Annotated in this window: 53 protein-coding genes (1 of these 53 only partly in view); 16 read left to right on the plus strand and 37 right to left on the minus strand. The window is 72.4% G+C overall.

Translation table 11 applies throughout. The features are described 5' to 3' along the window. Positions 1 to 147: 147 nt before the first annotated feature. Genes ABZ873_RS16255 through ABZ873_RS16270 form a run of 4 tightly spaced genes read right to left on the minus strand, consistent with a single transcriptional unit; the run spans position 148 to position 3,662 of the window. The gene (locus ABZ873_RS16255) at positions 148 to 966 is read right to left on the minus strand and encodes an ABC transporter ATP-binding protein (RefSeq protein WP_360871435.1); all 819 of its coding nucleotides are present in this window, start codon (positions 964 to 966) and stop codon (positions 148 to 150) included. Between the two features lie 8 nt (positions 967 to 974). Then, the gene (locus tag ABZ873_RS16260) at positions 975 to 2,003 is read right to left on the minus strand and encodes an ABC transporter substrate-binding protein (protein WP_360871438.1); all 1,029 of its coding nucleotides are present in this window, start codon (positions 2,001 to 2,003) and stop codon (positions 975 to 977) included. Between the two features lie 37 nt (positions 2,004 to 2,040). Next, a complete protein-coding gene (gene ssuE, locus ABZ873_RS16265) occupies positions 2,041 to 2,664 on the minus strand; it encodes an NADPH-dependent FMN reductase (RefSeq protein ID WP_360871441.1) in 624 nt (207 codons plus the stop codon). Positions 2,665 to 2,705: 41 nt separating this feature from the next. Next, a complete protein-coding gene (locus ABZ873_RS16270; protein WP_360871444.1) occupies positions 2,706 to 3,662 on the minus strand; it encodes a TauD/TfdA family dioxygenase in 957 nt (318 codons plus the stop codon). 1,265 nt (positions 3,663 to 4,927) lie between these two features. On the opposite strand from ABZ873_RS16270, the gene ABZ873_RS16275 reads away from it, so the two are divergent. Genes ABZ873_RS16275 through meaB form a run of 4 tightly spaced genes read left to right on the plus strand, consistent with a single transcriptional unit; the run spans position 4,928 to position 11,217 of the window. After that, complete coding sequence (locus ABZ873_RS16275; RefSeq protein WP_360871447.1) at positions 4,928 to 6,154, plus strand: ROK family protein; 1,227 nt, start codon at positions 4,928 to 4,930, stop codon at positions 6,152 to 6,154. 23 nt (positions 6,155 to 6,177) lie between these two features. After that, on the plus strand, positions 6,178 to 8,043 hold the full coding sequence (locus ABZ873_RS16280) for a methylmalonyl-CoA mutase family protein (RefSeq protein ID WP_360871450.1): 1,866 nt from the start codon (positions 6,178 to 6,180) through the stop codon (positions 8,041 to 8,043). After that, positions 8,040 to 10,226, plus strand: coding sequence for a methylmalonyl-CoA mutase (scpA, locus tag ABZ873_RS16285; RefSeq protein ID WP_360871453.1), 2,187 nt, complete (start codon positions 8,040 to 8,042; stop codon positions 10,224 to 10,226). The genes ABZ873_RS16280 and scpA overlap by 4 nt, the downstream gene beginning before the upstream one ends. Positions 10,227 to 10,236: 10 nt before the next feature. After that, the gene (gene meaB / locus ABZ873_RS16290; RefSeq protein WP_360871457.1) at positions 10,237 to 11,217 is read left to right on the plus strand and encodes a methylmalonyl Co-A mutase-associated GTPase MeaB; all 981 of its coding nucleotides are present in this window, start codon (positions 10,237 to 10,239) and stop codon (positions 11,215 to 11,217) included. A 157-nt stretch (positions 11,218 to 11,374) separates the two neighbouring features. Here meaB and ABZ873_RS16295 read toward each other — a convergent pair whose 3' ends face one another. Further along, a complete protein-coding gene (locus tag ABZ873_RS16295; protein WP_360871460.1) occupies positions 11,375 to 12,376 on the minus strand; it encodes an asparaginase in 1,002 nt (333 codons plus the stop codon). Positions 12,377 to 12,505: 129 nt separating this feature from the next. Between ABZ873_RS16295 and ABZ873_RS16300 the strand changes: the two genes are divergently transcribed. The 3 genes from ABZ873_RS16300 to ABZ873_RS16310 all read left to right on the plus strand — a co-directional run bounded on the left by ABZ873_RS16300 (position 12,506) and on the right by ABZ873_RS16310 (position 13,892). After that, positions 12,506 to 12,961, plus strand: coding sequence for an Lrp/AsnC family transcriptional regulator (locus ABZ873_RS16300; RefSeq protein WP_360871462.1), 456 nt, complete (start codon positions 12,506 to 12,508; stop codon positions 12,959 to 12,961). Between the two features lie 30 nt (positions 12,962 to 12,991). Further along, positions 12,992 to 13,498, plus strand: coding sequence for a DinB family protein (locus ABZ873_RS16305; protein ID WP_360871465.1), 507 nt, complete (start codon positions 12,992 to 12,994; stop codon positions 13,496 to 13,498). Positions 13,499 to 13,610: 112 nt separating this feature from the next. Next, positions 13,611 to 13,892 (plus strand): MbtH family protein, encoded by a 282-nt coding sequence (locus ABZ873_RS16310; protein WP_360871468.1) that lies wholly within the window; start codon positions 13,611 to 13,613, stop codon positions 13,890 to 13,892. 96 nt (positions 13,893 to 13,988) lie between these two features. Here ABZ873_RS16310 and ABZ873_RS16315 read toward each other — a convergent pair whose 3' ends face one another. The 6 genes from ABZ873_RS16315 to ABZ873_RS16340 form a co-directional block, all read right to left on the minus strand. Further along, the gene (locus ABZ873_RS16315; RefSeq protein WP_360871471.1) at positions 13,989 to 14,786 is read right to left on the minus strand and encodes an ABC transporter permease; all 798 of its coding nucleotides are present in this window, start codon (positions 14,784 to 14,786) and stop codon (positions 13,989 to 13,991) included. After that, the gene (locus tag ABZ873_RS16320) at positions 14,783 to 15,775 is read right to left on the minus strand and encodes an ATP-binding cassette domain-containing protein (RefSeq protein ID WP_360871624.1); all 993 of its coding nucleotides are present in this window, start codon (positions 15,773 to 15,775) and stop codon (positions 14,783 to 14,785) included. Before ABZ873_RS16320 ends, ABZ873_RS16315 begins: the two co-directional genes overlap by 4 nt. Before the next feature lie 111 nt (positions 15,776 to 15,886). Continuing rightward, positions 15,887 to 16,735 (minus strand): DUF4097 family beta strand repeat-containing protein, encoded by an 849-nt coding sequence (locus tag ABZ873_RS16325; RefSeq protein ID WP_360871474.1) that lies wholly within the window; start codon positions 16,733 to 16,735, stop codon positions 15,887 to 15,889. A 115-nt stretch (positions 16,736 to 16,850) separates the two neighbouring features. Further along, positions 16,851 to 17,384, minus strand: coding sequence for a toxin-antitoxin system HicB family antitoxin (locus ABZ873_RS16330; protein WP_360871477.1), 534 nt, complete (start codon positions 17,382 to 17,384; stop codon positions 16,851 to 16,853). A gap of 137 nt (positions 17,385 to 17,521) precedes the next feature. Beyond that, complete coding sequence (locus ABZ873_RS16335) at positions 17,522 to 18,064, minus strand: nuclear transport factor 2 family protein (protein ID WP_360871478.1); 543 nt, start codon at positions 18,062 to 18,064, stop codon at positions 17,522 to 17,524. An 11-nt stretch (positions 18,065 to 18,075) separates the two neighbouring features. Further along, complete coding sequence (locus tag ABZ873_RS16340; RefSeq protein ID WP_360871482.1) at positions 18,076 to 18,801, minus strand: SDR family oxidoreductase; 726 nt, start codon at positions 18,799 to 18,801, stop codon at positions 18,076 to 18,078. 126 nt (positions 18,802 to 18,927) lie between these two features. Here ABZ873_RS16340 and ABZ873_RS16345 point away from each other — a divergent pair, with 126 nt between their 5' ends. After that, a complete protein-coding gene (locus ABZ873_RS16345) occupies positions 18,928 to 19,815 on the plus strand; it encodes a helix-turn-helix transcriptional regulator (protein ID WP_360871485.1) in 888 nt (295 codons plus the stop codon). Here the strand turns inward: ABZ873_RS16345 and ABZ873_RS16350 are convergent. Then, on the minus strand, positions 19,805 to 21,358 hold the full coding sequence (locus ABZ873_RS16350; protein ID WP_360871488.1) for an SPFH domain-containing protein: 1,554 nt from the start codon (positions 21,356 to 21,358) through the stop codon (positions 19,805 to 19,807). The two genes, ABZ873_RS16345 and ABZ873_RS16350, sit on opposite strands and share 11 nt — an antisense overlap. 93 nt (positions 21,359 to 21,451) lie before the next feature. Beyond that, positions 21,452 to 21,958, minus strand: coding sequence for a hypothetical protein (locus ABZ873_RS16355; RefSeq protein ID WP_360871491.1), 507 nt, complete (start codon positions 21,956 to 21,958; stop codon positions 21,452 to 21,454). Between the two features lie 198 nt (positions 21,959 to 22,156). Between ABZ873_RS16355 and ABZ873_RS16360 the strand changes: the two genes are divergently transcribed. Beyond that, positions 22,157 to 22,420 carry a hypothetical protein gene (locus ABZ873_RS16360; RefSeq protein WP_360871494.1) on the plus strand — a complete coding sequence of 88 codons (264 nt, stop codon included), beginning with the start codon at positions 22,157 to 22,159 and terminating at the stop codon, positions 22,418 to 22,420. A gap of 15 nt (positions 22,421 to 22,435) precedes the next feature. Here the strand turns inward: ABZ873_RS16360 and ABZ873_RS16365 are convergent, their stop codons facing one another. The 10 genes from ABZ873_RS16365 to ABZ873_RS16410 all read right to left on the minus strand — a co-directional run bounded on the left by ABZ873_RS16365 (position 22,436) and on the right by ABZ873_RS16410 (position 37,082). Then, positions 22,436 to 23,452: a helix-turn-helix domain-containing protein gene (locus ABZ873_RS16365; RefSeq protein WP_360871626.1), complete on the minus strand. Its 1,017-nt coding sequence runs from the start codon at positions 23,450 to 23,452 to the stop codon at positions 22,436 to 22,438. 162 nt (positions 23,453 to 23,614) lie between these two features. Continuing rightward, positions 23,615 to 25,483 (minus strand): NAD-binding protein, encoded by a 1,869-nt coding sequence (locus ABZ873_RS16370; protein ID WP_360871629.1) that lies wholly within the window; start codon positions 25,481 to 25,483, stop codon positions 23,615 to 23,617. A gap of 82 nt (positions 25,484 to 25,565) precedes the next feature. Next, positions 25,566 to 27,605, minus strand: coding sequence for a UvrD-helicase domain-containing protein (locus ABZ873_RS16375; protein WP_360871497.1), 2,040 nt, complete (start codon positions 27,603 to 27,605; stop codon positions 25,566 to 25,568). 303 nt (positions 27,606 to 27,908) lie between these two features. After that, positions 27,909 to 28,448 (minus strand): hypothetical protein, encoded by a 540-nt coding sequence (locus tag ABZ873_RS16380; protein WP_360871500.1) that lies wholly within the window; start codon positions 28,446 to 28,448, stop codon positions 27,909 to 27,911. A 167-nt stretch (positions 28,449 to 28,615) separates the two neighbouring features. Next, complete coding sequence (locus tag ABZ873_RS16385) at positions 28,616 to 30,763, minus strand: hypothetical protein (RefSeq protein WP_360871502.1); 2,148 nt, start codon at positions 30,761 to 30,763, stop codon at positions 28,616 to 28,618. A 50-nt stretch (positions 30,764 to 30,813) separates the two neighbouring features. Beyond that, positions 30,814 to 31,644 (minus strand): hypothetical protein, encoded by an 831-nt coding sequence (locus ABZ873_RS16390; RefSeq protein ID WP_360871505.1) that lies wholly within the window; start codon positions 31,642 to 31,644, stop codon positions 30,814 to 30,816. 105 nt (positions 31,645 to 31,749) lie between these two features. Beyond that, entirely contained in the window at positions 31,750 to 32,409 is a 660-nt protein-coding gene (locus tag ABZ873_RS16395) for a Crp/Fnr family transcriptional regulator (protein ID WP_360871508.1), read from the minus strand. Positions 32,410 to 32,449: 40 nt separating this feature from the next. After that, positions 32,450 to 32,968: a hypothetical protein gene (locus ABZ873_RS16400; protein WP_360871511.1), complete on the minus strand. Its 519-nt coding sequence runs from the start codon at positions 32,966 to 32,968 to the stop codon at positions 32,450 to 32,452. 577 nt (positions 32,969 to 33,545) lie between these two features. After that, positions 33,546 to 34,883 carry a class I SAM-dependent RNA methyltransferase gene (locus ABZ873_RS16405; protein WP_360871513.1) on the minus strand — a complete coding sequence of 446 codons (1,338 nt, stop codon included), beginning with the start codon at positions 34,881 to 34,883 and terminating at the stop codon, positions 33,546 to 33,548. A gap of 99 nt (positions 34,884 to 34,982) precedes the next feature. After that, positions 34,983 to 37,082 carry an APC family permease gene (locus ABZ873_RS16410; RefSeq protein WP_360871516.1) on the minus strand — a complete coding sequence of 700 codons (2,100 nt, stop codon included), beginning with the start codon at positions 37,080 to 37,082 and terminating at the stop codon, positions 34,983 to 34,985. Positions 37,083 to 37,300: 218 nt separating this feature from the next. Here ABZ873_RS16410 and ABZ873_RS16415 point away from each other — a divergent pair, with 218 nt between their 5' ends. Together ABZ873_RS16415 and ABZ873_RS16420 are read left to right on the plus strand one after the other, a co-directional pair. Continuing rightward, positions 37,301 to 37,969, plus strand: coding sequence for a TrkA family potassium uptake protein (locus ABZ873_RS16415; RefSeq protein WP_360871519.1), 669 nt, complete (start codon positions 37,301 to 37,303; stop codon positions 37,967 to 37,969). Next, positions 37,966 to 38,628 (plus strand): TrkA family potassium uptake protein, encoded by a 663-nt coding sequence (locus tag ABZ873_RS16420; RefSeq protein ID WP_030650639.1) that lies wholly within the window; start codon positions 37,966 to 37,968, stop codon positions 38,626 to 38,628. Before ABZ873_RS16415 ends, ABZ873_RS16420 begins: the two co-directional genes overlap by 4 nt. A 77-nt stretch (positions 38,629 to 38,705) precedes the next feature. Here the strand turns inward: ABZ873_RS16420 and ABZ873_RS16425 are convergent, their stop codons facing one another. The 7 genes from ABZ873_RS16425 to ABZ873_RS16455 all read right to left on the minus strand — a co-directional run bounded on the left by ABZ873_RS16425 (position 38,706) and on the right by ABZ873_RS16455 (position 45,259). Beyond that, complete coding sequence (locus tag ABZ873_RS16425) at positions 38,706 to 39,446, minus strand: DUF3159 domain-containing protein (RefSeq protein ID WP_360871523.1); 741 nt, start codon at positions 39,444 to 39,446, stop codon at positions 38,706 to 38,708. Between the two features lie 3 nt (positions 39,447 to 39,449). Beyond that, a complete protein-coding gene (locus ABZ873_RS16430; protein ID WP_360871525.1) occupies positions 39,450 to 39,869 on the minus strand; it encodes an OB-fold nucleic acid binding domain-containing protein in 420 nt (139 codons plus the stop codon). A gap of 25 nt (positions 39,870 to 39,894) precedes the next feature. Beyond that, a complete protein-coding gene (locus tag ABZ873_RS16435; RefSeq protein ID WP_360871528.1) occupies positions 39,895 to 40,581 on the minus strand; it encodes a response regulator in 687 nt (228 codons plus the stop codon). Further along, positions 40,578 to 43,175 carry a sensor histidine kinase KdpD gene (locus tag ABZ873_RS16440; RefSeq protein ID WP_360871531.1) on the minus strand — a complete coding sequence of 866 codons (2,598 nt, stop codon included), beginning with the start codon at positions 43,173 to 43,175 and terminating at the stop codon, positions 40,578 to 40,580. Before ABZ873_RS16440 ends, ABZ873_RS16435 begins: the two co-directional genes overlap by 4 nt. 182 nt (positions 43,176 to 43,357) lie before the next feature. Continuing rightward, positions 43,358 to 44,140: a DUF3710 domain-containing protein gene (locus tag ABZ873_RS16445; protein ID WP_360871534.1), complete on the minus strand. Its 783-nt coding sequence runs from the start codon at positions 44,138 to 44,140 to the stop codon at positions 43,358 to 43,360. Between the two features lies 1 nt (position 44,141). Beyond that, positions 44,142 to 44,675, minus strand: a complete 534-nt coding sequence (gene dut / locus ABZ873_RS16450) for a dUTP diphosphatase (RefSeq protein WP_360871537.1) — start codon at positions 44,673 to 44,675, stop codon at positions 44,142 to 44,144. Continuing rightward, positions 44,675 to 45,259 carry a PaaI family thioesterase gene (locus ABZ873_RS16455; protein ID WP_360871539.1) on the minus strand — a complete coding sequence of 195 codons (585 nt, stop codon included), beginning with the start codon at positions 45,257 to 45,259 and terminating at the stop codon, positions 44,675 to 44,677. Before ABZ873_RS16455 ends, dut begins: the two co-directional genes overlap by 1 nt. 58 nt (positions 45,260 to 45,317) lie before the next feature. On the opposite strand from ABZ873_RS16455, the gene ABZ873_RS16460 reads away from it, so the two are divergent. Beyond that, a complete protein-coding gene (locus ABZ873_RS16460) occupies positions 45,318 to 45,776 on the plus strand; it encodes a DUF3093 domain-containing protein (RefSeq protein ID WP_360871542.1) in 459 nt (152 codons plus the stop codon). 22 nt (positions 45,777 to 45,798) lie between these two features. On the opposite strand, the gene ABZ873_RS16465 is transcribed toward ABZ873_RS16460, so the two are convergent. The 4 genes from ABZ873_RS16465 to ABZ873_RS16480 all read right to left on the minus strand — a co-directional run bounded on the left by ABZ873_RS16465 (position 45,799) and on the right by ABZ873_RS16480 (position 49,336). Further along, on the minus strand, positions 45,799 to 46,731 hold the full coding sequence (locus ABZ873_RS16465; RefSeq protein WP_360871545.1) for a hypothetical protein: 933 nt from the start codon (positions 46,729 to 46,731) through the stop codon (positions 45,799 to 45,801). A 12-nt stretch (positions 46,732 to 46,743) separates the two neighbouring features. Then, the gene (locus tag ABZ873_RS16470) at positions 46,744 to 47,040 is read right to left on the minus strand and encodes a DUF4193 domain-containing protein (RefSeq protein WP_030036261.1); all 297 of its coding nucleotides are present in this window, start codon (positions 47,038 to 47,040) and stop codon (positions 46,744 to 46,746) included. 383 nt (positions 47,041 to 47,423) lie between these two features. Continuing rightward, on the minus strand, positions 47,424 to 48,677 hold the full coding sequence (locus ABZ873_RS16475; protein WP_360871548.1) for a HAMP domain-containing sensor histidine kinase: 1,254 nt from the start codon (positions 48,675 to 48,677) through the stop codon (positions 47,424 to 47,426). Between the two features lie 5 nt (positions 48,678 to 48,682). Beyond that, complete coding sequence (locus ABZ873_RS16480; protein WP_266573503.1) at positions 48,683 to 49,336, minus strand: response regulator transcription factor; 654 nt, start codon at positions 49,334 to 49,336, stop codon at positions 48,683 to 48,685. A gap of 246 nt (positions 49,337 to 49,582) precedes the next feature. Between ABZ873_RS16480 and ABZ873_RS16485 the strand changes: the two genes are divergently transcribed. Next, the gene (locus ABZ873_RS16485) at positions 49,583 to 49,762 is read left to right on the plus strand and encodes a hypothetical protein (protein ID WP_360871552.1); all 180 of its coding nucleotides are present in this window, start codon (positions 49,583 to 49,585) and stop codon (positions 49,760 to 49,762) included. An 87-nt stretch (positions 49,763 to 49,849) separates the two neighbouring features. On the opposite strand, the gene ABZ873_RS16490 is transcribed toward ABZ873_RS16485, so the two are convergent. Both ABZ873_RS16490 and ABZ873_RS16495 read right to left on the minus strand, forming a co-directional pair. Then, positions 49,850 to 50,650 carry an inositol monophosphatase family protein gene (locus ABZ873_RS16490; RefSeq protein ID WP_360871631.1) on the minus strand — a complete coding sequence of 267 codons (801 nt, stop codon included), beginning with the start codon at positions 50,648 to 50,650 and terminating at the stop codon, positions 49,850 to 49,852. Positions 50,651 to 50,664: 14 nt separating this feature from the next. Then, positions 50,665 to 51,819: a ferrochelatase gene (locus ABZ873_RS16495; protein WP_360871555.1), complete on the minus strand. Its 1,155-nt coding sequence runs from the start codon at positions 51,817 to 51,819 to the stop codon at positions 50,665 to 50,667. Between the two features lie 171 nt (positions 51,820 to 51,990). On the opposite strand from ABZ873_RS16495, the gene ABZ873_RS16500 reads away from it, so the two are divergent. After that, positions 51,991 to 53,250, plus strand: a complete 1,260-nt coding sequence (locus tag ABZ873_RS16500) for an MFS transporter (protein ID WP_360871558.1) — start codon at positions 51,991 to 51,993, stop codon at positions 53,248 to 53,250. Next, entirely contained in the window at positions 53,195 to 54,529 is a 1,335-nt protein-coding gene (locus ABZ873_RS16505) for a D-arabinono-1,4-lactone oxidase (RefSeq protein WP_360871561.1), read from the plus strand. The genes ABZ873_RS16500 and ABZ873_RS16505 overlap by 56 nt, the downstream gene beginning before the upstream one ends. A gap of 18 nt (positions 54,530 to 54,547) precedes the next feature. Here the strand turns inward: ABZ873_RS16505 and ABZ873_RS16510 are convergent, their stop codons facing one another. Next, positions 54,548 to 55,354 (minus strand): hypothetical protein, encoded by an 807-nt coding sequence (locus ABZ873_RS16510; protein WP_360871564.1) that lies wholly within the window; start codon positions 55,352 to 55,354, stop codon positions 54,548 to 54,550. Positions 55,355 to 55,882: 528 nt separating this feature from the next. On the opposite strand from ABZ873_RS16510, the gene sepH reads away from it, so the two are divergent. Beyond that, on the plus strand, positions 55,883 to 56,019 hold the 5' end (the start) of the coding sequence (gene sepH, locus ABZ873_RS16515; RefSeq protein WP_360871567.1) for a septation protein SepH. 889 nt of this gene lie beyond the right edge of the window; 137 of the gene's 1,026 nt are visible here — the first part of the coding sequence; it begins with the start codon at positions 55,883 to 55,885; its stop codon lies beyond the right edge, outside the window.

Below are 56,019 nucleotides of genomic sequence, written 5' to 3' on the forward strand. Positions count from 1 at the left end.
TCGGGCCCCCCGCCTGGGGCGCGACGGCGGGCCCGGCGCCGGGCGCTGCCGGGGGCGCGGAGCCGCGTACCGCCTCCTCGGCGGGGGCGGGCGGGGCAGCGGTCAGGACGGTGGGGGCGGTGGGGGCGGCGGTTCCGGTTCCGGTGCTCATACGGATGCCTGCTCCTTCTCCAGTTGCTGGGCGCGGGCCACCTCGTCGTGGAGCAGGGTCCAGATCTCGTGGCGATGGCGGGCGAACTCGGGGCTGGACCGCAGGTCCTCGCCCTGCGGTCCGGCGAGGCCGGTGCCGGGGGCGGCGCCGCGCTCGCCGAAGGCGACGGGCACGATCTCCTTGATCCGCCCGGGGCGGGAGGTCATGACGGCCACCCGCTGGCCGAGGTAGACGGCCTCCTCGATGCCGTGCGTGATGAAGACGACGGTCTTGCCGGTGCGCTGCCAGATGCGGCGCAGCTCGTCCTGGAGGGATTCGCGGGTCTGCGCGTCGAGCGCGGCGAAGGGCTCGTCCATCAGCAGGACGTCCGGGTCGTAGGCCAGGGAGCGGGCGATGGCCACGCGCTGGCGCATACCGCCGGAGAGCTGGTGCGGGTGGCGGTCCTCGAAGCCGGAGAGGCCGACGAGGTCCAGGAACTCGGCCGCCCGCGCCCTGCGTCGGCGGCGCGGGACCCCGGTCGCCTCCAGGCCGAATTCGACGTTCCCGAGCGCCGTCCGCCACGGCAGCAGCGCGTACTGCTGGAAGACGATGCCCCGGTCCAGGCCCGGCCCGGTGACCGGCCGGCCGTCGAGCAGGATCCGGCCGGAGGTCGGCGTGGACAGTCCTCCGAGGAGGTCCAGGAGGGTGGACTTGCCGCAGCCGCTGGGGCCGACGACCACCAGGAACTCCCCGCTGCGGATCTCCAGGTCGATGCCGTCGAGGGCGGTGAAGTCCCCGAAGGTCTTGCGGACGTCCTCGAACACGATCTTCGCCATGGGCGCCGTCACCCCTTCCCGTACTGGTTGAAGTCGTTGGTGTAGAGGTCGGCGGCCTTGAGCTGCCCCTCCTTGACGTCGCCGCGCTTGCCGAGCCAGTCCAGCCACACCTGGAACTCCTTGTCGGAGATGCGGCCACCGGTCTCGGCGACGCCGTAGGAGCGCCAGTACTTGAGGGTGGCGGTGTCCTCGTTGCGGCCGCGCTTGGTGACGATGTCGGTCATCCGGGCGATGACCTCCTCGCGGGGGGTGGTGCGGGACCACTCGATGGCCTTGGCGACGCCGGTCACGAAGGTCCGTACGGTGTCCGGGTTCTCCTTCACGAAGCGCTTGGTCATCACATAGGTGCCTGCGCTGAACGCGCCGAGCAGTTCGAAGTCCGTGAACAGGGGGCGGATGCCGCCGGCGGCGAGCGCCTTGTCGCGCAGTACTCCGCCGAGGACGGCGACGTCGATCTGCTTCTGTCTGAGGGCCTGTTCGGTGTTGACCGGCGGGACGACCAGGGATTCCACCTTGTCGATGTCCGCCTTCGACAGCCCGCCGCGGCCGAGGTAGATCTCCAGCATGGCCTGGGCGTGGGCGCCCAGGGTGTTCATGCCGACCTTCTTGCCGACGAGGTCCCGGGCGGAGCGGATGGGACTGTCCTCCAGGACGTAGTAGCCGCTGAAAGAGTGCTGGTCGGAGCCGTAGTAGGAGATGACGGCGGTGACGGGGGCCTTGCTGGCGGCCAGTTTGACCACGGCGCCGTTGAAGGCGCCGCCGAAGTGGATCTGGCCGGTGGCGGCGGACTGGATGTCCTGCGGGCCGCTGATGGTGTTGCCGATCCACTCCAGCTTGAGGTCGCCGAGGTGTCCGAGGTCGGCGGCGAGCTCGGGGAGCGTGACGGCGCCGACGCTGCCCTGGTACTTGAGGGTGGTGACCTGGCCGCCGGAACCGGAGGCGGTGGCCCTGCCGCAGCTCACCGCGGCCGCCGAGATGCCGAGCAGGGTCAGGAACTGGCGCCGGGAGGTGGTGGTCGAGGTGAGGGCTGCGGGCATGGCGGGTCCTTGGGTGGGTCGGTACGGGTCGCGGGGGCTACGGGGCGGGGACGGCGAGCGGGGCCCGGTGGTACGGGGTCTCGGTGTGGGGGGCTTCGGCGGGCGGGGCGTACGCGTGGAGGGCGTCCGCGAACTCGTCGACGGCCTGGTAGAGGTCGAGCTCCGCCTCGGGCCGCAGCCGGTCGGGGCCCGCGCCGCGTTCGACGGAGGAGTCCAGGACGAAGCGGCCGGCGCTGACGTGCCGGGCACCGAGGGCGCTGAGCACGGGGCGCAGGGCGTAGTCGATGGTCAGGACGTGGGCGAGGCTGCCGCCGGTGGCCAGCGGCAGGACCGTCTTGCCGGCCAGGCCGTCCTGCGGGAGCAGATCGAGGAACGCCTTGAGCAGGCCGGTGTACGAGGCTTTGTAGACGGGGGTGGCGATGATCAGGCCGTCGGCGGCGGCGACCGCTTCGAGCGCCCGGCGGATCTCGGGCTCGCCGCGCCGGGCGGCGAGCAGATCGGCGGCGGGCAGGTCGCGCACGGCGAGACGGTCGATCCGGAAGCGGGTCCCTGCCGGGGAGGCGGTGTGGGCGAGTTCCAGGTGGCGCAGGGCGTGTTCGACGACGACGGCGGTACGGGAGTGGGCGGAGGGACTGCCGGTCAGGGCGAGCAGCTTGGGCACGGGGGCTCCTTGGGCGGCGTACGGTCTCTGGCTCTGCGGGGTCAGGCGGCGGAGGTCGACGCGCCGGAGGGGATGCCGAAGGCCGGGTCCGGGACGGTCTCCGGGCTGATCAGGCGGGACGGGGCTCCGTCGGGCCCGACCGGGATGTCGCCGTCGACGGTGACGCGGCGCAGGGTGCGCTCGTGGTCGTCGGAGTCGTCCACGCCGTAGTGCTGGGTGGCGCGGTTGTCCCAGATCGCGACGTCGCCGGGCTGCCACTGCCAGCGGACCGTGTTCTCGGGGCTCTCGATGTGGGCCTGGAAGAGGTCGAGGAGCGCGCGGGTGTCCCGGCCGGTGAGGCCCTGCACCCGCTGGACGAAGTTGCCGAGGAGCAGGGTGCGTTCGCCGGTCTCGGGGTGGACGCGGACCACGGGGTGCTCGGTGAGGAAGCGGGTGGAGGTGAACACCTCGCGGTACTGGGCCAGCGCCTCGGGCACGGCGTCGGGGCGCAGGGCGGCGTAGTCGTACTCGTTGGAGTGCACGGCGCGCAGCCCGTCCGCGAGGGTGCGGAGGGGGGCGGGGAGGTGGGAGTAGGCGGTGGCCGTGTTGGCCCAGAGGGTGTCCCCGCCGTACGGGGGGATGGTCACGGCGCGGAGGATCGAGAAGGCGGGGTAGGCGGGGACGAAGGTGACGTCGGTGTGCCACTGGTTGGCGCGGGCGCCGTGGTGGGAGTCGATACCGAGGGCGTAGCGCCCGTCGGCGGACGGCACGGTGGGATGCGCGACGGGCGCCCCGAGCAGCCGGGCGAACCCCTCGTGGCTCTCCTCGTCCAGGTGCTCCTGCCCCCGGAAGAACACCACCTTGTGCGCGAGCAGAGCCTCCCGAATCCCGGCAATAGCCCCCTCCCCCAACTCCCCACCCAGCCGAACCCCCCGAATCTCGGCACCGATCCGCCCTCCGATCTTCCGGACGACGAGCTCGGTGGCGGTGTCGGTGACGGTGTCGACGGCGACGCTCATGATGTGCCTCCAGGGCGGTAGCGCGGCGGATTATTTCCGCAGCGGAAGTAATAGCGGTACGAGAACCACTGCCACACGGGACAGTGAACGAACGGGCAGGTCAGGGCCCGAACCACGCGGCCGCACGGACGCAGCGGTGTTGCGGTGGGGCCCCTGCGACGGCACTCCGGCCGCACCAACCCGGCAACGGGCCGGTCAGGCCGACGCACCGTCGGGTCAGTCATGCCGACGCAGACAGGCAGGCGAGCCCGACACAACAGCGGGGCGGTCTTACCCATGCGCCAGCGGGCCAGAGGGACCGACACGTCAGCGGATCGGTTGGGTGAACGTGACAACGAGGCGATGAAGCCGACACGGCGCGGGATCGATCACGCCGAGGCGGCAGCGGGACGGTGGGGCAGACGCGCCGGCGGGAGGGCTGGGCGGACGCGACAACGAGGTTGTGCAGCCGACGCGGTAGCGGATCGATCACGCCGCAGTGGCAGCAGGACAGTGAGGCAGACGCATCAGCAGAAGGGCTGAACCGACGCGACAACGAGACGGTCAGGCAGACGCGGTGGCGGATCGATCGTGCCGAGGCGACAGCGCGGCGGTCGTGACGGCGGGGACCGACGCGGCAGCGAGGCAGTGCAGCCGGCTCGACCGAAGACGGTCGCACCTATGGGGGCTGACACGGCAGCGAGGCGGCAGCGGGGCGGCTCAGGCTCGGCGTGCGGTGGCCGGACAGCGGCCCGGACACGCACCGGGCGCGGTACACGGGCCGGTGGTGTGGAGCCGCGGGGCGAGAAGTTCGTTCGCGGTCATGGCCTGGAGCCTGTCAGCGCCCCGGAGACCGGTCAACCCCCGCCCTCATCCGGACACCCACCCCCACCCCACACCGCTCCACCCCTCCCGACCTGCGCTTTCACCAACCGACACCCCACTCCTAACGGCCGAAAACCGTGGCCGGATTTCACACCCACGCAACGCCCCCGCCACGCCCACGCCTCATCCCCCACCCGACAACCCGTTCCCCCGCACGTCCGGGCGTACCACCCGCACGCCCCGGCCCTCGGGCGCCTGCGTGGCGCGGACGCGCAGGGCCGATCAGGGCCGATCAGGCCCTGCGGGCTCCCCCGGCAGAGCGCGGGCCCGCGGCCCGCAGCCCCCTCGGCCGCAGCCGGGACGACACCGGCCCCGGCCCCGCCCGCGACCCGGCATGATCAGTGGCGGGAGCCGTGAGCCCGGCCCGACCCCACCCCACCCGCCGCCCCCAGGAGGCCCCCGTGACGCTCGTGCCCGGTGATCCGCGGGCCGTGGCCAATGCTGCTGCCGTGCTGCGGACCGTGCTGGAGTGCGGGCCCGTCGCGCGGAGTGAGGTCGCCGCGCTCAGCGGGCTGAGTCCCGCCGCCGTGTCACGGCAGGCGACCGGGCTGCTGCGGGCCGGGCTGCTGCGCGAGCTGCCCGCGCCCGGCGCCGGCACCGGCGGCGGGGTCGGGCGGCCGCGGGTCCCGCTCGACCTGCACACCGGCGCCGTCGGCGGCCCCGTCGCGGCCGGCCTGCACATCGGCGTGCCCTCCGCCACCTTCAGCCTCGTCGACCTGCGCGGCACCCTCCTCGCCCGCCGGACCTTCCCCCACCAGCACCTCCCCGCCGCCGGCCTCTCCGCCGCGATCGCCGCCGCACTGGCCCGGTTCCTGGCCGAGTACCACACCCCCCGCCGCCCCCTCCTCGGCCTCGGCGCCGCCCTCGGCGGCTGGGTCGACCCCGAGGAGGGCCGCGTCGTGCACCACCCCGGACTGCACTGGCGGCACAAGCCGCTCGGCGCCGAGCTGTCCGCCGCCCTCGGTCTGCCCGTGCACGTCGACAACCACGCCCGCGCCGTCGCCCGCGCCGAGATCCTCTTCGGCCGCCCGGAGGCCCGCCGCAGCCTCGTGCACCTCTTCATCGGCAACGTCGTCGACGCCGCCTTCGGCATCGAGGGCACCGTCCACCAGGGTCCGGGCGCCGCCGCCGGGGACGTGGCGCATCTCCCGGTCCCCGGTTCCGGCGTGCCGTGCGCGTGCGGACGTACCGGCTGCCTCCAGGCCACCGCCTCCGACACCGCGCTCGGTGCCGAGGCCGTGCGCCGCGGCATCGTCCCGGACCCCTCCGTCCCGCTGCTCGTGGACGCGGCCGCCGCCGGCGACCCGCGCGCCGACCGGCTGCTGCGCGAGCGGGCCCGCGCCGTGGGCCGGGCGGCGGCGCTCCTGTGGGATGTCTTCAATCCGGCGGTCATGGTCGTGACCGAGCTCGCGAGCGTGCTGCACGAGGGCTATCTGGGGGAAATCCGCGGCGCCGCGCTCGCGCACTCGCACGTCTGCGACGACCCCGAACGCATCGTCGGCCCGCACGCCGGTCCCGCCGTACTCCCGGAAGCGGCGGCAACCGTGCTGCTCAGCCGGGTGTTCCGCGATCCGCTCGGTCCGCCGCGAGAGGGGGAGATCACACCGGACGGTATGGTGCACCCCTGAGCGCCCGCCCTAGCATTCGAGCCATGACGGTCCTGCCTGACGACGGGCTCTCCCTGGCCGCCGAGTTCCCTGACGCGACACATGAGCAGTGGCAGCGCCTTGTAGAAGGCGTACTGCGAAAGTCGGGCAAGGAAGCCTCCGGCGAGGCAGCAGAAGACGCGCTGTCCACCCGACTCGAGGACGGGCTCACCACCCGCCCGCTGTACACCGCGCCGTCCGAGGGGACGGCTCCCGACACCGGTTTCCCCGGATTCGCCCCCTTCGTGCGCGCGGGCCGGCCCGAGGGCACCACCGCGACCGGCTGGGATGTGCGCCAGCGCCTCGCGGGCACCGACCCGGGACGGCTGAACGAGGCCGCCCTCGCCGATCTGGAGAACGGCGTCACCTCCCTCTGGCTGACCGTGGGCGAGGGCGGCATCCCCGTCGACGGGCTCGCCCGCGCCCTGGACGGGGTCTACCTGGACCTCGCCCCGGTCGCCCTGGACGCCGGAGCCCAATACGCCGAGGCCGCCCGCGCGTTGCTGGACCTGTACACCGAGCGCTCGGTGGCTCCGGAGGCCGTGCGGGCCTCCCTGGGCGCCGACCCGCTGGGCCACGAGGCCCGTACCGGCGAGGCGCTGGACCAGGCCGCTGCCGTGGAGCTGGCCCGGGAGGCCGCCGCCGGTCTGCCGGGGGTGCGCGCCCTGACCGTGGACGCGCTGCCCTACCACGAGGCCGGCGGCAGCGCCGCCGAGGAGCTGGGGCTCTCGCTGGCCACCGGCGTCGCCTACCTGCGCGCCCTCTCCGCAGGTGGGCTGGACGTCGAAGCCGCGCTCGGGCAGCTGGAGTTCCGCTACGCGGCCACCGCGGACCAGTTCCTCACCATCGCCAAGTTCCGCGCCGCGCGCCGCCTGTGGGCCCGCGTGGCCGAGGCGTCCGGGGCGCCGGAGGCGGGTGCGCAGCGCCAGCACGCGGTGACCTCGCCGGTGATGATGACCCGCCGCGACCCCTGGGTGAACATGCTGCGCACCACCGTGGCCTGCATGGCCGCGGGCGTGGGCGGCGCGGACTCCGTCACCGTGCTCCCCTTCGACCACGAGCTGGGCCTGCCCGACGCCTTCGCGCGCCGGATCGCCCGCAACACCTCCACCATCCTGCTGGAGGAGTCGCACCTGGCCCGCGTGATCGACCCGGCAGGCGGCTCGTACTACGTCGAACGCCTCACCGACGAACTCGCTCACGCGGCCTGGGAGTTCTTCCGGACCCTGGAGAAGGCCGGCGGCCTGGCCGCCGCGCTGCGCTCCGGTCTGGTCGCCGAACGCCTCGCCGCCACCTGGGCCGAGCGCTCCAAGAAGCTCGCCAAGCGCCGCGAACCGATCACCGGCGTCAGCGAGTTCCCCCTGCTGTCGGAGAAGCCGGTGGTCCGCGAGCCCGCGCCCGCCGCCCCCTCCGGCGGCCTGCCCCGCGTCCGGCGCGACGAGGCGTACGAAGCGCTGCGTGCCCGGAGCGACGCCCATCTGGCGGCGACCGGCGCCCGCCCGCGGATCTTCCTCGCGGCGCTGGGACCGGCGGCCGCGCACACCGCCCGCGCCACCTTCGCCTCGAACCTCTTCCAGGCCGGCGGCGTAGAATCCGTACACGACCCGGTGTCCGTGGACGCGGACACGGCCGGTGCGGCCTACACCGCGAGCGGGGCGGACGGCATGGCCGTGCTCTGCTCCAGCGACGCACTGTACGCGGAGCAGGCCGCGGTCGTGGCCGGGGCGCTGCGGGCGGCCGGGGCGCGGACCGTGTTCCTCGCCGGGCGGCCGGGCACCGCCGAGGCTTCCGTGGACGAGTACGTCTTCGCCGGCTGTGACGCCGTCGCCGTGCTGTCCTCCGTACTCGACCGGATGGGAGTGCCGTCGTGAGCATCCCCGATTTCTCCGAGCTGGCGCTCGGTCCCTCGGCCGCCGCCGCGGTCTCCGAGGAGCAGTGGCGGTCCTCCGTGAAGGAGTCCACCGGCACCGCGGCCGCGGACCTGCTGTGGGAGACCCCCGAGGGCATCGGCGTGAAGCCGCTCTACACCGGGCGGGACGTGGAGGGCCTGGACTTCCTGCGCACCTACCCGGGCGTGGCCCCGTACCTGCGCGGCCCGTACCCGACGATGTACGTCAACCAGCCCTGGACGATCCGCCAGTACGCGGGCTTCTCCACGGCCGAGGAGTCGAACGCCTTCTACCGGCGCAACCTGGCCTCCGGCCAGAAGGGCCTGTCGGTGGCCTTCGACCTGCCGACGCACCGCGGCTACGACAGCGACCACCCGCGGGTGACGGGCGACGTCGGCATGGCGGGCGTGGCCATCGACTCGATCTACGACATGCGGCAGCTGTTCGACGGGATCCCGCTGGACAGGATGTCGGTGTCGATGACGATGAACGGCGCGGTGCTGCCCGTTCTCGCGCTGTACATCGTGGCGGCGGAGGAGCAGGGCGTCTCCCCCGACAAGCTGGCCGGGACCATCCAGAACGACATCCTCAAGGAGTTCATGGTCCGCAACACCTACATCTACCCGCCCAAGCCCTCGATGCGGATCATCTCCGACATCTTCGCGTTCACCTCGCAGAAGATGCCTCGGTACAACTCGATCTCCATCTCCGGCTACCACATCCAGGAGGCCGGGGCCACGGCCGACCTGGAGCTGGCGTACACCCTGGCGGACGGGGTGGAGTACCTGCGGGCCGGGCAGGCCGTCGGGCTGGACGTGGACGCGTTCGCGCCGCGCCTGTCGTTCTTCTGGGCGATCGGCATGAACTTCTTCATGGAGGTCGCGAAGCTGCGCGCGGCGCGCCTGCTGTGGGCGAAGCTGGTGAAGCAGTTCGACCCGAAGAACGCCAAGTCGCTGTCGCTGCGCACGCATTCGCAGACCTCGGGCTGGTCGCTGACGGCGCAGGACGTCTTCAACAATGTGACGCGTACGTGCATCGAGGCGATGGCCGCGACCCAGGGGCACACCCAGTCCCTGCACACCAACGCCCTCGACGAGGCCCTGGCGCTGCCGACGGACTTCTCGGCGCGCATCGCCCGCAACACCCAGCTGCTGCTCCAGCAGGAGTCGGGGACCTGCCGGTCGATCGACCCGTGGGGCGGCAGCGCGTACGTGGAGCGGCTCACCTACGACCTCGCCCGGCGCGCCTGGCAGCACATCGAGGAGGTCGAGGCGGCCGGCGGCATGGCGCAGGCCATCGACGCGGGCATCCCGAAGCTGCGCGTGGAGGAGGCCGCGGCGCGCACGCAGGCGCGGATCGACTCGGGCCGGCAGCCGGTGATCGGCGTGAACAAGTACCGGGTGGAGAACGACGAGGCGATCGATGTCCTCAAGGTCGACAACTCCTCGGTGCGGGCGCAGCAGATCGCCAAGCTGCGGCGGCTGCGCGAGGAGCGCGACGAGGCGGTCACGCAGGACACGCTGCGGGCGCTGACGAACGCGGCCGAGCGCGGGGAGGGCAACCTGCTGGCCCTGGCGGTGGACGCGGCGCGTGCCAAGGCCACCGTGGGGGAGATCTCGGACGCGCTGGAGAAGGTGTACGGGCGGCACGCGAGCCAGATCCGTACGATCGCGGGCGTGTACCGGAACGAAGCAGGCGAGTCCCCGTCCGTGGAGCGCACGCGGGCGCTGGTGGACCGGTTCGAGGAGGCGGAGGGCCGCCGTCCGCGCATCCTGGTGGCCAAGATGGGCCAGGACGGGCACGACCGCGGCCAGAAGGTGATCGCGACGGCCTTCGCCGACCTGGGCTTCGACGTGGACGTCGGTCCGCTGTTCCAGACCCCGGCGGAGGTGGCCCGGCAGGCCGTCGAGGCGGACGTCCACGTGGTGGGCGTGTCCTCGCTGGCGGCCGGCCATCTGACCCTCGTACCGGCGCTGCGCGAGCAGCTGGCGGAGGAGGGCCGCGAGGACATCATGATCGTCGTGGGCGGGGTGATCCCGCCGGCGGATGTCCCGACGCTGCTGGAGATGGGTGCGACGGCGGTGTTCCCGCCCGGAACGGTCATTCCGGACGCGGCCCACGACCTGGTGACGCGGCTGGCCGCGGACCTGGGCCACGAGCTGTAGGCGGGCGCCGGTGCCGAAGATCGACATCGAGGCTTACGCGAAGGGGGTGCTCGACGGGAAGCGCGCGTTCATCGCGCGGGCGATCACCCTCGTCGAGTCCACCCTGCCCGCGCACCGGGCGCTCGCGCAGGGCCTGCTGACGGAGCTGCTGCCGCACGCGGGCCGGGCCCGGCGGATCGGCATCAGCGGGGTCCCGGGGGTGGGCAAGTCCACCTTCATCGACGCCTTCGGCACGATGCTGACGGGGCTCGGCCACCGGGTGGCGGTGCTCGCGGTGGATCCGTCGTCGACGCGGACGGGCGGCTCCATCCTGGGTGACAAGACCCGGATGGAGCGGCTGTCGGTGGATCCGGCGGCCTTCGTGCGGCCGTCGCCGTCGGCGGGGACGCTGGGCGGGGTCGCCAAGGCCACGCGCGAGTCGATGATCGTGATGGAGGCCGCGGGCTACGACGTGGTCCTCGTCGAGACGGTCGGCGTGGGCCAGTCGGAGACCACGGTGGCCGGGATGGTGGACTCCTTCCTGCTGCTGTCCCTGGCCCGTACGGGTGACCAGTTGCAGGGCATCAAGAAGGGCGTCCTGGAGCTGGCCGACGTCCTGGCGATCAACAAGGCGGACGGCCCGCACGAGCGGGACGCGAAGGCCGCCGCCCGGGAGCTGTCGGGCGCGCTGCGGCTGATGCACCCGGTGGACGCGGCCTGGACCCCGCCGGTCCTGACGTGCAGCGCCCGGGAGGCTACGGGGCTGGACGAGGTGTGGAACCGCCTGGAGCAGCACCGGACCCTGCTGGAGGCGGGGGGCCGGCTGGCGGCGAAGCGGGCGGCGCAGCAGGTGGAGTGGACCTGGTCGATGGTCCGCGAGGAGCTGCTGGAACGGCTGCGCGGGAATCCGGCGGTACGGGAGCTGGCGCCGGGCCTGGAGGCCGCGGTCCGGGCGGGCACGCTGACGCCGACCTCGGCGGCGGACCAGCTCCTGGCGGCTTTCGGCGGCTGAGGGCGGGGTGCGGGGCGGCTGCTTCGGCGCCGCTGAGGGCGTTGAGGCCGAGCGCGCGGCGGCTGAGGCCGGTGAGGCCCGTGGAGCAGGACCGGCCGGCGCCCTCGGGGCGTCGGCCGGTCGTGCGCGGCGCGGCGGCGGGGCCGCGCCGGGGGGCTCACGCCTCGACGAGCACCGAGCCGGTCGGGGTCAGGGCCTCGCGCAGCAGCCGCACCTGCTCCACCGTGTTCTCGGTGGCCAGCAGCGCGGAGAGGATCGCGATCCGGGCCTGACCGGCGCGCAGCGTGCCGGTGGGCACGGCGCCCGCCGCGACCAGGTCCACGGCGCCGCCGTGCGTGTAGATCTCGGTGACGGGCCCGGCCATGACCCGCGTGGTGAGCGCGACGAGCACGCCGCGGGCGACGGCCGCGCGGACGGCGTCGACGATCTCCGGGGTGGCGTTGCCCGCGCCGGTCCCGACGAGCACGATGCCGCGGGCTCCGGCCTCGACGGCGGCGTTCAGCAGGACCGGGTCCCCGTCGGCGTGGTGGACGACCACGTCGACGCGGGGCGGGAGTTCGGGCATCGCGGGCAGCGGGAGCGGCAGCGGGCGCTGCGGGGCGCGCAGGATGGTGACCTTGCCGAAGCCGACCTTGCCGAGGAGTTCCTTGGAGGGGTCGGCGAACGCGTCCAGGGCCACGGCCTGCGTCTTGACGGTGCCGCGGGCGGCGTGGACACGTCCCGCGAAGGCGATGAGCACGCCGAGCCCGCGCGTGGTGGCGGCGGTGAGCAGCGCGTCGTACAGGTTGCCGGGGCCGTCCCCGTCGGCGGTGCCCATGGGCAGCTGGGAGCCGGTGAGGACGACCGGGCGCGGGTCGTGGTGGTGGAGGTCGAGGAGGAAGGCCGACTCCTCCAGGGTGTCGGTGCCGTGGGTGACGACGATGCCGTCCACCTCGGGGTCGGCGAGGACCTCGTGCACGGTGCGCAGCAGGGTGAGCTGGTGGGCGGTGGTGAGCCGGGGGCTGTTCACGCTGAACAGGTCGACCACCTCGACGGTGACGCCCTCGGGCAGCGGCGCGGTGGCGATGACCTCGTTCCCGTCGGCGTCGGCGGCGAAGCCGGAGCCCTGCCAGCGGCTGGCTATCGTGCCGCCGGTGCTGATGACGACGATCCGTCCCATGCTGCGTGGCCACCTTTCATTCGACGCTCGTACATATGTACTCAAAGCAGCAATGATAGAGCGATCCGGGCGCAATGTGCTTGCGCCTTCCGCCGGGGCGGCCGAGAAGCCATGGGGGATAATTGCGTCATGGACGCAATCGACCGCGATATCTTGCGCGAGCTTCAGGCCGACGGGCGGCTCAGCAACCAGGAGCTGGCCCAGCGGGTCGGACTGACCCCCTCCCCTTGCATGCGCCGGGTGCGCCAGCTGGAACAGGACGGGGTCATCCAGGGCTACCGCGCCGTGATCTCCCCCGAGGCGGTGGAGCGCGGCTTCGAGGTGCTGGTCTCGGTGGAGGTACGGCGCGACCGCGAGGCCGTCGAGGCGTTCGAGGAGGCCCTCCAGGACATCCCGGACGTGATCGAGGCGTACCGGCTCTTCGGCAGCCCGGGCTGCCTGCTGCGCATCGCCGTCGCGGACCTGCGCGCCTACGAGCGCCTGTGGATCGAGAAGCTGACGGCCCTCTCCGGTATCACGGAGGTCAACTCGCAGATCATCATGAAGCGCATCAAGGAACCGACGGGCCTCCCCGTGGACCTCTGACGAGGGCGCCGCCACTGGCATGATCGTCCGATGACTGACGACCCGCGCGAGCACCCCTCCAAGGTGGCCGGAGACCGCGCCTCCCTGACCTCGTTCCTCGACTACCAGCGCGCCACCCTGGCGATGAAGTGCCAGGACCTGAGCGCGGAGCAGCTCAGGCACACAGCGGTCCCGACCACCGGGCTGACCCTGCTGGGGCTGGTCCGGCACATGGTCGGCGTCGAGCGCAGCTGGTTCCGGCTGGTACTGAGCGGAGAACCGGTGGCACCCGTCTGGCCGGGCGCGGACGGCGGGCGGTCCGGCGCATGGGAGGTGGCGGACGCCGACGCGGACGAGGCGTTCGCCCGGTGGCACGAGGCGTGCGAGCACTCCCGTACCGTCACCGGCTCCTTCGCCTCGCTCGACGACACGGTGGAGTTCGACGGAGAGGTCATCTCCCTCCGTTACGTCCTCACACACATGATCGAGGAGTACGCCCGCCACAACGGCCACGCCGACCTGCTGCGGGAGGCGATCGACGGCCGCGTCGGCGAGTAGGTGACCGGAAGACCGGACACGGCGGAGAACATCAAAAATCTGGTGCAAGGTGTGTCGATGCCGGCGCGGCGCGCCGTCCGGTCCCCACCCATGGACGAATGCGGAGTGGTTCATGAGCATCAACCCCTTAGCCGACGACCGCGGCGACACCGACAGCGGCACCTCCACCGACACCGGGCGGTTCTACGTCCTGCTGAACGACGAGGGACAGCACTCGCTGTGGCCGTCCTTCACCGACATCCCGGCCGGCTGGCGGATCATCTTCGGCGAGGAGAGCCGCGAGCTCTGCCTGGAGCACGTCGAGGCGAACTGGACCGCCCTGCGGCCCAGAATCCCGCACGACACGGTCACCGCCGAACCGGTCTCCATCACGGTCTCCGTCGCCGCACCATGAGCCTGTGCGGGCTGTCCGGCCGGGGCCGGACAGCCCGCACACGGCGTCCCCATCTCCCGAGGGCGGGAGCGTCCGGCCCCCGCCCCGGTCCCGGCCTCAGCTCCGCGCCTCGCGGCGGAAGGCGGCGCGGGCCCACAGGTAGCCGAGGAGGCTCAGGGCGATCCCCCAGCCCAGCGCCAGCCACCCGCTGTTGCCTATCTCCGTGCCCAGGAGCAGCCCGCGGAGGGTGTCGGTCATCGGGGTGAAGGGCTGGTACTCGGCGAACCAGCGCAGGCCGGCCGGCATGGACTCCGGCGGGACGATCGCGCTGCCGAGGAAGGGCAGGAAGGTCAGCGGCATCGGGGCGTTGCTCGCCGCCTCCACACTGCTGGCGCCCAGGCCCATCGCCGCGGAGAGCCAGGCGAGGCCGAAGGCGAGCAGCGCGAGGATGCCGAGGGCCGCGAGCCATTCCACGAGGGTGGCGTTCGGCCGGAAGCCCACCAGCAGCGCGACCCCGATGACGATGGCCAGGCTGATCATGGTCTGCACGACATTGCCGACGACGTGGCCGGTCAGGACCGAGGACCGGGATATCGACATGGTCCGGAAGCGGTTGATGATGCCCTCGGTCATGTCCGTGCAGACCGAGACGGCGGTCGAGACGGCGCCGGCGGTGGCCGCCATCAACAGGATGCCGGGGGCGACGAAGTTGGTGTAGTCGTCCCGGTCGCCCGTACCGCCACCGGGCAGTTCGATGCCGGCGCCGAGCGCGCCGCCGAAGACGTACACGAACAGCAGGAGCATCAGGACGGGCATCGCGACGATGGATATGGTCATCGAGGGGTAGCGCCGGGCGTGCGTGAGGTTGCGGCGCAGCATCGTCATCGAGTCGCGCATCGCGTAGGTGGTGCTCATCGCCGCGCCTCCTTCACCGTGTGGGCGGGGCTGGGGACGGACCGGGCGTGGTGGCGGGAGCCGTCACCGGTGAGGGCGAGGAAGACGTCGTCCAGGTCGGGCGTGTGGACGGTCAGCGCGTCGGCCTCCACCCCTGCGGCCTCCAGCAGGTCGAGTACGGAGCGCAGCGCGGGGACGCTGCCGTCGCTCGGTATCTGCAGGGTGAGCCGTTCCTCGTCGCGGGTTTCGAGGCCGAGGCCGAGCCGCCGGGCGGCGGTGTCCAGGGCCGGTTGGTCGGAGAAGCGGAGGCAGATGTGGCCGCCGGGGATCCGGCGCTTGAGCTCGTCCGCGGTGCCCTCGGCGACGATGCGGCCCTGGTCGAGGACGGCGATCCGGTCCGCGAGCTGGTCGGCCTCCTCCAGGTACTGCGTGGTGAGGAAGATGGTGACGCCGCGGGCCGTGAGCTGCTGGATCAGCTGCCACATGGTGCGGCGGCTGCGCGGGTCGAGGCCGGTGGTGGGCTCGTCGAGGAAGATCAGGCTCGGATCACCCACGAGGGTCATCGCCAGGTCCAGCTTGCGGCGCATACCGCCGGAGAAGGTCGCGGCGGTCTTGCCGGCGACCTCGGTGAGGTCGAACTGGTCGAGTAAGGCGGCGGTGCGGCGCCTGCCCTCCGCCCGGTCGAGGTGGTGCAGGTCCGCCATGAGGAGCATGTTCTCCTCGGCGGTCAGCAGCCCGTCCACCGCGGCGAACTGGCCGGTGACCCCGATCCGGCCCCGTATCGCGTCCGCCTCCCCGCGCAGGGAGTGCCCGGCCACGGTCGCTTCGCCGGCGTCGGCGGCGATGAGCGTCGACAGGATCTGGACCGTGGTGGTCTTTCCCGCGCCGTTCGGTCCGAGCAGGGCGAAGATCGTGCCCGGCTGCACCTGGAGGTCGATCCCGTCGAGGACGAGCTTGTCCCCGTACGCCTTGCGCAGGCCGGTCGCGCTGATCCCCTGGGGCGGGGCCATCCGCTCTGCCTGTTCCGTCGGATCCGTCTGATGCGTCTGATCCATCTGTTCCCTCGTGGCACTCATCGCGCCTCCTCCGATTCCTGGTGGTCGTGGGTCGGGGCCGCGGCGTCAGGCGGCGTGCGCACGCTGGATGGTGATGTCACCGAGGCTGGTCCTGGCGTGCACCTTGACGGTCTCCGCGCCCGCGGCGGGGCCTTCGGTGGCCCCGAGGGCGCTGTGGACGTTCCCCGCCTTGGAGCTGACGTCCAGCCAGGCGGCGGTGCCCTGGCGGATCCCGACGTCGAGGTTCCCGGCCTTGGTCTGGAGATCGACCGTCCCCCGCGCCACCTCCTCGATACGGACATGTCCGTTCGAGCTCTTGGACGATACGGAGCCGTGCGCGCGGCCGACGGTGATGTTCCCGTTGGCCACCTTCAGCCGCAGCTCTCCCGCCACCTCGTCCAGCCAGGTGTTGCCGTTGGAGTTCTTGATCTCGGCGTCACCGCCGATCGAGCGCACCCGCACCTCGCCCGACCCGCTGGTGATCTCGGCGTCGCCCGCCGCGCTGTCGAGGTGGATGTCCCCGTGGTGGGTCCGCAGCCGCACCGAATCGGCCCGGTCGAGCCGGATGCTGCCCGCACTGGTGCGGATCTCGCACTCCCCCAGGCTGCCCGTGCAGGTGATGTCGCCCAGCTCCAGGGTGCCGTTGAGGCGCGAGCCCTCGGGCAGGGCGACCTCGACGACGACCGCGCCGCGGGCGCTGAACAGGCCGCGCGCCTTCGGGGTGCGGACGGTCAGGGTCCCCCCGGTGAAGTCCACCCTCGTGTCCTGCGCCGCACGCTGGTCGTCCTTGTCGCCGGCGGTGCGCGGCTGGACCTCGACGACCACCTCGGCCCGGTCGGCGGTGGTGATGCGGGCGACGCCGATCTCCACATGGAGGGTCGCGGTGATGGGTCCCGTGGTCTTGTAAGAAGGCATGGCTGTCCCGTCCTCGTGGCTCTGGTGGCCGTCCCCGCTCCGGGGACGTGAAGGTGAAGAGAGTGTCGGGCCCTGGCGGGCCGAGGTAGCGCCCGCCCGCGGCGCCGGGCAGGCCCTAGCCGACCCAGCCGGTGAAGCTGCGGCCGCTGCTGCCGTGGTGGGGGGCGGGGCCCTCGGCCGGGCGGCCGCCGCCCTGTTCGAGAGCCCCGGAAACGGCTCTCACCAGCCAGGCGTTGAGCGAGAGCCCTTCCCGGGCGGCCGCCTGCTCGGCCCGCGCCTTGACGTGGCCGGGGAGCCGGAGGTTGATCCGGGCGGTCCCACCGTCCTCCCCCTCGGGCACCGGCGGAGGCGCGGAGGGCAGCTGATGCGCCGCCTCCAACGCCCCCGCCACGAAGGGCTCGTCCTGCGGCGGCGCGGTCACGACAAAGTCCGGTTCGAGTCCGCGGAGCCGCACATCGACCGACCCGGGAGCGAGCTCCCGGGTGACCTCCCCCATGGCGTCCGACAGGGCGTTCAGGAGGATCAGCCGGGTGGCCGATTCGAGCGGTGCGGTCATGCGCTCGGCGAGAGCGCGGGCTTCTTCGCCGCCCGCTTCGGCGGCCACCGCGAGCTCGTGCCGAAGGCTAGCGACATAGGGCGTCAGGTCCATGGCCCCAGCATGACACACCCATGGCACCATGTCGAGCCAATCTGGCACCACAGGTGCCACCATCTCTAAAACACCAGGTCAGCAGTGGCGCCAACCTGAGCCAATCGGAGCCATCCAGAGCCACACTGAGCCATTCCCTACCGAAAAGCCTCCGGAGTCCCCGCCCCACCCCCGTCCGTCCACCACACGCCCACGCTCAGCCGGACCAGCAGCCAGCCCCCGTCCGGCCCCCGCCGGAACTCCCACTCATAGGGGCCTCCCATCGCGAACGGAGCCCCGCTCTCCTCCGCATCCTCCGCCTTCCCCGCCTCCTCCGTGACGGCGAGGAACCACATGTAGCCGACCCCGGATGCCCGGTCCCCGCCCCCGGCGGCGCCGGCTCCCCCGTCCCCCTCCACCTCGAAATGCGCGTTCAGCACGTGGTGCTGCATACGCCGGAAGGGCGCCTCCGCCCGCTCCACCACCTCCCGGATCGCCGCACGCCCCCGCGTCACCCCCCACGGCCCGAAGTCCAGCTCCGCGTCCTCGGCCCAGCACCCGATCCAGGTGTCCCAGTCCCCGAGGTCCAGCGCCCGCCACCCCCGGATCAGCAGGCCGCGCAGCGCCTCCTTGTCCTCCAGCACCCGCACCCGCCGCGCCAGGTCCGCGTAGTCCCCGGCCCCAAGCTCCCCGTGCCCCACCGCCGCGCCCCTCACTGCGCACTCGCCACAGGCCGTACGACGATCTCGTTCACGTCGACCTCCGGCGGCTGGGACACCGCGTACGCGATCGCGTCGGCGATGGCCGAAGCCGGCAGGGCCACGGCCCGGTAGGCCCGCATCGCCTCCCGCGCGGCCGGGTCCGCGATGCCGTCGGCGAGTTCGGACTCGGTCACGCCCGGGGAGACCAGGGTGACCCGGACCCTCCCGTCCGACTCCTGGCGCAGCCCCTCCGAGATCGCCCGTACGGCGAACTTGGTGGCGCAGTAGACGGCCGCGGTGGGCGACACCTCGTACGCGCCGACGGAGGCGATGTTCACGAAGTGCCCGCCGCCCTGGGCGCGCATCACCGGCAGCCCGGCGGCGATCCCGTGCAGCACACCGCGCACGTTCACGTCGATCATCCGGTCCCACTCCGCCAGTTCCAGCGCGGCCAGCGGCGAGAGCGGCATCACGCCCGCGTTGTTGACCAGCACGTCCAGCCGCCCGTACCGCTCGGCCGCCGCGGCCACGAAGGTCCGTACGTCGTCGGCGTCCGTGACGTCCAGGCGCCGGAACTCCGCCGTCCCGCCCGCCTCGTTGATCTCCTTGCTCAGCGCCTCCAGCCGGTCCGTGCGCCGGGCGCCCAGGAGCAGCCGGTGGCCGTCCGCGCCCAGCCGCCGGGCGGCCGCCTCCCCGATCCCGCTGCTCGCGCCGGTGATCGCCACAACTTTTGTCATGCTGCCCTTCCCAGGTCCGAGAGGCGCCCGTTGGCGCCCCGGACCGAGTCTGGGCAGGCCGGAGGCCCGCAACCAGGGCGTACCGCACCCAGGCGGGCCGCCACCCCGCGCCCTAGCCTGGGGGGCATGACCGCCAACCACCTCGGAGAGTTCCTTCGCGCCCGCCGTGCGGCCCTCCAGCCCCAGGAGGTCGGCATGGCCAGCCATGGTGTGCGCCGCGTGGCCGGGCTGCGCCGCGAGGAGGTCGCCGTCCTGGCCGGTATCAACGTGGACTACTACACCCGCCTGGAACAGGGCCGCGAACGCCACCCCTCGCCGCAGGTCCTGGACTCCCTCGCCCGCGCACTGCGGCTCACCCACGACGCCCGCAGCCACCTGCACCACCTGGCCGGGTCCGGAACCGCCCCCGGAAGCCGCCGTTCCGCCGCCAGCGGCGCGGTGGACCCGGCCCTCCGCCGGCTCCTGGACGGCCAGACGGGCGCCCCGGCGTTCGTCATCGACGAGACCCTGGACGTACTCGCGGCCAACTCCCTCGCCTACGCCCTGCACTCGCCCTTCGAGCAGCCCGGCAACCTGGCCCGCATGATCTTCCTCGACCCGGCGGGCCGGCGCTTCTACGTCGACTGGGACTCCAGCGCCCGGACCGCTGCGGCCCATCTGCGCCGCGCCGCCGGGCTCGCTCCGGACGATGCCCGGCTGCGCGCCCTCGTCGGGGATCTCCGCGCGCGCAGCGCGGAGTTCGTACGGCTCTGGAACACGCACGACGTCCGCGAGAAGACCCAGGGCACCAAGCGCCTCCTGCATCCGGAGGCCGGCCCGCTGACCCTCGCCTACCAGTCCTTCGACGTTCGCGCCGCCCCCGGCCAGCAGCTCGTCGTCTACCTGCCCGCGCCCGGCAGCGCCGACGAACGCGCCCTGGAACGGCTGGGCGCCGCCGACACGGGCGGGCCCGGTACGGGAGCTTCCCGTACCGGGCCCGCGCGCACGCCGAGCCGGCCGAAGGTCAGTCCGTGATCGGGATCGCGCCGTTCACGGAGCCCGGGACGGAGACGGCCGCGCCGCCCGTCGCGACCTTCGCCGCTCGGCCCGTACGGTCACCCGCCAGCCCGCGCAGCATCTCGCCGAGGTCGATCCCCGTAGCGGAGCCCAGCAGTTCCATGCCCTGCGCCACGTTGTCCGTCACCGTCCGGGAGAGCTTCGAGGCACCGTCCGTGGAGATGACCGTCATCTTGTCGATGGCGCCGAGCGGTTCGGCCGCCTTGGCGACCACCTGCGGCAGCGCCTCCACCAGCATCTGGAGCATCGCCGCCTCCCCGTAACGCTCGAAGGCGTCCGCCCGCTGCCGCATGGCCTCGGCCTCCGCCGCGCCCTTGGCGGCGATGGCCGCGGCCTCGGCGTCGCCCTCCAGGCGGACGGCGTCGGCGATCGCGGCCCGGCGGGCCCGCTCGGCCTCACCGCGCTTGGCGCCCTCGATGGCCTCGGCCTCCGCCAGGGCCCGGCGGCGCTGCTTCTCGCCCTCACCGGTCAGACGGGCGCGCTCGGCCTCCGCCTCGGCGGCCGCGATCCCGGCCAGCCGGTCGCCCTCCGCCTGCTTGACGCGGGCGATGCGCTGGGCCTCGGCCTGCTGCTCGGCCTCGTACCGCTTGGCGTCGGCGGGCTTGCGGACCTGCGTGTCGAGCTGGCGGTCCGTCAGCGCGGCCTGGCGCTCGGCCACCTTCTCCTGCTCGGTGAGGATCTGCTGCTGACGGTCGGCGTCGGCCAGCGGACCGGCGGCGCTCGCCAGCGCGGCGGCCGCGTCGGTCTCGGCCTTGATCTCCGCCTGGCGCAGGTACAGGGTGCGCTGCGCGAGCGCGATCTCCTCCTCCGCCTTGAGCCGGGCCTGCTCGGCGGCCCGCCGGGCATTGGCCTCCGCGATATCGGCCTCCTGGCGGGCGCGGGCGGCCTCGGGGCGGCCCAGGTCCTCCAGGTAGGAGCCCTCGGTGGTGATGTCCTGGATCTGGAAGGCGTCCAGGACCAGGCCCTGCCCGGAGAGGCTGGCCTCCGCCTCCTCCGCGACCTGCCCGGCGAAGGCGGCCCGGTCGCGGATCACGTCCTCGACGGACATCCGGCCGACGATCGCGCGCAGCGCGCCGGACAGCACCTCCTGGGTGAAGCCGACGATCCCGTCCTGCTGCTGGAGGAAGCGCTGGGCGGCGGCCCGGATGGCGTCCTCGGTCCCGCCGACCTTGACGATGGCCACGCCTTCGAGGTTGGCCTTGATGCCGCGCAGGGTGACCGCGCCGCGCACCGCGACGGGGATGTGCCGGCTGGACAGGTCCAGGCTGTAGCGCTGCTGGACGAACGGGACGACGAACACGCCCCCGCCGACCACGACCTTCTGGCCGCTGTTGTCGGTGAACACCTGCCCGGTGTCGGGATCGGTGGACCGCTTCCCGCGCCGTCCGGTGATGATGAACGCCTCGCTGGGGCCGGCCACCTTGTAGCGGGTGACGACGACGAGGGCCAGCAGCACCAGGAGTACGACGACTCCGATGGCAGCCGTGGCGACTGGACTCATGAGAATTTCCCCCTGCCTCCCCGAAGGGGCAGATCGGTGAATGGACTACGTGTGGCGGGCGCGCGGCGGCTCAGCGCTGGACGGCGCGGCGGCTCAGCGCTGGATGGCGCGGACGGCCACCGAGGTCAGCGACGGCGTCGCCGTCACCCAGATCTCGGCCCCGCGCTCCACCGGCGCGTCGGCGGTGGCGGCGTACTTGACCGGCTGCCCCGCGAGCGACAGCAGCACTTCGCCGTACCCGCCGCGCGGGATGGCGGTGACGACCCGTCCGGCGACCCCGACCAGATCGGCCCGCTGCGGCGCGCCGCCGCCGTCCCCGAGCAGGGTCCGGCTCAGGCGGTAGGCCCCCCAGGCCGCACCCGTACCGGCCAGGGCCCCCGCGGCGGCCGCCGCTCCCGGCCCGAGTCCCGTGGACCCGAGCACGATCGCCCCCGTGAAACCGAGCATCGAAATGAAGCCCGCGACCACCGGGAGCGACAGCCACCCGTCGAACAGTCCGCCCAGAGCGCCGTCGAAAACTCCCTCCAGCACCCCGTCGAACACCAGCGCGGTGGCCAGCACCACGATTCCCCCGATGCCGAGCCCAAGAAACCAGCCCATGGGCCACCTCCCCCGTCTGACCACCGTTTCCGCCGGACACCGACAGAATGCCTGCGGCCCGGACGAGCGCACATTGCCTGCCGTCGGCAATCTTTACGCTCCTTTAACGCACCCCGGGGTGAGCCGTGGGCAAGCCTCCCGGGCTGCGCCGCGCCGCTTCCGGGTGTAGAAGCGCTGTACGAGACGAGAGGAGGCCCGATGGAAGCGACGGTGCTGCTCGTCGCCCTCGTCCTCGCCGCGCTGGTGATCAGTACGGCGGTCGAGGAGCTGCGCACCCCCGGCCGGGGCCGGGCCCGTTGGGCCTTCCTCAGGGACGGCAGGGCCCTGGCGGCCGGCGCCATACTGGTCCTCGTACTGGGCTGCTTCGGCTGGATCCTCGGCGGCGGCCAGGGCCTGCTCTGGGCCTGCCTCGCCGGGTTCCTGGCCGCGTACGCGACGAACTCGCGCGGCCGGGACACGTAGGTCCGGCGGTGCGGCTCAGCCCTGGTCCCCCTCGGGCCAGCCCAGCAGCCGGGCCCCGATCGCCGCGGTCTGGAGGGTGTAGCGGTGCCGCGGGTCGGCCGGATCGTGCCGGGTGAGGGTGTGGATGCGCTGGAGGCGGTACGTGAGCGCCCGCACGCTGAGCGAGAGCAGGCGGGCGGCCTCGGTGGCCACGCAGCCGGTGTCGAAGTAGGCGTGCAGGGTGTCGAGCAGCGGCCCGGCCCCGCCGCGGGCCTGGCGCAGCGGGCCGAGGGTGCTCTCCACCAAGTCCTCCATGGCCTGCCGGTCGCGGCCGAGGACCGGGTAGACCAGCAGGTCCGCCGCGTACAGCACCGGGCCCTCCAGGCCGACCCGCCCGGCGAGGTCGAGGGCGCCCAGCGCCTCCTCGTAGGACTGGACCACCCCGCCCGGCCCGGGGTGGGTCCGCCCGACGGCCACGCGACCGCCGTCCGTGGCCGCGTACGCCCGCTTCGCGAAGTAGGTCAGGACCTCGGGCTGGTCCCCGGAGGCCACGCAGACCAGCCGGCCGTCCTTGGTCGCCACCAGGATGTGCCGCTTGCCGAAGCGGGAGAGCACCGCCTCCTCGATGCCGCGGGCGACGGGGAAGCCGTCGTCGTACGGCTCGCGCGCCTCGGCCACGGCCACCCCGTGCGCCTGCGACAGCCGCAGGCCGAAGCGGGCGGCGCGCTCCGCGAGCCGGCCCAGGTCGCTGCGGCCGTAGAGCAGGTCGTCGATGAACTCCCGCCGAGCCCCCTCCTCGCGGCGGACGGCGTCGTTCTGCGCGCGTTCGTAGCCCTCGACGAAGGCGTCCACGGCCTGTTCCGCCGGGCCGAACATGCGCACCCCCTGGGCGGGCGGGAGCTGTGCCTGCGCCTGGTGGGCGGCGGCGAGGTGGGCGCGTATCAGGAGCCGGAGCCGGACCCCGGCCTCGGCCGCCCGCGTACCTTCCCGGCGGCGGCCCTCCAGCTCGTCGCGCGTGAGCCGGCGGCCCGTGGCGCAGGCGTCGCCGAGCATCCGCCGGTAGTCCTCCAGGAACTCCTCGGCCGCGTACAGGTCCGCCACCGTCTTTCCCCTCCCCCGATGCGTGATCACGTGTGATCGACAGGGCACCAGGGTGTCACGGCTGTCCGGGGACTCCCGTCCCGCCGACCGGGGCTGTGGACAACCCGGTCCGGCTCACTGACCTGGGGTGGCGGCGGTGTGCCGGCCGAGGAGTTCGGCCAGGCCGCGGCGGGTGGCCGCCACCACGACCCGGTCGGGCGCCGTCAGGACGTAGCCGGGGTGCAGCTCCCAGACCAGCCCCGCAGCGGGGCCGGTCCGCTCCTCGGGGGCCACGGACAGATCCGGACGCCGGTCCTCCGGAGCGCTGGTGTCGAGGGCGACCACCCGCCAGGCTCCCGGACGGAACGACTCCGCGACGGTCCGCCCCTCCAGCCGCGGATGCCCGGCCACCTCCAGTACGGCGAACAGCAGCACGCGCCGCTCCACCGGTACGGCCCCGAGGATCCGACGGCCCATCATGGCGCCCGCGAAGGCCGGCGCGGCCAGGTGCGTGACGCTGCGGCTGCGCGTGAGGGCGTCGGGGTGGGCGGTGCGCAGGGTGCGGTAGACGGCGGTGGCGAAGTCGTCCTCGTACAGCCGCATCACCACCCGCAGGTCGGAGCGGACCGCCCGCGCGTACAGGGCCGATTCCAGGTTGGTGGTGTCCGAGCTGGTCACCGCCAGCAGGGCGTGCGCGCGGTGGACACGTGCCGCCTCCAGCACCCCTTCCTCCGTGACATCACCGAGCACCACGGGGACGCGCAGCCGCCGCGCGAGGGGGATCCCCCGGGCCTCGGGGTCCGATTCCACGCAGACGACGGGGATCTCCAGCTCGCGCAGCCGGGCCAGCACCCGGGTCCCGATCTTGCCCAGCCCCAGCAGCACCACGTGCCCCGACAGCCCCCGGGGCACCCGGCGCAGGGCCGTCGCGGTGCGGAAGGCGCCCAGCCCTTCCAGGGCCGCCGCCACGAGCACGGGCAGCAGGAGCAGCCCCACGATGCCGGCCAGGATCTGGAGCAGCTTGCGTCCGGGCGGCTCCGCCACGGCCGGCTCGTTGATCGCGAACAGGTCGAGCAGGGTGACGTAGGCGGCGTGCACCGGATGGTCCCCCGTGGTCACCCATGCCGCCACGGCCAGGGCGGCCACCGCAGCGGCCACCCCGGCGAGCGACCACCGCAGCCGTCGCGAGAACAGCGAGGCGACGGGCAGGGCCGTCGCGGCCAGCCGGAGCGGCGCGGTGGGGCCGACGTAGGACACCGCCTCCAGCGCCACGATGCCCCGGCCGGTCGCGGCGGCGACGGCCCGGTCGTCGGGCAGCAGCCGCGGCCCCCGGCTCCCGCTCCCGTCCGGCCCGTCCGGGCCCTCGGATCCCTCCGTTCCGGCCGGGTCGCCGGTGGTCGCGGACAGCAGCGCGAGGGTGCAGAGCCCCGGGTCCGCGACCTGCCCGGGCCCCGGAGGCGTACGCTCCACCGCCCGCAGCAGCAGCCCGTCGGCCTGGACGACCTTGCTGGTCCCGGCCACGGCCGAGGCGGCGAGGGCGGGTGCGGCCGTATCGGCGTCGGAGAGCACGGTGGTCGAGGCGTCCAGCTCGCGCAGGTCGAGCCCCGGCTCGGCGACCACGGCCGCCTGGTCCAGAAGCTCCTCCAGGTGCTGGCCGAGCCTGCGGTTGTAGAGCCGGATCACCAGCCGGAGCCTCGGGTTGAGCCGGCGGGCCACCAGCGCGGCCCGCAGATTCGTCTCGTCGTCCTCGTACACGAGGGCCAGCGCGGCGGCGCTCGCGACCCCCGCCGCGATCAGCACCTCCTCCTCCGGCTCCGCCGCCTCCACCACCCACGGCCCCGCCTCACCACCGGCGCGCCGGCTCCCGGGCACCCCGCCCCGCCGGCGCACGGCGGGCTGCGGCGCCCGCGCGGTGGGCACGACGAGCGTCACCCGCTCCCGGTACACGTCCTGGAGCTCCCGGGCCAGCCGCCGGGCGAGCCCGTCGTCCCCACAGACGACCATCCGCCCTTCGGGCACGGTGAGTTGAGAGATCGAAGCCACCCTCCCAGAATGCCTGCCCAAGCCCCCGACCGCACCGGAACGATCACACGGGAGCGATCTCCTCGACCCTGCCGAGCCAGAGCAGATCGCGAGCCCGGGTCATCGCCACGAACAACTGACTGCGCAGCAACTCCCCGCGTTCCTTGACGGTCTGCGCCGTCTCCGTCCCGCCGGCCGCCTCGCCCGGCCTGCCGGTGGCGAACACCTCGTCATGACGGGGCAGGAAGACGTTCTTGAACTCCAGCCCCTTGGCGCGGCGATAGGTGCCCAGCTTGACCGCCCCGACGACATGACCGTCGTAACTCTCCAGAGGGCACACCGGAATCCCGGCCCGGCTCAGCACCCGCTGGTAGTGCTCCAGTGCCGCTCTGGAGGCGCAGAGCAGCGCGGTGTCGGCGAGGGCGCCGTCGGGAAGATCCCGTACCGCGCGCACCAGTTCCCGGTCGTGGGCGTCGAGCGTGGGCGCGGCCACGCGGACGACGTCGCCGTCGTGGTAGGTGAGGTCGACGTCGCGGCGGCCCGGCGTCCGCTGCCCGTCCAGGTCCTCGAAGGCGTCGTCGGCCACGACGGCGAGCGCCGCGTCCAGGATCCGTTCGCTGTTGCGGTAGTTGGTGCGCAGCACCTGCCCGCGGTCGCCGCGGATGTCGATGCCGGCGTCGGTGAGGCGGAAGCCGCCCGGATACACGGTCTGCTGGCCGTCGCCGACGAGCAGCAGCCCGTTGGGTACGTCACCGACCAGCGCGTGCAGCAGACGTACCCCGACCAGCGTGAGGTCCTGCACCTCGTCCACGATGACGGCGGCGTACCGGGGCGCTTCCTCCTCCGCGGCCTCGGCCAGGGCCAGCGAGAGCACGTCGTTGAAGTCGTGCACCCCGCGCTCGGCGCGCAGCGCCTCGTACGCCTCGTAGAGCTCCCAGACCCACTGCCGGTGCGTACGGTGCAGGCGCGCCTGCCGGCGCCGCCGGGGGACGGTGGCGTACTCCTCGAAGCGGGTGAGGCCGCGGCCCTTGACGACGTAGTCGATCTCCTCGCGCCAGTACCTCGGGGCGGGGTCGAGCCCGGCCAGCGGACCCTCCCGGCCGACGTTCTTCCAGGCCAGGCTGAAGGCGGTCTCGGCCTTGCCGCCGCTGAGCCGCACCGGCACACCGCGCTCCTGCAGGAACTCCTGTGCCCAGGAGTGCAGACTGCGGAAGTCCACCCGGTCGGCGACGGCGGGTGCCATGGCCCGGAGGAAGGTGCTCTGCACGCGGGGCAGGTTGTTGGCGAAGGTGACGTAGAGGATCCGCCCGGTGGTACGCCGGGCCAGGTGGACGGCCCGGTGCAGCGCGACAACGGTCTTGCCGGTGCCGGCCGGGCCGCTGATGCGTGCGGGGCCGGACCAGTTGCGGCGTACGAGGGCCACTTGATCGGGATGCAGGAAGGTCATCCACTGCTCGATCGAAGCCTCCCGCGCCTCGGCGAGCACCGCCTCCCGCAGCCCGTCCAGCTCGAACAGCCCGTCCCCGAGGCCCGTCCCCCTGTCACGGGGCGCCTCCTCCAGGGCCACCCCGCGGTACCCGGGCAACACCCGCTCCAGGTGATCGGCGACGGCCCGCACCGCCTCCCCCCGCACCCGCTGCCGCTCGCCCAGCAGCACGGCCCCGACTTCGCCGTCCCCCAGCACCCGCACCCGCCCGGCCCCACCGCCGCCGGGCTGCGGTACGCCGGCCTGCCGCTGGGCGTCACGCCCCTGCCCGGGGAGCACCAGAACCGGATGGACCGCCACCGGCGACATCCCGAGCGAGGCCACCGCGCTCTCCGCGACCTTCGTGGCGGCGAGCAGCCCGCCGTCCCCCTCACCCGGCCGGTCCAGCACCCGTAGGACGAAGACCCCGCCGGGCCCGACCAGCAGCAGGTCGCCGCCCCCGGCCCGCCCGACGAGCAACCGCCACCCGCGCGCCGTCAGCACCAGCAACTGCGCGAGAACCCGCCGCTCCCCCTCCCCGGCACCACCCCACCGCGCCACCTGCCGCCGAGCGACCTCCCACTGCTCCCGCAGCAACCGCTCCCGCCGCCGCACCTCTTGCGAAGCCCCGACCCCCACGCCCGCCCCCTCACCACAACGTCCCCCATCCAGGGAACACTGCCCACCCCGCCCCCCTCCCCACGCCCCGGCAAGACATCCGAGGAGGCCGCACTCCGGATCACGGACCTCCCTCATGCGCCGAGCACGTCGGAGATGAGTAGTAGTGCCCGTACAGGCGGTACACCATCTCGTCCGGAGACGTGATCATGCGTGCCTGCCGCCAGGCGATGTCGTAGGAGAGGGATCCCTTCCCCCGCCGCCACAGACAGAAAGCCCGCACGCTGGTGAACGGCGAGAGCAGCGCCCGCCAGAGCAGAGGTCTCACCGGGACGCCCCCCGCTCAGGCCCACCCGGCGTCACAAGAGGGCTCGCCGGACCGGAGTCGGCACGGAGCGCCGTCGAGCCGCCCGCGAACGCGTTCAGCGCTTCGAGCAGGGCAAGCATGGCCTTCTCCTGTCGATCGGTGTCATTGAAGCCGCGGCCGACGCTTTCCCACTGTTCGAGGAGGGGCTGCCACCAACTTCCACAAGCCCTGATGGACCGTGCGAGACGTTGGAGTTCGGCAACGTGCTCGTCCGCCAACGTGCCGGGGCGCCGTTCGAGCCGGTCCAGGACCAGCAGGTCGGGGTGGTCGTACAACTGCGCCTTGAGAAAGCGCAAGCGTCGGACCCGGTCCTCGTCGGCACGATTCTGGGCGACCACCTGACGGCCCTCGGCCGACAACCGCAGTGTGGCGCGCGCGTGCAGAATCCGGTACGGCCCGGTACTGGTGCCGCGCAGATCGCGTAGGACAGCGTTGACGGCGTCCTGTGCGGCGTGCGGATCAGCTGCCTCGCAGCGTCCTGCGACTTCGGCCGCCACTTGATGCACCCGGAAGCGGACCAGGTCCTCCAGGTTGGAGCCCGTACGCCATGCCGGCCGCCAGACGATGACGAAGCCCGCTCCGAAGGGAACTCCGGCCGTGGCGCTCGCCAGGAGCCGCTGATGGGGACACGCAGTGGTGCGCTCCGCACGCTGCCAGGGCCATCTCACGCCGACCCCGTTTCGAGTGTGAACACCGAGCGGAGCCGTGGGTCGACCAGATGCTGATGGAAGTCCTCCGCCACGTCGACGCCCTCAACGATCAACGGCGCGTCGGCGAGGGCCCGCATGAAAGCCCAGTACGCCTGGAACAGGCCATTGCCCCGCAGGATGTGCACGAGACGGTCGCGCAACCGCTCGTACCCGACGGTGTCGGCGGCGTACGAGCCGATCCACTTCGTCAGCTCGGGGATGACCTCCTGCGCGGTGGCCGCGTCACCGAGGAGGTCCCGCAACGCACGGTCGACGTCGATGTCGGCCGCTTCCTCGGAGATGAGCCACGGTACCTTCGTATGCTCCTTCCCCATCAGGGCGAGGAAGGCGAGACTGCCGGACCTGACCGAGACCTTGGCAGCCTGCCAAGCGGTGACTTCGGCAACGAGCATGGCGGTGCGAGACGGTCGCGGCACCAGCTCCTTCATGACCGAGAAGACGTGGAACCGAGTCTCGGGATCGTTGCTCTTGTAGGCGATCCGGCGCAGCCGTACCAACGCCATCTTGGCTGCGGACGGCCCCGAGGATTCATCCAGGAGCACGTTGCGGCAGGTGTCGACCACTGTGCGGGTGTACTCCTGCTGGCCGGCCCACCGGTACAGCGTGGCCCAGGCGGCCCGACCGGCGTGCTCGTCACCCACGGCGCGCAGCAGCACGGCACCGAGCAACTCCGGATTCTTGGCGCACGCGATGCCTCCCAGCGTGTCCAGATGGTCGGCGGTACCGTGCCGCAGGACGAGACCGGCCAGAGCCTCGGCCATCGGCCGGGTCGACACAGAGCCGTCGCCGGGCTGGGTGAGCCAGACGAGCAAGGGCCGGCGCATCACCTCGTAGTTGTCCCACACATAGGCAAGGACGGCCCGTCCGTAGGCGCGCTGGTCGAAGACCACGGCGTCGTGCGCATCCACCCGGGCCCCTACGTCTTGGATGCGGCGGCGCATACCTCGCCCGGCGAAGACGGACTGGACCAGCGCTTCGGCGGCGGGCCTGTCTCTGCTCGGCGCCGTGAGCAGGCTTCGCAGGCTGCCCGCCATGGCCGCTACTTCCGTCATGGGCGCGGACTGACAGACAGCCAGTGCCAGCAGCAGACACCGGTCCTCCACGGTGAGCGAGGCGCTCGGCCCGTCGGACGTGGCAGTCGTCTCGCCGAACAGGACGTCCAGTTTCTGCCTCCAGTCCGACAGAGCGGCTGCCAGACGCCCCGCGAAATCGGGCGACCTCTCCTGCGTGGCCGTCCGCACCCCGATGGGCGGCAGCTCGGTCTGCCGACTGTGGTACTCCTCCCACACCGCCATCGCGGTGACGGCGGCGCGCACCGCTTCGACCGCGTTGAGTCCACGCAGGGAGACAGCCGCCTCATCGAGAGACTGGACGTGGGACACCAGCTGGGGATGTCCGCGGTACTCCAAGTGCTTCTCGATCACGAGCTCCGGCTCGGGCGGCGCGTCGAGATGTACGACCTTGACGTCACTGCGAACGCTGAGGTAATGGTCCGGCCAGAGCTCCTTCGCCACGGTCATCACCAGGAAGGAACGTGCCGATGCGAGTGCCTCGGCATGCCGGGTGAGCGAGTCGAGGAAGTCGGCCGAAAGTCGATCCGTACGCGTGTCCTTGAGGTCGACTTGGTAAGCGTGCCGGTGGTCGATCGGAAGCCGGCCCCGACTGGGCGCGTTCCAGTCGGCATCGAGTTTCACCAGCGTGGTGTCCGCATCAATACAGCGCGCCAGCAGATGGAGCGCGAAGGTCGTGGAGCCGAACGAGCGTGGTGCCACAACCAGGAGGACGCGCGGTCGCAGAAGGCGCGTCTCCCCGTGGACGACTTGGTCCCAGGCTTCCTTCCAACGCCCCGACAGAACGAAGGGTTGCTCGAGGATCTCCCGTCGATCGCGCTCCACACCTTCGAGCACGTCCCGCTTGCGTGTCTCTTGACGCAGGTTGAACTCAGCGATGTGCCCCGCAGCCACATTGGCTTGTTCGATGTGGAGGCCGCCGGACCGATGAGGCGGCACAGACGCGGGAGCGGGGAAGTCCGGAGCTGTGCCATCGGACTTCGGCTCCTGCGGTTCTTCGGACGCGGGCACGCTGAAAGCGCCTTCTGCCATGGATTCGTTCCTCTACTGGAGGCCGTTAGGAGTGATACGACGCGTCCGAGTCAGCGCTGGCGCTGATCGAGGTTGAGCGTGTCGAGTTCGCCGATGACGGTCGGTCGGTCCATGGGCCCCATGAAATTCAGGACGGGGCCTCGTTGGCCGCCCTTCGGGGAGGACCCACCCACGGTCCGGCGCGCTGGTGCTGGTGCCTCGGAGGGTGACGGTCGCGGGTCGGCGGCGTCCGAGATGGAGGGCTCCAGCAGTACGGGTGAGAGGCCGGGGACGAGCAGCCGGCACGACTCCTCGAACCCCGGCTTGCCGTCGACACGGGCAGTGGCCCGCAGGAAGTGGCGCTCGTCCAGATCCAGCGTGCGGCCTTCCCTCACCGTCCGCAGAAAGGCGATCTCCGACACCACAGCTGCCAGGTAGGCACCGTGGGCCTCGGCCGCGTCCATTGCCTCACGCACCGCCTCGCTGTCGACCAGACGACACGCCTCGACGACGGCGCGACTGCGGCGGTCGGGCAGGGACACCGGCCCGACGTGGACACTGGCCCGCAGACGGATCTCCGGCCCGCTGTGCAGACGCGCTTTCTTGTCGTATCGGGCCAGGGCCGCATTGAGGTGCCCGAGCAGCGGATCCACCAACCGCGTGGTGTCCCGAGCCGGCAGGACGAAGATGCCGCCGTCACCGGTGTCACCGTATGCACCGTCGATCCGCCGCGGCGTGACCAAGCCGCTGTGCTCGAACACGGTGTCGAGGATGCTGTCCAGGTCGGAACGCGCCGGTGCCATTCGCGCTTCGGGAATCCTGCTGTATCCCTTCATGTCGACCACCAGCAGAGCGTGCTCCGGTGGCACGTCGACCGGACCTGACTGCACAGAAGACTTCATGGAAACACCAGCCCTTCCGCCGCGGCTTTCGCGGCTGGCGCACCATGCTGGCCGGGCGGGAGGCGCTTCGGTGCCCACTACTGGGCACCGAACCGGTGCCCTCCGTCACCCCCGGCCGAGGGGTTGAGCCTTGATCCGGGCAATGTCCCGGATCAGCAGGCCACCACCGGCCTCCGTCTCCAGCCATCCACGGTCGCGCCATGTCTTGATGGCCGTTCCGACAGCGTTCCGCGACGCCCCGATCAGCTGGGAGAGCTCCACCTGGGTCAGGCGCACATGGACGCTGCCGGCCTGGCAGGAAGCCAACTGGACCAGGCGTCCGAGCGCCGACGCGAGTCGTGTCGGCACCGGAGCGGTCGCGAGTTCGAGGCGCACCGCCTCCGCCTCACGGACGCGAGCGATGGCATGGCGCAGTATCGATGCCGTCAGACCATGCTCGTCGACGAAGCCGAGGAATTCGGGAGCGGGGATGACCCGAACCTGGCACGTCTCTGCCGCGATGACGGACGCCGTACGCGGCTGAGCGTCCAGCACGGCCAATTCACCCAGCAGTTCACCCGCGCCCCGGACCGCGAGCAGGGTTCGCTCACCGTTCTCACCGGTCAGCGTCACAATGGCGGAGCCGGACTCCAGCAGCAGGACATGCGTCCCCGGATCCCCCTGTCGCAGGAGGACACTCCTGGCGGGCCGTGGCCGCAGCGGGGCCAGCCCGCGCAGCTTCGCCCACAAGACCTTGTCGAACACGACGGCGTGCGGCTGATACATAGCACCTCCGAGGTGAGGAAGCGTCGGAGGCGGGATGCTCTCAGGAGACGAAGCAGCTGATCAACACACCGATTCCGGCCATCGCCAGGGTGATGACCGTCAGGTCCACCGCCACCTTGATGGTCCGGAACTTGCGGTGGGCGAGAGCGGCCAGCCGCGCCACGGTCCGGGCATCCGCCGGAGGGTGTCCTCCTGCGACCTGCCGCGCCGCTACCGTCACGACGGCTTCGGCGACCTCATCGGGACACGGCCCGTCCATCCCCGTCAGCGCCGTACCAGCCGGCAGGACAGGGCGTAGAGCGAGGAGAGCCGCAACGAGGGCGGCAACCGCCCCCGCACACGTCACCGCCAAGGTCGTCCTCACCGCCCAGCCTGCTTCCGCGACCTCCGGCAACGCTGCGACCACGACAGCAAGAAGCGCCACGTCCAGACCGGACAGCACGGTCGCCTTGACGTCGGCCCGCTGTACCTCCACGAACAGCTCGGCTGCCCTCAATCGCATCCTGTCCACCGCATCACGCGACAGAACCTCTTCGGCCCGCGCAGTCGATACTGACACGTCACTCACCACCTTTGGCCGCGGCAGGACCCGCCCTGCCGCGGCTCCCAAGGTGCCAGGGGCTGGATACGGCGGGTGCCCAGCAGAGGGCATGACGGCACGCGAGTGCGCCACATGCACGCGGATCAGAGGCTGCGGCTCCCTCGGCCGCTGGAGTCCATCGCACCGCACCGCGGGACAGTCGACTGTGTGGAAGCTCGGACGGCACAGGCCCGGCGGTCTACTCCCTGCGCGCGGCGACGAGTGAACACCGCCAGGATCACCGCGGAGATCGCGAGCATGGCCCCCGTGGGCGCGAGCAGTTCTGCCGCGTCGGGGGTTGTGGCCATCAGCGTGAACAGGCGGTTGACCGGGGGCATGCCCCTGGCGAAGAGGGCTCCCATCATCAGCGCGAGGGCGGTCACCAGCGCATATCCCTGCCGCTTGAAGACCAGCTTCGAGCACAGTACGCCGATGGCGATGCCGACGAGGGCGGAGGTCAGCTGTACCTCCAGGCCCAGCCTCGCCCTGGAAACCGTAAGGCCACCCGGCTGACGGCCTTCAAGTCACCCGTCCTACGCGTCCGTACAGGACCAGCTCAGGCGCCCTTCGCCACCGGCTCCAGGATCGCCACGCACTCCACATGGTGCGTCATCGGGAAGAGGTCGAAGGCGCGGAGGGTGCGGGGCTTGTAGCCCTCCGACTGGAAGTAGGCCAGGTCGCGGGCCAGGGCCGCCGGGTCGCAGGCCACGTAGGCGATGCGGCGGGGGGTCAGGCCGGCCACGTGGCGGACCGTCTGCTTGCCCGCGCCCGCGCGGGGCGGGTCCAGGACGACCAGGTCGCATTCCGTGATGCCCGTGCGGGGGAGGACCGTCTCGACCTTGCCCTGTTCGATGCGGACCCGGGGGAAGTCCGCCAGGTTGTGCCGGGCGTCCTCCACCGCGCGCTTCGTCGACTCGATGCCGAGCACCGCGCCCGTCTCGCCCAGGCGTTCCGCGAGGGCGCCCGCGAAGATGCCGACGCCGCAGTAGAGGTCGAGGGCCATCTCGCCCTTGCGCGGCATCAGGCCCTGCATGACGGCCTTGATCAGGGTGTCCGCGGCCTGCGGGTGGACCTGCCAGAAGCCGCCCATGCCCACGCGGTACGTACGGCCGTCCGCGCGCTCCCGTACGAAGGGGCGGCCGTGGACCCGGTGGACCCCGCCGTCCTTCTCCTCCACCCGCAGGACCGAGACCGGGCGGTCCAGCTCCACCAGCGGCAGGCGGCCGCCCGGGCGCGGGGTCAGGACGACCTGGCGGTCCTGGGAGCCGGTCGCCGCGATCGCCTCGACGGTGGCCATCTGCGGCCAGTCCTGCTTCTCGATGCCCAGCTCGCTGACGCCCGCCGCCGCGATCATGCAGTGGTCCACGGGCTCGATGTCGTGCGAGCGGTGCTTGCGCAGGCCCGCGCGGCCGGTCTCGTCGACGGCGAACTGCACGCGGGTGCGCCACTGTGGGACCTGGCCCGCCGGGAGCTTGTCGCCCTCCGCGGGCATGACCGTACCGTCCCAGCCGGCCTCCTCCGGGGTGAGCCCGGCGAGCCGCTTGAGCTGCTCGGCGATGACCTCGCCCTTGAGCCGGCGCTGGGCGCCGGGCTTGGCGTGCTGCCAGTCGCAGCCGCCGCACTTGCCGGGGCCGGCGTACGGGCAGGGGGCTTCGACGCGGTCCTTGGAGGCGTCGAGCACGGTGATCGCGTCGGCGCGCAGGAAGCGGGAGTCCGTCTCGCCCTCGGTGATCCTCGCGATCACCTTCTCCCCGGGGAGGGTGTGGCGGACGAACAGGACGCGGCCCTCGGCGGTGCGGGCGATGCAGTGGCCTCCGTGCGCGACGGGACCGACCTCGACCTCGTACTCCTCCCCCACCAGTGACCGCTGCTCGTTCTGCTCGACGCTCGTCATGGTGGGGAGACTCCAAAAGCTGGTACTGCGCAACGGAAAACGGCCGGACGACCGACCCACCAGTTTACGTGGATCTCGCCCGGCCGTTCACCAACCCGGTCAGCCCTTCGAGGTGCCCGCAGAACCGCCCTTCGAACCCGAAGCGCTGCCCTTCCCCGCCGGCTCCTTCGGCGGCCGCGGCGTGTCCACCGGCCCCCGGCGCACCGCACCCGGAGCGTTCCACTCCTGCCGCTTCTTCGCCCGCCGCTTCGCGAGCTCCGAGGACTCCAGCTGGTAGGGCACCGAGGTGACCATCACACCGGGGGTGAAGAGCAGCCGGCCCTTGAGCCGCAGCGCGCTCTGGTTGTGCAGCAGGTGCTCGTACCAGCGGCCGACCACGTACTCCGGGATGTACACACTGACCGCGTCCCGCGGGTTCTCGCTGCGCAGCCCCTTGACGTACTCCACCACCGGACGGGTGATCTCGCGGTACGGCGAGTCGAGGATCTTGAGGGGGACGTTGATCCGGCGCCGGTCCCACTCCTCGCGCAGCGCCTTGGTCTCGGCCGGGTCGACGCTGATGCTCAGCGCCTCCAGGGTGTCCGAGCGGGTCAGCTTGGCGAAGGCCAGGGCGCGCAGGGTGGGCTTGTGGACCTTGGAGACCAGGACGATCGAGTGGACCCGCGAGGGCCGCACGCTGTCCTCGCTGGGGCCCTCGGCGGCGGCGATCTCGGCGGAGACCCGGTCGTAGTGCTTCCGGATCGCGGTCATCGTCCCGTAGAAGATCACCATGCCGAGCAGGGCCACCCACGCGCCGTGGGTGAACTTCGTGGCGAGGACGACCACCAGCACCATGCCGGTGAAGAAGGCGCCGAAGGTGTTGATCGCCCGGGAGCGGTGCATGCGGCGCCGCGCGGCCTGGTCGCGCTCGGTCCTCAGGTGCCGGTTCCAGTGCCGGACCATGCCGATCTGGCTGAGCGTGAAGGAGACGAAGACGCCGACGATGTAGAGCTGGATCAGCTTCGTCGAGTCCGCGTCGTAGATCCACACGAGCAGGATGGCGGCGCCGGCGAGGAGCACGATGCCGTTGGAAAAGGCGAGCCGGTCGCCGCGCGTGTGCAGCTGGCGCGGCAGGTAGCGGTCCTGGGCGAGGATCGAGCCGAGCAGCGGGAAGCCGTTGTACGCGGTGTTCGCGGCCAGGAAGAGCACGAGGGCGGTGGCGGTGGCCAGCAGGATGAACAGGATGCTGCCGCCGCCGAAGACGGCCTCGCCGACCTGGGAGATCACCGGGTCCTGGACGTATCCGGGGCCGACCGGGACGCCGTCCTGGAGCAGGTCCACGGCCGGGTTCTCCGCCATGCGCACATCGGTGGCCATGGCCAGGCCGATGATCCCGCAGAACATGGTGACCGCGAGCCCGCCCATGAGGGCGAGGGTGGTCGCGGCGTTCTTGCTCTTGGGCTTGCGGAAGGCGGGCACGCCGTTGCTGATCGCCTCGACACCTGTCAGCGCGGCACAGCCGGAGGAGAAGGCCCGCAGCAGCAGGAAGACCATCGCGAAACCGGCGAGGCCCTTCTGCTCGGGCTCGATCTCGAAGCCGGCGGTGGGCGCGGTCATGGTCTCGTCGAGGACGATGCCCTTCCAGGCACCCCAGGCGATCATGACGAATACGGCGGCGACGAAGACATAGGTCGGGATCGCGAAGAGCTTTCCGGACTCCTTCACACCGCGCAGATTCATCAGCGTCAGCAGAAGGATCATGACGATCGCCGAGAGCACCTTGTGCTCGATGACAAAATGCACCGCCGAGCCGAGGTTCTCGACGCCGGAGGAGATCGACACGGCGACGGTCAGGACGTAGTCCACGAGCAGGGCGCTCGCCACGGTCAGACCGGCCTGCGGGCCGAGGTTGGTGTTGGCCACCTCGTAGTCGCCGCCGCCGCTGGGGTAGGCGTGGACGTTCTGCCGGTACGAGGCGACGACCGTGAACATCAGCACGACCACCGCGAGGGCGATCCAGGGGCTGTAGTGGTAGGCGGAGACGCCCGCGATCGACAGGACCAGCAGGACCTCGCCCGGGGCGTAGGCCACGGAGGAGAGAGGGTCGGACGCGAAGACGGGTAGCGCGATCCGCTTGGGAAGCAGGGTTTCCCCGAGGCGGTCGCTGCGGAGCGCCCGGCCGATCAGGATCCGTTTGGGCACGTCGGTCAGTTTGGACACGCAGAGGATCGTAAGCGTTCGAAATCGGCCTGACGAACCCCCACCCCCTCCTACCCCGAAGCCGTCGCAATTCCTCCCCGAGCGCACCACGATCGCGGCCGGATGACGCCGCCGGTGACCGCCCGTGTGTAGCTTGGGCCCCGGTCTGAGACCCTGTTTATCCAGAGCATGCAATGAGGCTGGGATTCAGCGAGTCGCTGACAGCCGGAAGGACGGCCGTGCACATCGTCATCATGGGTTGCGGAAGAGTAGGCTCCGCCCTCGCGCAAACCCTGGAACAGCAAGGTCACACGGTCGCCGTGGTCGACCAGGACCCCACCGCGTTCCGCCGGCTCGGTGCCGGCTTCGGCGGCCGCCGCGTCACCGGGGTCGGCTTCGACCAGGACACCCTGCGGGAGGCCGGGATCGAGGACGCGGGAGCGTTCGCGGCCGTCAGCAGTGGTGACAATTCCAACATCATCGCCGCCCGGGTGGCCCGCGAGATGTTCGGTGTCGAGAACGTCGCGGCCCGGATCTACGACCCCAAGCGTGCCGAGGTGTACCAGCGCCTGGGCATCCCCACGGTCGCCACCGTGCGGTGGACCGCGGACCAGATGCTGCGCCGGCTGCTGCCCTCGGGCGCCGAGCCTCTGTGGCGGGACCCGAGTGGCGGGGTGCAGCTCGCGGAGGTGCACACCTCCGCCACGTGGATCGGGCACAAGGTCAGCAAGCTCCAGGAGGAGACCGGCGTCCGTGTCGCCTTCCTCACCCGGCTGGGCGAGGCGATGCTGCCCACCTCGCAGACGGTGCTGCAGGAGGGCGACCTCGTCCACGTGATGATGCGCACCGACGAGATCGACAAGGTCGAGGCGGCGTTCGCCGAGGGGCCCGAGGAGGCACACGCATGAGGGTCGCTATCGCCGGGGCAGGCGCGGTGGGCCGCTCCATCGCGGGCGAACTGCTGGAGAACGGCCACGAGGTGCTGCTCGTCGACAAGGCGCCGACCGCCATCTCCGTGGAGCGGGTGCCGCAGGCCGAATGGCTGCTGGCCGACGCCTGCGAGATCACCTCGCTGGACGAGGCGGCGCTCCAGCGCTGCAACGTGGTGATCGCCGCGACCGGTGACGACAAGGTCAACCTGGTCGTCTCGCTGCTCGCCAAGACCGAGTACGGGGTGCCGCGCGTGGTGGCGCGCGTCAACAACCCGAAGAACGAATGGCTCTTCAACGAGTCCTGGGGCGTGGACGTCGCCGTCTCGACGCCGCGCCTGATGTCGGCGCTGGTCGAGGAGGCCGTCAGCGTCGGCGACCTGGTACGGCTGCTGCGCTTCAGCCACGGCGACGCCAACCTGGTCGAGCTGACCCTGCCGGCCGACTCCTCCGTCGCGGGGACGCAGATCAGCGAGATCAGCTGGCCCGAGGACACCTCACTGGTCACGATCATCCGCGGCAACCGGGTGCTGACCCCGCACGGCGAGGAGACCCTGGAGCCGGGCGACGAGCTGCTGTTCGTGGCCGCCCAGGCCCGCGAGGAGCAGCTGGAGGATCTCCTCCAGGCCCGCCGCTGACACTGCGCGGCTCAGGAGCGGCAAGGACGGAGAAGGGGGCGCACCCGGCCGGGTGCGCCCCCTTCGTCGGTCCTGCGTCACGCCTTGGGGTCGGCCGCCCTCGCGGCCTTCGCCGCCTTCTCGGCGGCCTCCTCGGCCTCCCACTCCGCGATCACGTCGATCGGCGGCGGGGCCTTCGCCAGGAAGACCCAGGTGAAGTAGACCGCGAGCACCATCGGCGGCAGCTTGAGCGCGATGAGCACCCAGCCCAGCTGCGTCGCGTCGCCCCACCAGTACAGCGGGAAGAGGATCGCGTACTTGGCGAGGAAGATCAGGCCCCAGGCCAGGCTGGCCTTGGTGTACGCCTTCTTGCGCCCCGGGTTCCGCGTACGCCAGGAGAGGTTCTCCCGGAACACCGGCCCGAGGATCACCCCGAGCAGCGGGAAGCCCACCAGCGCCGAGAGGGTGAAGGCCGCGCCCAGGGCGGTGCCGTAGATCATGCCGGGCAGGTAGAAGCCCTTCGCGCTGCCCGTGAACAGGGCGAAGGCCACGCCCACGCCCACGCCGAAGACGCCGCTGAACGCGTGCTTCACGGTGTCCTTGCGCGCCAGCCGCACGATCACCAGCAGGACGGCCACCGCGCCCGCGGCGATCGCGGACAGCTTCACGTCCTTGTTGACCGTGTAGATCATGACGAAGAGCAGCCCGGGGAGCATCGTCTCCACTGTGCCCCGGACGCCTCCGAAGGCGTCGAAGAGCGCGGCCTGGGTCACCGCCGACTGGTCGGCGGCCGGCGGGGCGGCGGGGTCCGGAGTGGACGGTTTCTCGGGTGACGTCACCGGTTAGTGCTCCTGTCCGAGGGGGCGGAGTTCGTACTTCGGGTTGAACAGCACCCGACGGCCGTGACTCAGGGAGATGCGCCCCGAAGCGATCATGCGCCGGCCGGGCTCGATTCCCACGATCGAGCGACGGCCGAGCCAGACGACGTCCAGGGCGCCCGAGCCGTCGAACAGCTCCGCCTCCAGGGCGGGTACGCCGGCCCGCGGGCGCAGGGTGACCGTACGCAGGGTGCCGGTCACCTTGACTATCTGGCGGTCGTCGCAGTCGCAGATGCGCGTGCACCCCGCTGCTTCTGCGTCCTCCTGCAGCTCCGCCGAATGCAGCTCCTCCTGCGAGGTCGACAGCCGCTCGATCATCCGGCGGAACCGGCCCGCCGGCCTGGCCGGCTTGAGGGGCTTCTCGGGACGCGGTTCAGCACTCATACAGGAAAGCCTACCGGCGCGCGCGTCAGCGCTCGAAGCGGTAGCCCATGCCCGGCTCGGTGATGAAGTGCCGCGGATGCGAGGGGTCCGCTTCCAGCTTGCGGCGCAGCTGGGCCATGTAGACCCGCAGGTAGTTGGTCTCGGTGCCGTAGGAGGGCCCCCACACCTCCTGCAGCAGCTGCTTCTGGCTGACCAGCTTGCCCCCGTTGCGCACCAGGACCTCCAGCAGGTGCCATTCGGTGGGCGTGAGCCGGACGTCCCTGCCGTCCCGGACGGCCTTCTTGGCGGCCAGGTCGACCGTGAAGCCCTCCGTGGTCACGACCACCTCGTCCTCGCCGGACCCGGCCGCCGGCTCGGCCCGGCGGACGGCGGCGCGCAGCCGGGCCAGCAGCTCGTCCATCCCGAAGGGCTTGGTGACGTAGTCGTCGGCGCCCGCGTCCAGGGCCTCGACCTTCTCGTCGGAGCTGTGCCGGGCGGAGAGGACCAGGATCGGTACGCGGGTCCAGCCGCGCAGCCCCCTGATCACCTCCACCCCGTCCATGTCCGGCAGGCCGAGGTCGAGGACGACCACGTCGGGGTGGCGGGCCGCGGCGAGCTCCAGCGCGCCCGCGCCGTCGGCCGCGGCGTCCACCTCGTACTTGCGCGCCTTGAGATTGATCACGAGGGCTCGGACGATCTGCGGCTCGTCGTCCACCACGAGCACCCGGGTCATTGAGGTCCTGCCTTCTGTCGCGTCCTGCCGTCACGGTCGTGACCGGCTTCGGTTGTGTACGGGTCCACGTGCGCCGGTGCCTCCACCGCGCCCCGGGGCACCGCCCGCAGGGTCAGCACCATGGTGAGCCCGCCGCCGGGGGTGTCCTCGGCGGCCAGTGTGCCGTCCATGGCCTCGGCGAACCCGCGGGCGACCGCGAGGCCGAGCCCCACGCCCGCCCCGCGCGGGGCGTCCCCGTAGCGCTGGAAGGGGGCGAAGATCCTGGTCTTGCCCTCGTCGGGCACCCCGGGCCCGCGGTCGACGACCCGCAGCTCGACCCGGCCCCCGAGGCAGCTCGCCGCCACCAGGACCGGGGTGCCCGCCGGGCTGTACTTGACGGCGTTCTCCACCACGTTGGCCACGGCCCGCTCCAGCAGCCCCGGATCCACCGCGACCATCGGCAGCGCCTCGGGCACGTCCAGCACCACGCTGTCCTCCGGTACGCCGCCCAGCGCCATCGGGACCACCTCGTCGAGGTCGATCTCGCGGATCAGGGGGGTGACGGTGCCGGTCTGCAGGCGGGACATGTCCAGCAGGTTGCCCACGAGGTGGTCGAGCCGGTCGGCCCCCGCCTCGATGCCTTCGAGCAGTTCGGCCCGGTCCTCCTCGGACCATTCCACATCGGCGGAGCGCAGGGAGCTGACGGACGCCTTGATCGAGGCCAGGGGCGTACGCAGGTCATGGCTGACGGCGGCGAGCAGCGCGGTCCGGATCCGGTTGCCCTCCGCGGCCCGCCGCGCCTCCTCGGCCTCGCCGACGAGGCGCTGCCGGTCGAGGACCACGGCCGCCTGGGCGGCGAAGGCGCCGAGCACCCGGCGGTCCTCGGCGGGCAGCACCCGCCCGGACAGGGCCAGTGCCATGTGGTCCCCGATGGGCATGTCCACATCGGCCTCCTCGGGCCGGGCGGCCGGGTTCGGGCCGATGCTGCCGGCGGGCCGCCAGGGCTCCACGTCGCTGGTGCGCTCCAGCAGGGCCACCGACTCCATGGCGAAGGTCTCGCGGACCCGTTCCAGCAGGGCGTCGAGGGTGGTCTCGCCGCGCAGCACGCTGCCGGCGAGGAAGGACAGGATCTCGGACTCCGCGCGCAGCCGGGCGGCCTGGTGGGTGCGGCGCGCGGCCAGGTCCACCACGGAAGCCACGGAGACGGCGACGCCGAAGAAGACCGTGATGGCGACGATGTTCCGGAGGTCGGAGACGGTGAACCGGTGCAGCGGCGGCGCGAAGAAGTAGTTCAGCAGCAGCGAGCCGAGGGCCGCGGAGGCCAGCGCCGGCCAGAGCCCGCCCAGCAGGGCGGCGGCCACCGTCAGCGCCAGGAAGAGCAGCATGTCGTTGGCGAGCCCGAGATCGGCCTCGGTGTGCGTGAGCAGCAAGCACAGCAGGACGGGGAAGAGCGTGCCGACCACCCAGCCGGCCACGATGCGGTCGCGGCCGAGCCGGGCCGCCGAGCGGGCGACGGGCAGGCCGCGGCCCTTGGCGACGGCCTCGTGGGTGACGATGTGGACGTCGAGGTCGGGCCCGGAGTCGCGGGCCACGCTCGCGCCGACCCCGGGGCCCAGGACGTACTGCCAGGAGCGGCGGCGGCTGGAGCCGAGGACGATCTGGGTGGCGTTGACCCCGCGCGCGAAGGCGAGCAGCGCCTCGGGGATGTTGTCGCCGATCACATGGTGAAACGTTCCCCCCAGGTCCTCGACCAGAGTCCGCTGGACGGCGAGCTCCTTCGGGGAGGCCGCGGTCAGCCCGTCGCTGCGGGCGATGTACACGGCCAGGATCTCGCTGCCGGAGCTCTTGGCCGCCATCCGCGCGGCCCGCCGGATCAGGGTGCGCCCCTCGGGCCCGCCGGTGAGCCCGACGACGATCCGCTCCCGCGCCTGCCAGGTCGAACGGATGTCGTGCTCGCCGCGGTACTGCTGGAGGTATTCGTCGGCCCGGTCGGCCACCCACAGCAGCGCGAGCTCGCGCAGGGCGGTGAGGTTGCCGGGCCGGAAGTAGTTGGAGAGGGCCGCGTCGACCTTCTCGGGTGTGTATATGTTCCCGTGCGCCATCCGGCGGCGCAGGGCCTGCGGGGACATGTCGACCAGCTCGACCTGGTCGGCCCGGCGGACCACCTCGTCGGGCACGGTCTCGCGCTGGCGCACGCCGGTGATGGACTCGACCACGTCCCCGAGCGATTCCAGGTGCTGGATGTTGACGGTGGTGACCACGTCGATCCCGGCGCGGAGCAGTTCCTCGACGTCCTGCCAGCGCTTGGCGTTGCGGGAGCCCGGCACATTGGTGTGGGCGAGCTCGTCCACCAGGGCTATGGCGGGCCGGCGCTCCAGCAGCGCGTCCACGTCCATCTCGGTGAAGTCGGCCCCGCGGTGGACCAGGGTGCGCCGCTCCACCTGTTCGAGTCCGTGGAGCATGACCTCCGTACGCGGCCGCCCGTGGTGCTCGACGTAGCCGACGACGCAGTCCGCGCCGCGCTCCACCCGGCGGTGCCCCTCGGAGAGCATCGCGTAGGTCTTGCCCACACCGGGTGCCGCGCCGAGATAGATCCTGAGCTTGCCGCGTCCCATGCGCTCATTCTCGGGGACGCCGGGCCCGCGTACGCGCTGATGGGCGCCCGGGGGCCGATCCCTGACGGATCCCTGACGTCCGCCCGCGCGCGCCGCCGGGGGGAACGGCGGTGGGCCCCCTCGGAGGAGGGGGCCCACCGGCCGGACACGCGTGTGCTCCCTGCTGAGCGGGGCGCCAGGGGTCAGCGGACCTCGGTGATCTCCGGTCCGCGCTCCAGCTGGCCCATGCCGCCGCCGAAGCGGGAGTTCTCCTGGTCCTCGGTCTGCACGCCGTCCGGCACCATCTGGGCGTCGTTCGGCAGCTTGAGGACGATCGGGTCGCGCGGGGCCATCGGGCCCTCGCCGCGGACGACGACGGTGTCCCGGAAGATCTGCTCCAGCACACCCGCCGCCTCGGGGCGCACCGCGCCCTGGCCGGAGATGACACCGCGCAGGAACCAGCGCGGGCCGTCCACACCGACGAAGCGGACCAGCTGGGCGCCGGTCTGGCCGTCGGGCAGCGGTACGGGCACCTGGGCCCGCAGCTCCCAGCCCAGGCTGCCCTGGACCTCGTCGATCAGGCCGCCCTGCTGGGTGATGCCCGCGGCGATCTCCTCGCGGACCTCGCCCCAGATGCCCTCCTTCTTGGGCGCGGCGAACGCCTGGAGCTGCACGGCGCTGTCGCCGAGGACCACGGTGGCGGCGACGATCGCGTCACCGGCGACCTCGACGCGCAGTTCCATGCCCTCGACACCGGGTACGAGGATGCCGCCCAGGTCGACCCGGCCGTCGGCCGGATTGCCCAGCACCTCGGAGACGTCCCACGGGCCGTCGGGCCGCGGGGCCGGCGGCAGGTTGAGGCGCCGCGGCGCGGCGCCGTCCTGCTCGCCCGTGTCGTCCTGCTCAGCGGAGGCGACGCCGTCTACGACCTGCTCGGCCGCGCCGCCGTCCCTGGCGGAGTCGTTCTTCTTGCGACGTCCGAACACGTCACTGTCCTTCCCGGTCGGTTACGACCGAAGCGTAGCCATTCCCACCCTGCTGACCAGCCCCGGATCCGGCCACGGCCGCATGACCGCCGGTGGAGCCGAAACCCCCCTCGGCCCGGGCCGAGCCGGGAAGTTCCGCCACCTCGTGGAAGCGCACCTTCTCGACCCTCTGGACAACCAGCTGGGCAATGCGGTCGAAACGCTCGAACCGGACGCTCTCGCGAGGGTCGAGATTGACCACGATCACCTTGATCTCTCCACGGTACCCGGCATCCACCGTCCCCGGGGCATTCACGAGCGCGAGCCCGCAGCGGGCGGCCAGGCCCGAGCGCGGGTGCACGAACGCCGCGTAGCCGTCGGGCAGGGCGATGGACACACCGGTGGGCAGCACGGTGCGCTCGCCGGGCGCCAGCTCGGCGGCCTCCGTGGTGACCAGGTCGCAGCCGGCGTCGCCGGGGTGACCGTACGCCGGGATGGGGACCTCGGGGTCGACGCGGCGGATCAGCACGTCGACGGGGGCGTGGTTCTGGGACATCAGGGGTTCACCTCAAAGGCGCGTGCGCGCCTGACCTGGTCCGGGTCGGCCATGGCCGCCTGGATCTCCTCGGGCCGTCCGTTGTCGATGAAGTGGTCGACCTTCACTTCGATGAAGAGGGCGTCGGCGCGGACGGCGACCGGGCCCTCCGGCCCGGCTATGCGGCCGACGGCCGTGCAGTAGATCTTCCGGCCGGCGACGGCGGTGACCTCGGCCTCCAGGTAGAGGACGGTGCCGACGGGCACGGGCCGTACGAAGTCGGTCTCCAGCCGTCCGGTCACGGCGATGACGCGCAGCAGCCAGTTCAGGGAGCCCAGCGTCTCGTCGAGCGCGGTGGCGAGCACCCCGCCGTGGGCGAGGCCGGGCGCGCCCTGGTGGGCGGCCCTGACCGTGAACTCGGCGGTGACGCTCACCCCGTCCCCCGCGCGGGCCTCCAGCTGGAGTCCGTGCGGCTGGCCGCCTCCGCAGCCGAAGCAGTGCTCGTAGTGCGCACCGAGGAGTTCGCCGGGGGCCGGCGCGTCGGGGTGCCGGACCGGCGCCGCGGCGTCCGCCGGGGGCGTCAACGCTGTGTTTCGTCCACTCACAGCCGCAGACCTTACCCGCGCGGCTACCCGCCGGTCGCCTCGTGGCAGGCTTGGGCGCATGCAGCTCTCCACCGTGCCGTACGACGAACGCCTGACCGCCCCCCGCTCCTGGTGGGGCATCGCCGCGCTGATCGGCCTCGCGTGCGCGCTGATGCTGCTGCCGCTGGGGACGCTGCCGCTGCTGGCCGGGCTGGTCGGGGGCACCGCGCTGGCCGGGCTGGCGGTCAGCTCGTACGGTTCCGCGCGCGTGCGCGTGGTGAACGGGGCGCTGGCGGCCGGGGACGCGCGGATCCCGGTGGCGGCGCTGGGCGAGCCCGAGATCCTGGACGCCGCCGGGACCGTGGCCTGGCGTACCCACAAGGCGGACCCGCGCGCCTTCATGCTGATGCGCAGCTACGTGCCGACCGCGGTCCGCATCGAGGTGACCGACCCGGCGGATCCGACGCCCTACGTGTACCTCTCCACCCGGACCCCGGAGGCCCTGGTGACGGCCCTGCGGGCGGCGCGCACGGTCTGAGCGGGCCCCGCCGCGGGCGGCGTCAGTCGCGCGTGAAGGGGTTGCGGGCCTCCAGTGCGGCCAGGGTGGCCTCGGGAAGGGGCTCCACGGGCTGTTCCAGGGGCGGCAGGCTGCGCATGGCCTCCCAGGCCACGGCCTGCCTGCGCAGGTCGGCACGGACCTTCTCGGCGACTTTGCGGGTGTCGCGGCGGTTCATGACCGCGCCGACGGCGGCGCCGACCATGAACGGCATCAGGTTCGGCAGGGTGCGGATCATGCGCTTCATGATCTGCTGGCGCAGTTCGCGCTTCATCCCTCCGCCGAGGGCCGCGTTGAGGGTGGTCGGCTTGGTCAGGTCGACCCCGCGCTCCTCGGTCCAGGCGGTCAGGTAGGCGAAGCTGCGCTGCTTGAGGGTGCCGGGGGGCCGCCGGCCGTAGACCTCGTGGAGTTCGGCGATGAGCTTGAGCTCGATCGCGGCGACGGCGGTGATCTCCGCCGCGAGCTCGGCGGGCATGGCGGGCGGGACGGGCAGCATGGCGGCCGCTCCGATGCCCGCGCCGACGGTGGAGGAGGCGTTGGCGGCGCCGAGGACCAGCTTGTCGGCCAGCTGCTCGGGGCCGAGCCCGGGGAACTGGGCGCGCAGGGTGTCGAGGTCGCGGACCGGGACGCGCGGCGCGAGGTCGATGACGCGGTCCGTGAGGTAGACGGCGGCGTCGCGCACGCTTCCGCCGCCCTTGCGCACGCCGTCCTTGACGGCCTGCATGCGGCGGGCCGCGGCGTCACGCCGGGTCCCCCCGTCGGGCCCGGGAACCGCGGGCACCGCCGGGGCGGTGTCGGGGTGCGCCCCGGGTTCCGCACGGGCGGAGCCGCCGGGGGCCTCGGGACCCGTGACCGGGTCCGTCGTCGCCACCTGCGTCTCCGCCGGATCACCCTGCTTACGGAGGCGAAGCTTCCGGAAGGGTGTGGAGCCAGCCACGGCCAACGCCTCTCAGTCGCAGTCGCGACAGATCGGCTGGCCGTTCTTCTCGCGCGCGAGCTGGCTGCGGTGGTGCACCAGGAAGCAGCTCATGCAGGTGAACTCGTCGGCCTGCTTGGGCAGCACCCGGACGGCCAGCTCCTCGTTGGAGAGGTCCGCGCCGGGCAGCTCCAGGCTCTCGGCCGAGTCGAACTCGTCCATGTCGACGGACGAGGACGACTTCTCGTTGCGTCGAGCCTTGAGCTCTTCGATGCTGTCGTTGTCGACGTCGTCGTCGGTCTTGCGCGGGGTGTCGTAGTCCGTTGCCATTGTTCGCTCTCCCCCTCTGGGTGTTAGCGGTGTCTCAGCGCACGTAACGCACGAGAGGCCGGACTTGTGCCCGACCTGAGGCGGAGATTTTGCCTCACATCAAGGTCTGTTACTCAATCGACACCCAGCCGCCCACCTGAAGGGGCGATCGGCTGGGATGACGACCGGGACCGTACACGGTCCGGGGCTGGTCTTGCACAAACGCCACCCCGTGTATTTCCCGCCATTCGGGGGGCCGGAAACCCGGACTTCCCGGGCGTTCCGGCCTCCTCCGCGTCACCGGACGGACACGGCGCGGCACCCGCCACTGTGATCGATCACACAGGGGCGAGTATCTTCACGGGCCAAGTATTCAGCCAGAAGCGAACACGGGGTGAGGGGTCTCACAGGGGCAGAGTGACACGCATCACGAGGCCACCGCCTTCCCGGGGTACCGCCTGGATCCTGCCGCCGTGCGCGCGGGCCACCGAGCGGGCGATGGACAGGCCCAGCCCGACGCCCTTGTCGCTGCCCGTGCGCTCCGTACGCAGCCGCCTGAACGGCTCGAAGAGGTTGTCCACCTCGTACGCGGGAACCACGGGACCCGTGTTCGACACCAGCAGGACCGCGTGGCCGTGCTGGACCTCCGTGACCACCTCCACCCAGCCGTCCTCCGGCACGTTGTACCGGACGGCGTTCTGCACCAGGTTCAGGGCGATCCGCTCCAGCAGGACGCCGTTGCCCTGCACCACCGCCGGGGCGCGTTCCCCGCGCAGCTCCACGCCCTTGGCCTCGGCCTCGGCCCGCACCTGGTCCACGGCACGCGAGGCGACCTCCGCGAGGTCGACGGGCTTGCGCTCGACTATCTGGTTCTCGCTGCGGGCCAGCAGCAGCAGGCCCTCCACCAGCTGCTCGCTGCGCTCGTTGGTGGCCAGCAGGGTCTTGCCCAGCTGCTGGAGCTCCACGGGCGCCCCCGGATCGGAGAGGTGCACCTCCAGCAGCGTCCGGTTGATCGCGAGCGGTGTGCGCAGCTCGTGCGAGGCGTTGGCCACGAACCGCTGCTGGGCAGTGAAGGCCCGCTCCAGCCGGTCCAGCATCTCGTCGAAGGTGTCGGCGAGCTCCTTGAGCTCGTCGTCCGGCCCGTCCAGCTCGATGCGCCGGGTCAGGTCGCTGCCGACCACCCTGCGGGCCGTACGGGTGATCTTCCCCAGCGGGGAGAGCACCCGGCCGGCCATCGCGTAGCCGAAGGCGAAGGCGATGATGCTGAGGCCCAGCAGGGCCATCAGCGACCGGCTCAGCAGGTCGTCCAGGGCATGCCGGCGCTGTTCCTGCACGCACTGGCTCATCACGTCGTAGAACTGCGACTGCGCGGGCTGGATGGTGCTGGCGACACCGGGACAGGCGTCGCTGGTGACCTGGACCTTCGCCGTCCCTTCGATGATCTTGAAGGGCAGGGCGTTGCCCTCGCGCAGGGCCTGCGCGGCCAGCAGGTAGATGATCGACAACAGCAGGATGCCCGCGATCAGGAACATCCCGCCGTAGAGCAGGGTGAGGCGTATCCGGATGGTCGGCCTCAGCCAGGGGAACGGGCCCTCCGGCTGGCCGGGGTCCCAGGTGGGCTTCGGTGGCGCGGTCGGCGGCGCCGGGGTGGCGGCCACGCGCGTCAGATCCGGTACCCGGAACCGGGCACCGTGACGATGACGGGCGGCTCGCCGAGCTTGCGCCGCAGGGTCATGACGGTCACCCGCACGACATTGGTGAACGGGTCGGTGTTCTCGTCCCAGGCTTTCTCCAGCAGCTGCTCCGCCGAGACCACGGTCCCCTCGCTGCGCATCAGGACCTCCAGCACCGCGAACTCCTTCGGCGCCAGCTGCACCTCACGGCCCTCCCGGAACACCTCGCGCCGGTTCGGGTCCAGCTTGATGCCGGCCCGCTCCAGTACGGGCGGCAGCGCGACGGTGGTGCGCCGCCCGAGGGCGCGCACGCGGGCGGTCAGCTCGGTGAAGGCGAAGGGCTTGGGCAGGTAGTCGTCCGCGCCGAGCTCCAGCCCCTCCACGCGGTCGCTGACATCGCCCGAGGCGGTCAGCATCAGCACCCGGGTGGGCATGCCGAGCTCGATGATCCGGCGGCACACGTCGTCGCCGTGCACGAGCGGGAGGTCCCGGTCGAGCACGACCACGTCGTAGTCGTTCACGCCGACCCGCTCCAGGGCGGCGGCGCCGTCGTACACGACGTCCACGGCCATGGCCTCCCGGCGCAGGCCGGTGGCCACCGCATCGGCGAGCAGCTGCTCGTCCTCGACGACGAGTACGCGCACGTCGTTTCCTTCCTCCGAGCCCCAGTGGGCACACGTGTATTGCGTCGTACATCCTGCCCGTTTCGGCCGTAAACCGGCTGTAAGGCAGGTCAGGAAGGGGCTTCTGGGACGCGAGTGAGGATTTGCACGGGCCGGGGAGGTTTCTGGGGCCGGGGGGCCGGGGAGGACGTCACCACACCCCAACCACTCCCTGACGGCGGAGAGCCACGTACCGCCGCCGACCCACGAAGAGGGGGCGAACCCACCATGGACGCATTCACCGCGGGTCTCCTGCAGCGCATCAGGGCCACGCAGACGGACCTCAGGCACGCCCAGGAGACGGGCGACGACTTCCTCGCCGAAGTGGAGCTGGCGGAGCTGGAGGATCTCCAGCGGCTGGCCGCCGAGCACGGTGTCCCGGTCTCGGCCGCCGTACCCGCCTGCTGATCCCGGCCCCACACCCGTACGTACCGGACCCCGGCAGCCCGTAAGGGCCGCCGGGGTCCGCGTGCGTGGGGGCGCCGGTGCGCCCGGTCAGTCGTGCCAGGCCCCGGCCTCGTCCAGCAGCGGCTGGAGCGAGGCGAAGACCGCGGGGGTCGCCGCCAGCACCAGTTCCCCGGACGCGGGGTGCCCCGTACGCCCGCCGGTCAGGGCGCCCGCCTCGCGGGCGATCAGGTCGCCGGCGGCCAGGTCCCAGGGGTTCAGGCCGCGCTCGTAGTAGCCGTCGAGCCGGCCCGCGGCCACGTCGCACAGGTCCAGGGCGGCCGAACCGCCCCGCCGGATGTCGCGGACCAGCGGGATGATCCGGGCCGCCACCTCGGCCTGCCGGGCCCGCCGGGCCTGGACATAGGCGAAGCCGGTCGCCAGCAGGGCCTGGTCCAGGGGCGCCGCCGGGCGGCAGGCCAGGCGCGCGGTGCCCAGCCAGGCGCCGCCGCCGAGCACCGCGTGGTAGGTCTCCCCGCGCATCGGGGCGCCCACGACGCCGACGACGGTCTCGCCCCCGTACTCGGCGGCGATGGACACCCCCCAGCTCGGCAGCCCGTAGAGGTAGTTCACGGTGCCGTCCAGCGGGTCCACGATCCAGCGCACCCCGCTGGTGCCCGGGACGTCCGCGCCCTCCTCGCCCAGCAGCCCGTCGTCGGGGCGGCGCTCGGCGAGCACGCCCGTGATCAGCTTCTCCGCCGCGAGGTCCATCTCGGTGACCACGTCGATCGGGCTGGTCTTGGTCGCCGCGACCGCCAGGTCGGCGGGGCGGCCGTCGCGCAGCAGGGCGCCGGCCCGCCGGGCGGCCTCCAGCCCCACGTCCAGCAGTTCGGCCTTCAGTTCTTCGGTGATCAAGGTCCCGCTCCCTACGCGTACGGACTGTCCGCGCCCGCGGCGGCCGGCCGGGGCGCACGCGCCGGGCAGCAGCCCACGGCGCACAGGTCGTGGCTTTGTCCCAGCGTGCCCACCCAGCACTCCCCGGCGGGCTCCCCGCGCTCCTTGGCGGCCCGCTCCAGCACCAGTTCGCGGACGGCCGCGGCGAAGCGCGGGTCGGCGCCGACGGTCGCGGAGCGCGCCACGGCCAGGCCCAGCTCGGCGGCCTTGGCGGTGGCCTCGGTGTCGAGGTCGTACAGGACCTCCATGTGGTCCGAGACGAAGCCGATGGGGACCATGACCACCGCCGGGGCGCCCTCGGCGTGCAGGGCCTCCAGGTGGTCGCAGATGTCCGGCTCCAGCCAGGGGATGTGCGGGGCTCCGCTGCGGGACTGGTAGACCAGCCGCCAGGGGCGCTCGGCGCCGGTGCGCTCGGCGACCGCGTCCGCGATCACCCGGGCGACGTCGAGGTGCTGCCGGACGTAGGCGCCGCCCTCGCCGCCGCCGGTGTGCTCCCCGACGGGGCCGGAGGTGTCCGCGGCGGCGGTGGGGATGGAGTGCGTGGTGAAGGCCAGGTGTGCCCCGGCGCGCACCTCCTCGGGCAGCGCGGCCAGCGACTCCAGCACCCCGTCGATCATGGGTTCCACGAAGCCGGGGTGGTTGAAGTAGTGCCGCAGCTTGTCCACGCGCGGCGGCTCGACGCCCTCGGCGGCCAGCGCGCCCAGCGCGTCGGCCAGGTTCTCGCGGTACTGGCGGCAGCCGGAGTAGGAGGCGTAGGCGCTGGTCGCGAGGACGGCGATGCGGCGGCGGCCGTCGGCGGCCATCTCCCGCATCACGTCGTCGAGGTACGGGGCCCAGTTGCGGTTGCCCCAGTAGACGGGCAGGTCCAGCCCCTGCTCGGCGAAGTCCTTGCGCAGCGCGTCCAGCAGGGCGCGGTTCTGGGCGTTGATGGGGCTGACCCCGCCGAAGCCGAAGTAGTGCTGCCCGACCTCCTTGAGGCGCTCGCGCGGGATGCCCCGGCCGCGCGTGACGTTCTCCAGGAACGGCACGACGTCGTCAGGTCCCTCGGGTCCGCCGAAGGAGAGCAGCAGGAGGGCGTCGTACGGGGCGGCGGAGCCGGCGTCGGGGGCGCGGAACTGGTCTGACATGTCTCGAATCCTGCCACCCGGCCCGCGGCCCGGGTAACGGACCCGGCGGGTTCTCACACCTCGGACGACAGGTAAGGTCACCCTAAGTTCCTGTCGGTATTCTCCCCGTGCGGGCGCCTTGTCGGCAGACGTAATCTGTGTGAGCCAATCACGTCCCTTACGGAGGGCATCTTGCCCAGTCCCTACCGCGCGATCTTCGCGACCCCCGGCACCAAGGGGTTCACGGCCGCCGGCCTGCTCGGCCGGATGCCGCTGTCCATGGTGGGCATCGGCGTCCTCACGATGATCACCGAGCTGGGCGGCAGCTACGCCCTCGCCGGCGGCCTGACCGCCACGATCGCCCTGTCCGCGGCTGCCGTGGGCCCCCAGGTCTCCCGGCTCGTGGACCGGCACGGACAGCGGCGCGTGCTGCGCCCGGCCACCCTGGTCGCGGCCGCCTCCGTCACCGGGCTGCTGATCGCGGCGGCCAACGGCTGGCCGAGCTGGACCCTGTTCGCCTTCGCCGTCGTCGCGGGCTGCGTGCCCAGCGTGGGATCGATGGTCCGGGCCCGCTGGACGGCACTGTTCCGCGACACCCCCCAGCTGCACACGGCCTACTCCTTCGAGTCGATCGTCGACGAGATCTGCTTCATCGTCGGCCCTCCGCTGGCCGCGCTGCTCTCCGCGAGCTGGTTCCCCGAGGCCGGTCCCGTGGTCGCCGTGGTCCTGCTGCTGGCGGGCGTGTGGTGGCTCACCGCGCTGACCGCCACCGAGCCCGCCCCGCACCCGCGGGACACGGACTCGGACACCTCCTCGGCCCTGCGCTCGCCCGGCCTGCAGGTCCTGGTGGCGACCTTCGTCGCGACCGGCGCGATCTTCGGCTCCGTGGACGTGGTCACCATGGCCTTCGCCGAGGAGCAGGGGGCCAAGTCCGTCGGCGGACTGCTCCTCGCGGTCTGGGCGTTCGGCTCCTGCCTCGCGGGCATCGTCTTCGGCCTCCTGCACTTCAAGGGGAAGGCCGAACCCCGCTGGGTGGTGGGCATCAGTGCGATGGCCGTGAGTATGATCCCCCTCCTACTGGCCGGGAACCTTCCGATCCTGGCCGTGGCGCTCTTCGTCTCGGGCCTCGCCATCGCTCCCACGATGATCACCACGATGGCCCTGATCGAGGCGCACGTACCGCGCGAGAAGCTGACCGAGGGCATGACCTGGATCAGCACCGGCCTTGCCGTCGGTATCGCGCTCGGCTCCTCCGCGGCCGGCCTGGTCGTGGACGAGGCGGGCGCGCGGAGCGGGTACGTCGTCTCCCTCTCGGCGGGGGTGGCCGCGGCGGCGGTGGCGTTCGCGGGATACCGCCGGCTGACGAGGCCGGCGCAAGGGGAGGAGCCCTCTAGCGATGGCGACGGCTACACCGGGGACAGCAGGGAAGAGCAGGCCGGCCGCATGGCGTAACTGGGCGGGCAATGTCACCGCCACGCCCGCCCGGGTGGTGACCCCGGCCTCCGTCGGGGAACTCCAGGAGACGGTGCGCCGGGCCGCCGAGGACGGGCTGCGGGTGAAGGCGGTCGGCACCGGCCACTCCTTCACCGCCGCCGCCGCGACCGACGGCGTACTGGTACGGCCGCAGGCGCTGGCCGGGATCCGCTCCGTCGACCGCACCGCCGGCACCGTCACGGTGGAGGCGGGCACGGCCTTGAAGGACCTCAACCGCGCCCTGGCCCGCGAGGGCCTGTCGCTCACCAACATGGGCGACATCATGGAGCAGACCGTCTCCGGCGCCACCAGCACCGGAACCCACGGCACCGGCCGCGACTCGGCCTCCCTCGCCGCCCAGATCCGCGGCCTGGAGCTGGTCACCGCCGACGGCCGGCTGCTGACCTGCTCCGAGAAGGAGAACCCCGAGGTCTTCGCGGCGGCCCGGCTGGGCATCGGCGCGCTGGGCATCGTCACCGCGCTCACCTTCGCCGTGGAGCCGCTCTTCCTCCTGACCGCCCGTGAGGAGCCCATGGGCTTCGAGCGGGTGACCGCCGAGTTCGAGGAGCACTTCGCGGAGAACGAGCACTTCGAGTTCTACTGGTTCCCGCACACCGGCAACTGCAACACCAAGCGCAACAACCGCAGCCAGGGCCCCGCCGCCCCCACCGGCGCGGTGAGCGGCTGGATCGAGGACGAGCTGCTCTCCAACGGCCTCTTCCAGGCCGTCAACTCCCTCGGCCGCGCCGTCCCGGCCACCATCCCCTCCATCGCCCGGGTCGCCAGCCGCGCCCTGTCGGCGCGCACCTACACGGACATCCCGTACAAGGTGTTCACCAGCCCGCGCCGGGTGCGGTTCGTGGAGATGGAGTACGCCCTCCCCCGCGCGGCCGTGGTCGACGCCCTGCGGGAGCTGCGCGCGATGGTGGACCGCTCGCGGCTGCGGATCAGCTTCCCGGTGGAGGTGCGTACGGCACCGGCCGACGACATCACGCTGTCGACGGCCTCCGGCCGCGACAGCGCCTACATCGCCGTGCACATGTACAAGGGCACTCCCTACCACGCCTACTTCACCGCGGCCGAGCAGATCTTCACCGCGCACGGGGGCAGGCCGCACTGGGGGAAGATGCACACGCGGGACGCGGAGTACTTCGCCTCCGTCTACCCCCGTTTCGCGGAATTCACCGCACTGCGCGACCGGCTCGACCCGGACCGGGTCTTCGGCAACGACTACCTGCGCCGCGTCCTGGGCGCCTGAGCCGGAAGGTGCCCCGGGTCAGGAGGGGCCGGGCGCCGGGGACGAGGACCTGGCGCCCGGTGTCCCGGCCGAGGGCGTGGGCGCCGGAGTCGGACTCTGCGTCGACGGGGAGGGGGCCGGGCCGGAGCCCGACGGGCTGGGGTCCGGACCGGAACTGCCGCTTCCGGGCGACCGGGACGGCTCCGGGGAGGCGGCGGGGCCGGAGGGCTCGCCGGGCGGGTCCGGCTTCCCTCCCTTGCCGTTCCCGCCGTCCTTCTCGCCGCCCTCGGGGTCCTGGCTCTCCCGGCGGTCCTTGCCGGCCGGTCCCCCGCTGGGCGGGTCCTGCCGGTCCGGGCCCGCCGTGCGGGTGCCGCCGGAGAAGAGGGTGCCGCCGCCGCTGCTGACGGAGGTACCGGCCACCGCCTCGTAGGTGCCGAGCCCGCCGATGGCGAGGGCGAAGGCGGCGCCGGAGGCCACCGCGGTGCGCTTCCAGCCGCGCATCCGGGTGCCGTGCACGGTGGCCGCGCCGAACTCCCCGGACGTGCTGGCGGCCGGAGCCTCCGGTTCCCCGGCGGGCGGCGGGACCTGACGGGCCCTCGGGCCGGTGGTCTCGCGGAGCTGTTCCCCGGTGCGCCGGAAAAGGTGCTGGATGACGGGCCCGCCCGCCGTGGCGACGACGCTGACCACGCCCGCGCCGAGGATGGTCCCGTAGACCCCGAGCTTCGAGGCGAGCAGGGCCGCCGCGACGGTGGCGAGGGAGGAGCCGGCGACCTGGGCCGCGCTCAGTTCGAGTTTCTGCTTCTCCGGTTCGGTCCCGACGTCCCGTGTCGTCGTCTTCTGACCCATCGCCACCCTCTGTGTGCTCAGCCTCTCGTGCTTCTCCTCTTTCAGCAGTTACTGACAGCAGAGCGAAGGGGAAAGTTCCGTTTCGGGCGATTCTGTGAAGCATGCCACCCGGATCCGGCCGGCGGGCGAGGCTGGGATCCGACAGCGGGCAGCCCGATCGGCGCCGCCCGGCAGAAGTTCGGCGGCGCGGCGGTCCACCCCGGTGGCCCGAATGGAGTACTGTGGCGAGCCCTGGGGCTGGCCTTCCTTTTGGTTGTCCGGATCCGGGAGAGGGGGCCGGTTGATGGAGAACGGCACTCGAAGACCGGTGATGCCGCGGTATCGCACGGGATCCTGCTGCACACAGTAACCACTTGGTCACTGTGCGTACCCAACAGGTAACCGTGCCATAACGCCGATCAAGGGCGCATGCCCGACACGCCGGTTTAACACGGCAAGGTTGTGGCAGGCTGCACCCGGGCAGGCCACACTCGACTAGCGGAAGCAGCGACGCACGTGACGTCGGCAGGCACCACCCGGGAGGTCCCCATGCCCGAACTGCGTGTCGTGGCCGTCTCAAATGACGGCACACGACTGGTGCTCAAGGCTGCGGACAGTACGGAGTACACGCTTCCGATCGATGAGCGGCTGCGTGCCGCCGTACGCAACGACCGCGCGCGCCTGAA

The sequence above is a fragment of the Streptomyces sp. NPDC047014 genome, assembly GCF_040644195.1.
Classification (GTDB): Bacteria; Actinomycetota; Actinomycetes; order Streptomycetales; family Streptomycetaceae; genus Streptomyces.

Excerpts from the sequence above, each read along its gene's own strand:
- ABZ873_RS16270 (WP_360871444.1), bottom strand. The coding sequence starts at position 3,662 with ATGAGCGTCGCCGTCGACACCGTCACCGACACCGCCACCGAGCTCGTC.
- ABZ873_RS16460 (WP_360871542.1), top strand. The coding sequence starts at position 45,318 with ATGCAGCTCTCCACCGTGCCGTACGACGAACGCCTGACCGCCCCCCGC.
- ABZ873_RS16440 (WP_360871531.1), bottom strand. The coding sequence starts at position 43,175 with ATGGGACGCGGCAAGCTCAGGATCTATCTCGGCGCGGCACCCGGTGTG.
- ABZ873_RS16505 (WP_360871561.1), top strand. The coding sequence starts at position 53,195 with ATGGCGACGGCTACACCGGGGACAGCAGGGAAGAGCAGGCCGGCCGCA.
- ABZ873_RS16420 (WP_030650639.1), top strand. The coding sequence starts at position 37,966 with ATGAGGGTCGCTATCGCCGGGGCAGGCGCGGTGGGCCGCTCCATCGCG.
- ABZ873_RS16350 (WP_360871488.1), bottom strand. The coding sequence starts at position 21,358 with ATGAGTCCAGTCGCCACGGCTGCCATCGGAGTCGTCGTACTCCTGGTG.
- ABZ873_RS16340 (WP_360871482.1), bottom strand. The coding sequence starts at position 18,801 with ATGACAAAAGTTGTGGCGATCACCGGCGCGAGCAGCGGGATCGGGGAG.
- ABZ873_RS16320 (WP_360871624.1), bottom strand. The coding sequence starts at position 15,775 with ATGGCCCCGCCCCAGGGGATCAGCGCGACCGGCCTGCGCAAGGCGTAC.
- ABZ873_RS16255 (WP_360871435.1), bottom strand. The coding sequence starts at position 966 with ATGGCGAAGATCGTGTTCGAGGACGTCCGCAAGACCTTCGGGGACTTC.
- ABZ873_RS16315 (WP_360871471.1), bottom strand. The coding sequence starts at position 14,786 with ATGAGCACCACCTACGCGATGCGCGACTCGATGACGATGCTGCGCCGC.
- ABZ873_RS16280 (WP_360871450.1), top strand. The coding sequence starts at position 6,178 with ATGACGGTCCTGCCTGACGACGGGCTCTCCCTGGCCGCCGAGTTCCCT.
- ABZ873_RS16435 (WP_360871528.1), bottom strand. The coding sequence starts at position 40,581 with ATGACCCGGGTGCTCGTGGTGGACGACGAGCCGCAGATCGTCCGAGCC.
- ABZ873_RS16310 (WP_360871468.1), top strand. The coding sequence starts at position 13,611 with ATGAGCATCAACCCCTTAGCCGACGACCGCGGCGACACCGACAGCGGC.
- ABZ873_RS16305 (WP_360871465.1), top strand. The coding sequence starts at position 12,992 with ATGACTGACGACCCGCGCGAGCACCCCTCCAAGGTGGCCGGAGACCGC.
- ABZ873_RS16260 (WP_360871438.1), bottom strand. The coding sequence starts at position 2,003 with ATGCCCGCAGCCCTCACCTCGACCACCACCTCCCGGCGCCAGTTCCTG.
- ABZ873_RS16430 (WP_360871525.1), bottom strand. The coding sequence starts at position 39,869 with ATGAGTGCTGAACCGCGTCCCGAGAAGCCCCTCAAGCCGGCCAGGCCG.
- ABZ873_RS16330 (WP_360871477.1), bottom strand. The coding sequence starts at position 17,384 with ATGGACCTGACGCCCTATGTCGCTAGCCTTCGGCACGAGCTCGCGGTG.
- ABZ873_RS16360 (WP_360871494.1), top strand. The coding sequence starts at position 22,157 with ATGGAAGCGACGGTGCTGCTCGTCGCCCTCGTCCTCGCCGCGCTGGTG.
- ABZ873_RS16390 (WP_360871505.1), bottom strand. The coding sequence starts at position 31,644 with ATGAAGTCTTCTGTGCAGTCAGGTCCGGTCGACGTGCCACCGGAGCAC.
- ABZ873_RS16325 (WP_360871474.1), bottom strand. The coding sequence starts at position 16,735 with ATGCCTTCTTACAAGACCACGGGACCCATCACCGCGACCCTCCATGTG.
- ABZ873_RS16295 (WP_360871460.1), bottom strand. The coding sequence starts at position 12,376 with ATGGGACGGATCGTCGTCATCAGCACCGGCGGCACGATAGCCAGCCGC.
- ABZ873_RS16370 (WP_360871629.1), bottom strand. The coding sequence starts at position 25,483 with ATGGTCGTCTGTGGGGACGACGGGCTCGCCCGGCGGCTGGCCCGGGAG.
- ABZ873_RS16495 (WP_360871555.1), bottom strand. The coding sequence starts at position 51,819 with ATGTCAGACCAGTTCCGCGCCCCCGACGCCGGCTCCGCCGCCCCGTAC.
- dut (WP_360871537.1), bottom strand. The coding sequence starts at position 44,675 with ATGTCCCAGAACCACGCCCCCGTCGACGTGCTGATCCGCCGCGTCGAC.
- ABZ873_RS16405 (WP_360871513.1), bottom strand. The coding sequence starts at position 34,883 with ATGACGAGCGTCGAGCAGAACGAGCAGCGGTCACTGGTGGGGGAGGAG.
- ABZ873_RS16395 (WP_360871508.1), bottom strand. The coding sequence starts at position 32,409 with ATGTATCAGCCGCACGCCGTCGTGTTCGACAAGGTCTTGTGGGCGAAG.
- ABZ873_RS16510 (WP_360871564.1), bottom strand. The coding sequence starts at position 55,354 with ATGGGTCAGAAGACGACGACACGGGACGTCGGGACCGAACCGGAGAAG.
- ABZ873_RS16365 (WP_360871626.1), bottom strand. The coding sequence starts at position 23,452 with ATGCTCGGCGACGCCTGCGCCACGGGCCGCCGGCTCACGCGCGACGAG.
- ABZ873_RS16470 (WP_030036261.1), bottom strand. The coding sequence starts at position 47,040 with ATGGCAACGGACTACGACACCCCGCGCAAGACCGACGACGACGTCGAC.
- ABZ873_RS16300 (WP_360871462.1), top strand. The coding sequence starts at position 12,506 with ATGGACGCAATCGACCGCGATATCTTGCGCGAGCTTCAGGCCGACGGG.
- ABZ873_RS16345 (WP_360871485.1), top strand. The coding sequence starts at position 18,928 with ATGACCGCCAACCACCTCGGAGAGTTCCTTCGCGCCCGCCGTGCGGCC.
- ABZ873_RS16385 (WP_360871502.1), bottom strand. The coding sequence starts at position 30,763 with ATGGCAGAAGGCGCTTTCAGCGTGCCCGCGTCCGAAGAACCGCAGGAG.
- ABZ873_RS16355 (WP_360871491.1), bottom strand. The coding sequence starts at position 21,958 with ATGGGCTGGTTTCTTGGGCTCGGCATCGGGGGAATCGTGGTGCTGGCC.
- ABZ873_RS16485 (WP_360871552.1), top strand. The coding sequence starts at position 49,583 with ATGGACGCATTCACCGCGGGTCTCCTGCAGCGCATCAGGGCCACGCAG.